Raw genomic sequence first — 57,416 nt, forward strand, 5'->3', positions numbered from 1 at the left:
AATTCATCCGGCAAACACCTTTTCGAGGGCGCGAAGTCATGAGAAACTTCCACCGCTGATCGCTGGTGCGGAGCTGAACAGACGCGAAAGAGACTCATGCCGAAGAAATATGGCGTCAAAGAGAAGGACCAGGTTGTCAACCACATCCTCAACCTGGTGCTGACGGGGAAGCTGCGCAGCGGCGACCGGGTCGACCGGAACGAAATTGCGGTCGGCTTGGGCGTCAGTCGTGTCCCGATCCAAGAGGCCCTGATTCAACTCGAGCACGACGGCATCGTGTCGACCCGCTATCACCGGGGCGCGTTCGTCGAGCGGTTCGACGAAGCCTGCGTGCTCGAGCATCACGAGCTCGACGGCCTGCTCAACGGCATCGCCTCGGCGCGCGCCGCAAGCAATCCGACGCCGCGGATCCTCGGGCAGCTCGACGCGCTGATGCGCGCCCTGCGCACCGCGAAGGATTCCCGGGTCTTCGCCGAACTCGCCGCGGAGTACCGGCAGACCGTCAACGACGAGTACGCCGGGCCGCGCCTGCACGCCACCATCCGTGCCTCGCAGGACCTCATCCCCCACGCGTTCTGGATGAGCTACCAGAACAATCGCGACGACGTGCTGCCCTACTACGAGGACGAAACGTCGGCAATCCAGCGGCGCGACCCGGACGCCGCGCGGGCGGCGTGCGTCGGCCGCGCCTACCTGATGGCGCAGACCATGTTGGCCGAATTGTTCCGGCGCAGGGTTTTTGCCGCACCCGACGACGCCCGCCAGGTTGTTTCCGGCCCGGTTCCGATACTGGCGGGGTCCGAGGCCGTCTGCGGAGAGACGTCGATGGCGGTCTAAATCGGCTCTCGCCGTGACGAGTTGCCGCCCGGTCGATACGGTGACGGTGATGAACTCGTGCGAAGGCCCGCGCGCGAAGCGCGGAGCCAAGCTGTTCGGACTGGCCGCCACGATTTTGATCGTGTGCGGCCTGGTGCTGGCCGGGCCCGCGTTCGCCGATAGGAATCAGTGCGCGCCGGCCGGGGTGGGTAGCGCGCGACCCTTACCCAAGGATCTCACCACCGTCGAGGGCGGCGTCGGTCGCGACGAAGACAACACGACCGCGACGGTCGAATCGCTCCATGCGATAGATCTCGGCGCCCTGGGCTTGAGCGCGCCCGGTGTTCTGACTGTCGGCACCCTGTCGGATGCCCCGCCATCCGTCTGCGTCGACGCCACCGGCATATTCACCGGTTTCGACAATCAGCTGCTGCGCGCGATCGCGCAAAAGATAGGCCTGCAAATCCGTTTCGTCAGTACGGATTTCTCCGCGCTGCTGGCCCAGGTGGCATCCCGGCGCTTCGACGTCGGCGCGGCCTCGGTACAAGCCACCGCCGCCCGGCGTCGCACCGTCGGATTTACCAACGGCTACGACTTCGGCTACTACGCGCTGGTGGTGCCCCCCGGGTCGCCGATCAAGAGCTTCAGTGATCTCACCGAGGGGCAACGTATCGGAGTCGTCCAGGGCACCGTCGAGGAGCACTACGTCGTCGACACCCTGCACCTGCAACCGGTCAAGTATCCCGGCTTCGCCACCGTGTACGGCAGCCTCAAGACACACCAGCTCGATGCCTGGGTGGCACCGGCAGCGCTGGCATCCAATCTGATGAAGCCGGGAGACCCCGCGGAGGTGGTTGCCAACGCCTTCACGCCGGGTCACTTCGTCGCCTATCCGGTGGCCAACGAGAATCTGCCGCTGATCAATGCGCTGAACGCCGGGCTGGACGCTGTGATCGCCGACGGCACGTGGGCGCAGCTTTATTCCGAGTGGGTCCCGCGACCGCTGCCACCGGGCTGGAAGCCCGGATCGAAAGCCGCCCCGACTCCACACCTGCCGGACTTCGCCGCGATCGCCGCGAGCCACCACAAGCCGGTGGGCCCGGTCGCGCCGAAATCCACTCTCGCGCAATTGCGCGACCAATTCCTGGATTGGGACCTCTACAAGCAAGCCATCCCCGTTCTGCTCGAGACCGGCCTGCCCAACACGTTGATCCTGACCAACAGCGCCCTCGTCATCGGGCTGGTGCTCGGCATGGTGCTGGCGATGGCCGGCATGTCCGGTTCCTGGTGGCTTCGCTTGCCGGCAAGGATCTATACCGACATCTTCCGTGGTCTACCTGAAGTGGTGATCATCCTGATCATCGGAATGGGCGTCGGGCCGCTCGTGGGCGGCCTGACGGACAACAATCCCTACCCGTTAGGCATCGCCGCGCTGGGGTTGATGGCCGCCGCCTATATCGGCGAGATCCTGCGCTCGGGAATCCAGAGCGTCGATGCCGGCCAGCTGGAAGCTTCGCGCGCACTGGGATTCAGCTATCCGGCCGCGATGCGGCTGGTGGTGGTGCCGCAGGGTATCCGGCGCGTACTGCCCGCGCTGGTCAATCAGGCCATCGCGTTGTTGAAGGGCTCCGCGCTGGTGTACTTCCTGGGCCTGGTCGCCCAGCAACGCGAGTTGTTTCAGGTGGGCCGCGACCTCAATGCGCAGACCGGCAACCTGTCACCGTTGGTGGCCGCGGGGCTGTTCTACCTGTTATTGACTGTTCCGTTAACGCATTTGGTGAACTACATCGACGCAAGGCTGCGCCGCGGCAGTCCCACCGACGAGTCGGACGATTCGGCCACCATGGTCACCTCCACGATCGGCCAGGGGATGATATGACCGCCGACACCGCAGCGCGGGCATCAGTCTCGTTGGAAGCCAGGGACATTCACAAAACGCTCGGCGGGAACAAGGTGCTGCGCGGCGTCACTTTCCAAGCCCCCGCGGGGACCACGGTGGCGGTCATCGGACCGTCCGGCTCCGGCAAGTCGACGCTGCTGCGCGCCCTGAATCGACTCCACGAACCCGACACAGGCGACATCCTGCTCGACGGACAGTCGGTGCTGGACGACGATCCCGACGAACTCCGTCAGCGCATCGGCATGGTGTTCCAGCACTACAACCTGTTCCCGCATCTGAGCATCCTCAAGAACGTGGCGCTGGGCCCACACAAGTTGCGCGGGCTGTCCGCGGACGCGGCCAAGGAACTCGCGCTGACCCAGCTGGAGCGAGTTGGCCTGAAGCACAAGGCCGGTGCCCGCCCCGGCATGCTGTCCGGTGGCCAACAGCAACGGGTCGCGATCGCCCGCGCGCTGGCCATGGCGCCGCAGGTGATGTTCTTCGACGAGGCGACTTCCGCGCTGGATCCGGAGATGGTCAAGGGAGCCTTGCAGCTCATCGCCGACCTCGGGGCCGGTGGTATGACGATGATCGTGGTCACGCACGAAATGGGTTTCGCCCGGTCGACGTCGGACACCGTGGTGTTCATGGATCACGGCAAGGTCGTGGAATCCGGGCCACCAGAGCAGATATTCGAAGCGGCTAAGACCGACCGACTGCAACGATTCCTGTCCCAAGTGCTTTGACGGGCTAGAAATAGTCGCCGTAGCTACCTTGTACGCCACCCATATCGGGTTAGACTGCCGACTTATGGCGGACAGCGACTCCACCGCAGCCGACGTGACCGAGCTTGCGGAAGGCTTGCACCGCGCGCTGTCCAAACTGTTTTCGATACTGCGTCGCGGTGACCCCAGCGGAGTCGTCGCGGGCGAATTGACCTTGGCGCAGCTGTCGATCCTGGTCACCCTGCTCGATCAAGGCCCGATCCGGATGACGGATCTGGCCGCGCACGAACGGGTGCGGACCCCCACCACGACCGTGGCCATCCGCCGGCTGGAGAAGATCGGACTGGTGAAGCGTTCTCGCGACCCGTCCGACTTGCGGGCCGTACTGGTCGACATCACGCCGCGCGGCCGGGCCGTCCATGCCGAGTCGCTGGCTAACCGGCGCGCTGCCCTGGCCGCGATGCTCAGCCAACTCCCCGAGTCCGACCTGAACATGCTGACCAAAGCCCTGGCACCGCTGGAGCGCCTGGCCTCGGGCGAGCCGACATCGGGCCCCGCCGGAGGCGAATCCCCCGCCCGCAAGCGCGCGTGAAAGTACCTGTTTTCCAACGGCATTGGTGACGTCCGTAGACTGAGCGCCATGCCATCCGCACTCATCACCGGCGCCGGCGGCGGTATCGGTTCCGCCATCGCCACAGCGCTGGCCCCGACGCATACGCTGCTGCTGGCCGGCCGGCCCTCGGCCCGGCTCGACGCCGTCGCGGACCGGCTCGGCGCCACCACCTTCCCGCTGGACTTGACCGACATCGACGAGATCGAGGCCACTTGCGAAATCGTGGACGAGCTCGACGTGCTGGTGCATACCGCGGGGGTGTCCGTCCCGGGCCGGGTCGCCGAGTCCCACGTCGACGAATGGCGCGCCACCTTCGGTGTGAATGTCTTTGGGGCGGTGGCTCTTACCCTGGAGCTGCTCCCCGCCCTGCGCAGCGCCCGCGGTCAGGTGGTGTTCATCAACTCCGGGGCGGGGCGTACCGTCTCGCCGGGTATGGCGTCCTATTCGGCCAGCAAGTTCGCATTGCGCGCGTTCGCCGACTCGCTGCGCACCGACGAGCCGGGCCTGCGGGTCACCACGATATTTCCGGGCCGCACCGACACCGAGATGCAGCGCGAACTCGTCGCATTCGAAGGCGGTGAGTACGACGCCGCCAACTTCTTGCGGCCCGAAACCGTCGCCGCGGCGGTCGCCCAAGCGGTGGCCACGCCGCGCGACGGCCACGTCCACGAGGTGGTGCTGCGGCCGGGACGGCGCTAGACGGGTTTCAGACGACCAGGTTGACCAGCCGGCCGGCAACCACGATGACCTTGCGGGGAGTGGCTCCGGCCAGGAACGCCTGCACCTTTTCATCAGCCAGTGCGGCGGCCTTCAGGGTGTCGTCATCGGCGTTGGCGGCTACCACCACGCGTCCCCGCACCTTGCCGTTGACCTGCACCGGATACTCGACGGTGTCGTCGACGAGATACGCGGGGTCGGCTTGCGGGAATGGGCCGTGCGCCAACGACGTGGTGTGCCCCAACCGCGACCACAGCTCCTCGGCCAGGTGGGGGGCCAGCGGTGCCAGCATCAGCACCAGCGGCTCGACCGCGGCGCGGGGCACCGCGTCGCGATGCTCTTTGGTGAGATGGTTGGTGTACTCGATCAGCTTGGCCGCCGCGGTGTTATTGCGCAGGGCCGCATAATCTTCCGCGACACCCTCGACGGTGCGGTGCAGCACCCGCAGCGTCTCGGTGTCCAGCTCCTGGGCGGCGTCGGCAACCCGCGATTCGCCGGTGCTCTCGTCGACCACCAGCCGCCAGACTCGCTGCAAGAAGCGGTACGCGCCGATGACGTCCTTGGTCGCCCAGGGCCGAGAGGCCTCGATCGGGCCCATCGACATCTCGTAGACCCGCAGGGTGTCCGCACCGTAGTCGTCGCAGATTGTGTCGGGCGAGATCGAATTCTTCAGGCTCTTACCGATTTTCCCGAATTCCTGAAAGACTTCGATCTCGCCGTCAGGTCCCGGATAGAAGAACTTGCTGTCCCGCTCGATCACCTCATCGGCCGCGACATAGGACCCGCGGGAATCGGTGTAGGCGAACGCCTGGATGTAGCCCTGGTTGACCAGCCGGCGGTACGGCTCCCGCGAACTGACGTGACCCAGGTCGTAGAGGACCTTGTGCCAGAACCTGCAGTACAGCAGGTGCAGCACCGCGTGCTCGGCACCCCCGACGTACAAGTCGACGCCACCGGGATCCTGCGGACCATGCTCGGCCGGCCGAGGGCCCATCCAGTACGCCTCGTTTTCCTTGGCACAGAACCGTTCTGAGTTATGCGGATCGGTGTAGCGCAGCTCGTACCAGGAGCTCCCGGCCCACTGCGGCATCACATTGGTGTCGCGGCTGTAGGGCTTCAAGCCGTCACCCAGATCCAGCTCGACGTGCACCCAGTCGGTTGCCTTGCCCAACGGCGGCGACGGCTCACTGTCCGCGTCGTCGGGATCGAACAGCACCGGTGAATAGTCCGCGATGTCGGGCAGCTCCACCGGGAGCGCGGCCTCGTTCAGCGCATGCGGGCGCCCGTCGCTGTCGAAGACGATGGGGAATGGTTCACCCCAGTACCGCTGGCGCGCGAAAAGCCAATCCCGCAGCTTGAATTCGATCCGCGACCGGCCGCGGCCCTCGGACTCCAGGCGGGCGGTGATGGCTTCTTTGGCCGCTGCGACATCCATGCCGTCGAGGTATCCGGAGTTCACCAGCACGCCGTCGGCCGAGTAAGCGGATTCCGAAATATCCCCGCCGGCAATGACTTCCACGATCGGCAGCTGGAACGCGCTGGCAAAGTCCCAGTCCCGCTGGTCGTGGCCCGGCACCGCCATAATGGCGCCGGTGCCGTAGCCCACCAATACGTAGTCGGCGATGAAGATCGGCACCGGTTTACCGTTGGCCGGATTGGTCGCGTAGCTGCCCAGGAAGACGCCGGTCTTCTCCTTGCTCTCCTGGCGCTCGAGGTCCGACTTCGCGCCGATAGCGCGCCGATAAGCCGCGACGGCTTCAACAGGTGTCGCGGCACCGTACGTCCAACTGGAGTCGACACCGTCCGGCCAGGCATCGGCAACGAGCTCGTCCACCAGGTCGTGCTCGGGAGCCAGCACCAGATAGGTTGCGCCGAATAAGGTGTCGGGGCGCGTGGTGAACACATCGATGTCGACGATGTCACCACGCGTCGTAGTCGCCGAGAACAGCGCCTCGGCGCCGGTGGAACGGCCAATCCAGTTGCGCTGCATGGACTTGACCTTGTCGGGCCAGTCCAGCAAGTCCAGGTCATCGAGCAGCCGGTCGGAGTACGCGGTGATACGCATCATCCACTGCCGCAACCGTTTCCGGAACACCGGGAAGTTGCCGCGGTCGCTACGGCCGTCGGAGGTGACCTCTTCGTTGGCCAGCACCGTTCCCAGCCCGGGGCACCAGTTCACCATCGAGTCGGCCCGGTACACCAGCCGGTGGCCGTCGATCACGTCGGCGCGCTCCCCTGCCGACAACGTCGCCCAGTCCCGGCCATCGCCGAGACGGCGGGCACCGGAATCGAATTCGGCGATCAGCTCGCCGATCGGACGAGCCTTGGCGGCCGCGGTGTCGAACCACGCGTTGTAGATCTGCAGGAAGATCCATTGCGTCCACTTGTAGAACTCGACGTCGGTGGTCGAGAAGGACCGCCGACTGTCGTGCCCGAGGCCCAGCCGGCCCAACTGCCGGCGGAAATTGACGATGTTGGCCTCGGTCCGAGTGCGCGGATGGGTGCCGGTTTGCACCGCATATTGCTCGGCGGGCAACCCAAATGCATCAAAACCCAAGGCGTGCAGTACATTACGGCCGATCATCCGGAAGTAGCGGGCGTATACGTCGGTCGCGATGTAGCCCAAAGGGTGCCCAACGTGCAGCCCGTCACCCGATGGATACGGGAACATGTCCTGCACGAACAATTTGTCGTCGGGCACCGGGGCGCCGTCCGTCGGCGCCAACGACCCCACCGGGTTGGGCACATTGAATGTCCCCAGCCGCGCCCAGTTCTCCTGCCAGGTGCCCTCGATACGTCCGGCCAGCTCCGCGGTGTAACGGAATGGGGGCGCGTCGGACTCCGTCTGGGCACCCGCAGGGTTGCTCCGAGACGAGGCGGTCGGCGATTGGGTCACCTGAACAGCGTATAAGGAGGATCTTGGCGGACTTGTCGGCCACAGGTTGGTAAAGGTTGCGTTGCGCAGAGATCAGGGGTTCATCCCATCTCTATTTCGGCCCTGTCCAGCACGTTTGACCTCTGGTTACAGTCAGCCTCTATACCCACGGATGCTGGCGGACCAGCCATTCGGAAGGACCGACAGAGATGACTCAGATCGCCGCCCCCGGGCGCGTAATCGCCGGCGGTTTCGCCGCCAGTGTGATCGGGTTCGCCCTATTTTCGGGTGCTACGGCTTCGGCCGATCCGCTGGTTCCCGTGCCACCGGGTCCGATTGTTCCGGTGCCGGCGCAGCAGTACATCCCCGCGGCTCCGGGTACGGCCAACAGCAACCGGTTCGTCCCCACCCCGCCGGCGGCGAATCCGTTCGCACCGCCGAGCCTCGCCGCCGCGCCCGCGGCGCCTAACAGCGTTGCCGCTCCGGCTGCGACGCCCAACGCCGCCGCGATCGCGCCGGCGCAGCCGACCGTGATCCCGGCGGCCTCCGGAACGCTGCGCGACTACTTCCAATCCAAGGGCGTCAAGCTGGAGCCGCAGAAGCCGCAGGCATTCAAGGCGCTCGACATCACGCTGCCGGTGCCCCCGCGCTGGACCCAGGTGCCCGACCCCAATGTGCCCGACGCGTTCGCGGTGATCGCCGACCGGCAAGGCAGCAGCGTCTACACATCAAACGCGCAGGTCGTGGTCTATAAGCTGGTCGGAACCTTCGATCCCAAGGAAGCCATCTCGCACGGCTACGTCGACAGCCAGAAACTGCTGGCCTGGCAGTCCACGAACGCCTCGATGGCTGACTTCGACGGCTTCCCGTCGTCTGTCATCGAGGGCACCTACCGCGAGGGCGACATGACGCTGAACACCTCGCGCCGTCACATCCTCGCCACGTCGGGCCACGACACGTACCTGGTGTCGCTCTCGGTGACCACCGACCGGGCAGTCGCGATCGGAGACGCACCCGCCACCGACGCCATCATCAACGGGTTCCGGGTGGCCGTGCCCGGAGCCGCCGCCCCGGCACCCGCCGCGGTTCCCGCCCAGGCACCCGCCGGGGTCCCGGCCCAGACGCCCGTCGTCGCACCCGCTCCGGTCCCCGCGCAGTCTCCCGCCGTGCTCCCCGCGCAGGCGCCGGCCGCGCTTCCGGCGCAGATGGGCGTGCCCAACCAGCTGCCCTCCCCGCAGCCCACGCCCAACATATTTACCCTGGTGCCGGGACTGCCGCCGCTGCCGAACTTCAGTAACCTCGGGCGCTAATTCTGCGCCGACACAAGGGCTGTGGAGCCCGGCGCGCGGATCCGTGATCGGCCTCGTATTGTGAGGCCATGCTGATCGCTGGGGTGGTGTGCGTGTGTGCGGCGGTGGCGTCCGCCGGGTTCGGAACGTGGTCGCTGTCTCACAACCACGCCGTCGACGGCACCCAGCTGGCGCTGCGCGCCATGGCGCCGACGCAGTTGGCAGCCGCGGTGATGCTGACCGCCGGCGGTGTGGTGGCACTGGCCGCGTCCGCGCACACGGCGTTCGTGGTGCTGATCGTCTGCGTGGCCGGCGCGCTCGGCACGTTGGCCGCCGGCTCGTGGCAGAGCGCACGCTTCGCGCTGCGCCAAGAAGCGGCGGCACCCAGTTGCGCCGGCGAGTGCAGCGTCTGTACGCAGTCCTGCCACTGACAAAATCCCACCGCCGCGACGTCGTGCGATAGGCCACCATGCTGAGGCGCTTGTCGACGATCGTCGATCCGTTTCTGCTGGCCCTGGCGACGACCGTCGCGGTTGCCTCCCTCTTCCCCGCCCGCGGCGACGCCGCTTACGCCGCATCGGTCGCCGCTGAGTCCGCGATCGCGCTGCTGTTCTTCCTATACGGCGCTCGCTTATCGCCACAGCAGGCCTGGCACGGCGTCCGGCAGTGGAAGTTGCACCTGCTCGTCCTGTCCACGACCTTCGTGCTGTTCCCGCTGCTGGGGCTGGCCGCTCGGGCGTTGGTGCCCTCGGTGCTGACGACCGACCTCTACAACGGCGTGCTGTTTCTATGCCTGGTCCCGTCGACCGTGCAGTCGTCGATCGCGTTCACTTCGATTGCGCGGGGCCATGTTTCCGCCGCCATCGTCAGCGCGTCGCTGTCCAACATCCTCGGCATCGTGCTGACCCCGCTGCTGGTGGTGCTGCTGATGAACACCAGCGGCGCGGTCCATGTGGACGCCCATTCGATCCGCGACATCGTGGTGCAGCTCTTGCTGCCGTTCGGCGCCGGCCAGCTGGCGCGGCCCTGGATCGCGGGGTTCGTCAGACGCTATGCGGCGGTGCTGAAGATCGTCGATCGAGGGTCCATCCTGCTGGTCGTGTACGCGGCGTTCTCGATGGGCGTGGTGGAGGGCATCTGGGTGAGCGTCGACCTGTGGCGATTGATCCTGGTTGCCCTGGTCGCGACGGCGTTGCTGGCCATCGTCCTGGTCGCCACGACGCTGACCGGCCGGCTGGCGCGGCTGGACCGCGGCGATGCGATCGTGCTGCTGTTCTGCGGTTCGAAGAAGAGCCTGGCGTCCGGGCTGCCGATGGCGCTGGTGTTTTTCCCCAACAACATCGTCGGCCTGACGATGTTGCCGCTGATGATCTTCCACCAGATCCAGCTGGTGGTGTGCGCGGTGATTGCCAGCAGGCTCGCGCGTGAAGCTGACGAAATGTCGCAGCCGCCCGCGCCGTCGGAGGTGGGGGAGGAGACCTAGTTTCGGCTGACGTCGATCGGGTGGGTCGCCAGCAGCGACAGCGGCAGCGGCTGCCGGCGCAGGACCTGGCCCCACAGGTCTTCCTTCGCCCCAACGAGAACGTCAGATGGCAACGCGGACAACACAATCCAGTCATCGCGCTCGATCTCACCTTCGAGCTGACCGATGGTCCAGCCCGAGTACCCCGCGTAGATCCGGACACCTTCGATCAACGGTGCAATCAGATCGGGCTCGGCGTCGAGGTCAACCATCACGATCCGCCCCGAGACATGCCGCAAACCCGGCACACCCTGCGGGTCGGCGCCGATCCGCAATGCCGCCAGGCACAGGGCAGCATCGCGCTTCACCGGCCCACCGATGAACATCGTCTTCGGCTTGGCGGCGAGTTTGGCCCACTGCGGCAATACGTTGTAGACCGCGGTCTCGCTGGACCGGTTGAGTACCACGCCCAGTGTGCCGCCATCGTTGTGCTCGACGATGTAAATAACGCTGCGCCGAAAGGTCGGTTCGAGAAGGTCGGTATTGGCCAGCAGCAAAGTACCCGCACGCACCCGCTGAGCAGCGGGTGCGATGAAGTCTTCCGGATCCTCGGGGTGCGGCATCAGTCCATCATCGCATTCCCGTACCATCGCTCGGCACAAACAAACGCCGCCCGCAAATATTTGTACTGTTAGTACAGCGACGTCGAGTGCGACGATCTTTGTCCAGCCTAATCGTGGAAGTCGGTTCTGTGTTTCAAACCCGGATGCCCTCGCGCGCACCCGTCGAACTCTGGCAGTCGGTGCGCGCAATGCCGGATCTCCGGCGGGTGATTGCGCTGCGCATGGCGAGTCAATTCGGGGATGGGCTCTTCCAGGCGACGGTGGCCGGCGCGCTGCTGTTCAATCCGGACCGGGCGGCCGACCCGTTGTCGATCGCGTTCGCATTCGCGGTGCTGTTCTTGCCCTACTCGTTGCTCGGACCCTTCGCCGGGGCACTGATGGACCGCTGGGACCGACGCTGGGTGCTGGTGGGCGCCAACCTGTGCCGCCTGGTCCTGATCTTGGTGATCGGCACGATTCTGGCGGTGCGCGCCGGCGAGATGCCGTTGCTGCTGGGGGCGTTGTTCTTCAACGGCTTCTCCCGATTCGTGGCCTCGGGACTGTCGGCGTCACTGCCACACGTGGTGCCGCGCGAACAGGTGGTGACGATGAACTCGGTCGCCACCGCCTCGGGCGCCATCGCGGCCTTCTTCGGCGCCAACTTCATGCTCGTACCCCGCTATTTCGTGGGCGGCAGCGATCGGGGCGCGTCCGTCATCATCTTGATGGCCGTGATTCCGGTGTTGGTGGCGTTGCTGTTGTCGCTGCGGTTTGGACCCCGGGTGCTCGGGCCGGACGACACCAAGCGGGCGATCCACGGATCGGCGGTCTATGCGGTGATCACCGGGTGGCTGCACGGTGCGCGAACCGTGGTGACCACGCCGACGGTCGCCGCCGCGCTGTCCGGGTTGGCGTCGCACCGGATGGTGGTGGGCATCAATTCGCTGGTGATCCTGTTGCTGGCGCATCACACGAAGAACCCCGCATTCGGCGGCCTGGGGATTGCGCTGGTGTTCTTTGCCGCGTCGGGGCTCGGGTCCTTCCTGGCCACCCTGCTGACGCCACCCGCGGTGCGCCGTTGGGGCCGCTACGCCGCGGCGAACGGTGCGTTGGCCGCGGCCGCGCTGATCGAGCTGGCGGGGGTGGGGCTGACGCTGCCGATCATGGTGGGGTGCAGCTTCTTCCTGGGCGTGACCGGCCAGATGATCAAGTTGTGCGCCGACTCGGCGATGCAGATGGACGTTGACGACGCGCTGCGCGGCCACGTGTTCGCGGTGCAGGATGCGCTGTTCTGGGTCTCGTTCATCGTCTCGATCACGGTCGCCGCGGTGTTGATCCCCGCCGACGGGCACGCGCCGACGTTCGTGCTGTTCGGGTCGGGGATCTACCTGGCCGGGCTTGCCGTCCACGGTGTCGTCGGCCGGCGCGGCCAGCCGGCGACCAGTCGCTAGGGAGGTCAAGATGGCGGATCCCGGGCCGATGGTGGCCGACCTGCGCGCCGAAAGCGACGACCTCGACGCGCTGGTGGCGCCGCTGGCGGTCGCGCGCTGGGCCGACCCGACGCCGTCGCCGGGCTGGACCGTCGCACACCAGATCGCGCACCTGTTGTGGACCGATCGCGTCGCGCTGCTCTCGGTCACCGACGAGGCGGGGTTCGCCGAGGTGCTGTCCGGCGCGATGCAGGACCCCATCGGCTTCGTCGACGCGGGTGCCGAGGAGCTGGCGACCACACCACCGACCGACCTGCTGCGCGATTGGCGCGCCACCCGGGAACGGTTGCACGACGCGCTGCTCACGGCGGACGAGCGTCGCAAACTGCCGTGGTTCGGGCCACCGATGAGCCCGGCGTCGATGGCTACCGCGCGGTTGATGGAGACCTGGGCGCACGGGCTGGACGTCGCCGACGCCGTCGGCGTCAAGCGGGCGCCCACCGACCGACTGCACTCGATCGCCCATCTGGGGGTGCGCACTCGCGATTACGCGTTCGCGGTCAACGAGTTGGCTCCGCCGTCCGAGCCGTTTCTGGTTGAGCTGCGCGCACCCGGCGGCGATACCTGGTCCTGGGGTCCGGCGGACGCGGCCCAACGGGTTACCGGGGCCGCCGAGGACTTCTGCTTCTTGGTTACGCAGCGCCGCCCGCTGAGCGCCCTCGACGTGAACGCGCACGGTCCCGACGCGCAGCGTTGGCTGGAGATCGCGCAAGCGTTCGCGGGCCCGCCCGGGCCCGGTCGATAAGCGATAGGGGAGCCGCCGCTAGGTCTCGTCGGTCGGCTCGCCGGCCCCGACAACCACGCGAGCGCGGGCGACGTCCTTGTCGGCTTGGCCTTCCTTGCCCTGCCCCAGCATGCCGGCCGGCGACATCGGCATCGGCGAGCCGCCCATCCCGGAGCTGGTCGGAGAGGTGGGGCCGCGCACTTCGGCGGCGTTGAGCATGCCGGCGCGCAAGCTGGTCGGCCGCCCGCCGGTCTCCGGCTCGAAGCTGCTGGTGGGACGGGTGTAGCTGGTCAGGCCGGCGCCCGGGAAGCCACCACCGCCGCCCACGCCTCCGCCGCCAGCTGCGCCGCCCAGGGGACTAGTTGCGCCGGCCAGCATGGCGGGCTCGACGGCGGCGCCGGCCGCGCCGGCATTGCCGCCACCGGCCGAGGAAAACGCGCTCGTCATCGACTGCAGCAGCCCCTGCGGCATGCTGGCCATGCCTTGGAAGGCATCCATCGGGGCCTTGATGACCTGCTGCAGCGGTTCGGTCAGGCCGGAGATCATTTGCAGCGGCTGCTGCATGAGGGAACTGAGCTGGCTGCCGCCCTCGGCGGGTGCCGCGGCTGCCTGCCCCGCACCCTGGGTCGCCTGGCTACCGACCTGCGTCGCGCCGTTCATTCCGGCCTGCCCGGCCGCCTGTGCCACGGCCGAGGCGGCCGCCGCCGGCCCAGCCGGTGAGGCCCCCATCGGTGCCATCGGCGGGGGAACGGCCAGCGCAGCAGTAAGCGCGGCCAACGCACCGGAGTAGGCCCAGCCAATGGTCGAATTGGTCGGCCAGTGGTGGCCGTAGTACTCGCCGTCTCGCTCGCCCATGGCCATCGTGTTCTGGCCGAAGAAATTGGTGTGGAACAGCACGTCCCACTCGAGCCGATTGGTCAGCGACATCAACGACGGGACGACCGACGATCTCGCCAGCATGAAGGCCTCGACCGCCGCCGTCGTCACGCCGATCTTCTCGGCGGTCCAGCCCACCAGTGTTTGCAATCCGGCATTGAGGCCGAGCGAGGTGATCATCGAAGCGATCGCACCGACGCCCTGCCACTGCGCCGCCGTCGCCAGGGAGTTGACTGTTGAAATGCCCGCCGACACTTCGTGATTCGTGGTCTCGGTGACCCACACCGCGTTATTGGCAAGCACGGATGCCGGATTGCCCGCCTCGAAGATCTGGGCGACGATCTCGGGAGGACCTGTCCACCTGGGATCGGCCATGTTCGGTTAGATCGCGCTCGCGGCCGCGTTCAGTGCGTCTGTCATGACGCCAGTGGCAGACGCGAGACCCTGTGCACCCGAGAAACCGGACCGCTGCCCGGCGTGCTCGGCCGCGGTCGCCAAATAGGCCGCACCGGCTGCGTTCAGCGCGGCGGCGAACTCGATGGAATCGGCGTCCGGCGCCATCGGCAGCACGCCGGTCAGCGCTGCCGCGCCGGCCGCGGTGGTAGCCGCCATCTGCTCGCTGATCGCGCCTTCTGTCGCCGCCGACAAGTCAACGGCGCCTGGCACCATGTCAAACAGACCGCTCATTTTGACCCCTCCGTATTTTTCTAGATGCCCGGTTTCATCCGTGGGGGTATACCCCCTTTTGGCTGGCTCCCCACCAGGCAAGTTGTGTCCGGCGAAATATCGCGGAATGGCCTGATTCTATGGTGGCCGCTGGCGGCTGTCGATTCACCTTTTTGCCTCGCCACCCGGCCGCCGCGGACCTGCCTATTCCGGGGCTCCTACCAGCACACCTTCGATCGCGCCATCGGTCGTGACGAGCAAGCCCCGCCCGGGCGGCAGTTGCTGGGCGCTGACCCTGGCGAACACTTTGACCGTCGCCGGGTCGTTGTCCATGAATAAGGTGGGCGCCCGCGAACTCGTCATCTTCTGCAGGAATGGATTCGTGATGGAGACCCCCGCCCAGTTTCCGGGCAGGCGCGAGGCAATCACGTGCAGGCCTATCTCTCGGCTGCGCTCGATCAGCCCCCACAGCGGAGCGCTCGCGGCGGCCTTGCCGATCGCACCGTGTGGACGCAGTTCCTGTTCGTCGTCGATCAGCAGGAAATGGTGCGGGCCCGCCCAGGTGCTGCGGCTCAGCAACTCTTCCTGACTCAGGCCCGAGGGAGGGAGACGGTCGCGCATCATCGCCGCCAGTTCCTCGATCACGGTGTCGATATCGTCGGCGGTGTAGGCGTACGCGCGAACGTGCGGTCCACGAATCTTGCCGATCAGCGACGTCTTGGGATCGATGATGGTGATCTGCGCCTGCTCGGGACCGAACCGGCTCATGACCGCCTGTCCGAAGGCGGCCAGGGTCGTCGTCTTACCGCACGACTGCCGGCCCAGCACCAGCATGCTGGGCACCGTTCGAGTCGGTAAATATGTTGGCTGCAAAGCACTTTCGCCGATGGCGAAGGGGATGTTGAACGGGTCCGCCGCCACGTCGGTCTCCGCGAAGGCGGCGATGATCTGGGCGAGCTGAATCTGTTCGGGCAGTCGCGCCAACTTCTCCAGCCTGCCGACGCCGGTCACCTCGGCAATGACCCCCCCGAGTTGGCGCGTCGGTATCCGTTCGCCGGTGGCCGACGTGATCTCCGGTACCCCGATCAGCACCTCGTGGCCTTCTCGGGTGACACCGAACCCAGGCCGGTCCAGTGTGTTGCGGGCGGCCTTTCGCCGCTCGAGGCCCTCGCCCATCTGGGTTTCGTCCGGATTGCTCAGCCGCAGCTGGATGCGCGCATTCGACACGTTGACCAGCGCCTGCTTCTGCCCCACCAGCCACGCCGTGGCGGTGGTCGCAACGTGGACCCCATAGGACAGCCCCTGGCGGGCGAGGGAAACCAAGCGGTCTCCCATCGCGGAATCCTTGTCGTACAGGTCGCTGAAGTTGTCGACAACGAGGAAGACGTCGCCGAACTTGTCGGCGGGATCGGTGCCGCCTTCCCGCTCGGTCCCGAACCGCCGTTCCCGGAATTCGGAGATGTCGATTTGGAACTGCTTGAACGCCGCCTCACGGGCCAAGATCAATCCCTCGATCGACGCCACGGTCCGCGAGACGCCTTCCTTGTCTGTTTGGCTGACGACTGATGCGACGTGTGGCAGATCTTCGACGGGGTAGAGCGAAGCCCCGATGCAGAAGAACGTGACTCGCTCGGGCCGGTACATCAATGCGGCAGAGGTGATCAAGGCCATCAGTGTCGTTGATTTGCCGCGCTGAGCGGTCGCCACCACCATGATGTTGTCCATCTCGGCGTCGATGGCGTGCACGCGCTGAGCGTGGTCCTCGGGGATGTCGACGACGCCCACCGGGAACACCAAGCCTGGGTTGTCGCCGTAGTCGACATACCACGGCTTGCGCCGCCAGCTCGCCACCAGCACATCCATCGGCTCGCTGACTTCCAAAGGTGGCAGCCATATTTGGTGGGGTGGACGCGCGCTGTGCGACATCAGCGACTCGCGGATCACGTCGACCAGCTTCTTCTTCCGGAACCCGTCGGCGTGGAACAGAAACTCGTCGGGTTCCTCGGGCTCGTCGGCGACCGCCAATGCTTCGCTGTCTGCTTCGCTCAGCGGTTGGTACGCCCAGGTGAATGCTCGCGGCTGCGAAAAGCTCATGGCCACCGTCTTATTCACGCTGACCACCCGTTTGGGCACCACGAACGGAGCGGAGACGTAGAAGCAGCGGAACTGCTCCAGGTCGCGTGGCCCCACCTTGAGCAGTGCGTAACCGTTCTCCTTCGACGGCAGATGCAGTGCCGCGTCACTGCCGATCACATCGCGCGAGTCCTCCGCGGTCTCGGCGCGCAGGGCCACCCGAAAAGCGATGTTGCTCTTGACCTTGCTGAGCGACGACAGGTCCAGCCGCTGACCGCCGAGCGTGAAGAAGACGTTACAGCCGCGGCCCTCTTGCCCGATGTGGATGACCAGATCGATCCACTCCGGATGATGGATGAACAGTTCGAGGTATTCGTCGATGATCACCAGCAGGATCGGGACGGGTTCCAGGTCCCGCCCGGCGAGCCGCATTTCTTCGTACTCGTTCGCGTCGCGCGCCCCGGCTTGGTTGAAAAGCCGGTACCGCCGGGCGATCTCACCGTTGACGGCCTTGCGCATCCGTTCGGCTAAATGCCGATCGTCCTTACCCAGGTTGGACAGCGAACCCGCGACGTGGGGGAATCCCTGCAGGTCCTGGGCCGCGGATTCGAATTTCATGTCGACGAAGATCACGATGAACGTCTCGGGGGAGTGCGTCAACGCAATCCCCGTGCATAGCGACAGGAAGTATTCCGACTTGCCGGAACCAGAGGTCCCGATCACCACCGAATGGAACCCGAAACCACCAAAGTCTTTGGCGCGCAAGATAATCTGCTGCAGCTCGCCGGCCTGCTTGACACCCACGGGCATCATCGCCCATTTGTGGTCGCCGCGACCGCGGCTTTCGCCCCAGAGCCTGTCGACATCCAGTTCCCGGGGATCGCTGATGCCTAGCGCGCGCAGCAATTCACCGCCTTGGCTGTCGGTCTCCGACAGATCCCCGGCACTCATCGGGGACCAACGGGCAAGCGCTCGCGCGTACCGGCTGGCGGTGCTTTCAGCGAGCATGTCCGCCACGGCATAGAACGTGCCGCGGTGGGTCAGTCGGCCTTCGCGCAGCGCGAAACGCTCACTGTCGTCGGTGAATCCGACCCCCAGCCCGGCCCGGGTGGCCAGCCGCACCACCGTGATGCCGGCCATGCCTTTCTGTCCGGTCACGCCTTCCCATTGCTCCGGGGTGCCGACGTTGTCGTCGACGATCACCCAGTGCGGTCCCAACGCCAGGCCGCTGCTGGACTCCATCGGCGATGGCATGGACGTCGGGCTCATGCCGACCGGCGGTGTCCATGGTCCGCGACCCTTGCGGTGCAGCTCGGCGTCGAGCGCCTCTTCCAGCTCGGTGGGGGAGGTGAAGATCAACCGGCGCAGCCCACACGCGTCGAACATCTCGTCGTGTTGATTGTGCGGCAGCCACACCAGCCACGACCACAACTCGGGGTGGCGGGTGACCACCATGACTTTGAGATCGCTGGAGCTGTGGTAGACGGCCAGCGAGCACAGGATCGAACGGGCCAGGCTGTGCAGTTCGCCCGGATCGTCGCCGATAAAGCTGAAGCCGGGCTTCGACCGCAGGCTGAGTACCTTGCCGATTCCGCGAATCTTGCTCTGCTCGAGGATGAAATCCCTTAGCGCACCGCCGGTTACGGGCTCGAGCTCTTCACCGATCGGAACGTCGGGCCACTGCAGCGACACCGCGGATTCGCTGGCTTGCTGGATCCCGATCCCCAGGCGGACGTCAAGAAAGTCGGGGTCCGCGGGGCGTCGTTCCCACATCCGCGGCCCACCGATCACGGTATCCAGCTGCTGCGGATCGCCGTGCACGAAGAGCTGGCTGCGGCGCTGATTCTGGGCTGCGCGTTGCACTTCGTCGCGGTCCTCGTCGAGCTGACGCAGATAACTGCGGCGCTGCTTTTCTTGCTCCCCCCAACTGATCCGGCGCCCACGCCCCAACCGCCCACTGAACATCAGCGTCCCGAACCCGACCAGACCGATCATCGGGAAGAAGCCCGACTGCAGGGATCGAATCCCCGACGCGTACATCACCACCAGCGTGCCGATGATTCCGACGAGCAACGCGGGAATCGCGATCATCAGCAGGATGTTGCGGGGTTCCCGCTCGGGCAACGCCAACGGTGCGGCGACCGCGATGCGCACCGGCGGAACGTTCGGCGCGGGCTTGCGGCTGCCGCGGACGAAACCTCGTTTGGACATTGCTACTTAACCCCCGCCTGCCTGGTCGTTGAGATCGGGAATCGGCGCCACGGCACCGCCTCCGGAGACTGCGTCGCGCGCCACCAGCGCAGCGTCGCGACCAATCGCGGGCCCGGGCGCGAAGGTGCGCACGATCGGCCAGGGCGCTTGCACGGCCAGCCGCGGGTCCAGCCCCAACGCCTGCAAGGTGGCGTGATCGGATTGAACTCCGTATCGAACACCCTGCGGTGAAATCCAATACAAACTTTCCCGACTGTCGGCGGTCGCGACGCCGCTGGTTGTCGTCACGAAGTTCGCCGCACCTGGCAGGATCAACGTTTGTTGTGCCTCAGCGGAATTAGGGTCGCGGTCGTCGCGAACCAGGCGCACCACCCGGGAATCCATACCGGCCGAAACCGGCAACCCCCGACCGGTGAAGACTGTGATCCTGGCCTGTGGATCGCCCGATTGTTTCTCCCAGCCCACGCATGTCGCCGGGTTGGCCGACGTGTCAACGAATTCCAGCTTCTCCGACGGGTAGTAGTCGACATCGAGCACGTCGACCACCGGGATCTGAATCAGCTTGTCGGGCGCGACCAGGGTAGGCGTCGTCGAGCCCTCCGAATCCGCGGTCCGCAACAGGTCGGCGACGAAGCTGGTGATTTTCTGCACACCGTCGGGCAGCAGCACATAGAAGCCGTTGACGGCGCCATTCGCATCACGGGTTTCCAGCACCCTGCCGACGATCGAACCGGGCAGCCACCGCGATGGCGTGCCCCGTCCCGGAATCACCGGCAAGACAATAGGTTCCGTTGACGGCATCGCGTCGAACACCGCATTGGAGATTTCGATCGGGTACGTCACACCGGGATCGAGACCCAGGTTGAACGTCACCGACCGGTCCGCCGGATCAATGCGCGAGCGCTGCCCATGCCAGATCACATACGTCGCGCCCTTGTGGGTTGCCAGGATGGCCTGCTTCGGGCGCATCGGCTCCGATCGCCCGAAGGGGGAGAGCTGACCGGCGATGGCGGTCACCACCGGCGCCGTCCCACTGCCGCGAGCGGCAGCGGCGTCGCAGACCGACCAGGCCGATTCGGCGCTCGACGTGATCGGCAAGCTGTCCGGCGCACCAGGTATGCCGATGAGCGGGCCGGTCGGGTACTTCGCGATCTCGCCGGCTCGAACCCAAGTCGGAGCGCCGGCATTGCCGACCGCCAACCGTGCCGAGGTCAAGTTGAGCGCGGGATAGAGCCGGCCGTTGATCTTCGCGTAGACCGCGCCGGTGTCACGATCGCCGATGATCGACGCTTGGCCGACCAAGCCGGAGGGCTTCATGACATGAAGTAGCGCCATCCAGCCGACGCCGATCAGAACGAGCACGATCGACAGCGCCACGGCCGCTTGCTGTTTGCGGTCGTCGTGCTTCATCCGGACCGAGAACCTGGTGATCGCGGCGCGCAGCCGCCGGTTATAGAACAGGTGCCCCGAATTCTGGTCCCGGTTGGACAGATTAAGTGGCACGGTCATTCTCCTTCAGGCGGTCGATGCAGGGGTGCCGCATCGACACCGACATCAATGCAGCTCGCTGCCGTACCTGGCCCGATTCTCGGCTTCGGCCTCTTCGCGCAGCGCCGCGATCGCCAAATTCAACCTGTCCGCCAACTCCGCGTGGGCATAGCCGGTCATCACGTCGGGATGCAGCGACAACTCGACCAACCTGCCGTCGGAATTCGTCACGGCGCGAATATCCCCCAAGTCCACGCTGTACGTGACCGTCTCGGCTTGCGCGACAAGGGCTTCCCACTTGTCGGCTGCCTCGCTCAGTTCACGTAGAACCGCTTCGACGAGATCCTTGTCGCTCAGATTCGTGCGACCGCCCGACCCCGCCACCATGTCAGTATCATCGAGCCCTCCAACCAGCGTCAATTCAGAGTTTTACTGCTGACTTGGGCTGGTGAGATTGGGGGAGTGGGGGGCAACCCGTTACCCGCGGGGCGTCGACCGTTGAGGTTATCGAGCGGCTTGAGAAGTCTCAGGCACCCGACTGCCTCCTCGGCGATGACGCGGCCCAGCGACGTGTAGGCGGCGAATTGCGCTTCGCTGAACCACTGGTCGGAGGTGGGATCGTGCGGAAAAATCGCGGTGGATGCCGCATACGTCAGCAGCCAGAACGGGCACCGTTCGCTCAGTACCGCCTTCGCGAAAATCAGGGTCCCGGTGCTCTCGTCGAGCCCCGCCGCGGCAGGATATGTGATCGCACCCTGAACTACCGCCCCGCGGGTTATTCGGCTGTTCAGGCTGGCTAGCGCGTCGTCTTTGGCGAACTGCTTTCCCGACCCCGGGGTGATGCTCTCGACGGAATAAGGGCCCGTGCGGTTTAGCGCAACCTCCACGCCCAGTTCATATCTCGCCAAACGAAGTGCGTCTGTGAGGCCGACGGGTAGCGGCGGAGGATCGCCCCCTCCGTCGATCACGATAATCAGTCGGCACCTGCGCCGGAGGGCCTCCACCAGGCCCGAATTGTCGTAGTGGCCGCCGTCCGTGACTTGCACCAGCCGCGCGTCCCGGTCGTTGATACCGAGGATCTCCCGATATAGGTAGCCCCCACCCCGGATGCTCGGCAGCGATTTCGGCCATACGCGCGGGAGCGCGTCGGAGCCTGAACCGTTCGGGCGAGTGGAGTCCCTGAGTTGGCGGACGAAGTTCGGGTTAGGCAACCAGGTGCCGAGGCGAGCGCCGGAAATGGCGAGCAGTTTTTCGACGCCCTTGTTCTGGCGTCCCATCGCCGAGGCGAACGCCGCACCACTCACGGCAACCGCTGCCTCCACGGTCAGGTCCCGGCGGATCCGAGGCGATGCCGCTTGGAACAACTTCTTGGTGTGGAACCACCCGAGCTCTGGTCCGCCGACGTAGTCCGCACTCATTACGAACGAAACCGCGTTGAGGCCGGGCGCGGGCTTGTCGGGGCCCGAGATCGTGGCCGAGCACGCGAACACAAATTTTGGGCCCCGCGTCGTCTTGCCATACAAGTGCAGCCAGGTGGGTTCGGCGTCGTCGTACTGCACCGCTTTGTCTGCACCACGGCGCACGGCGAAAGTGCGGGCCAGGCAGCGACGATAGAAGGGATGCAGGCTCAACGACGTGACGTCGGCAAACCCGAGGAACAACGCGGCGAGCCCAAGGCCGCCTAACCACCAGACCCCCGGTGGCACGTTGAGGAAGCGTTCGCCCCATCCGGTCTGGGTGCAGAACTGGAAGGCGCCGGCCGCGAAGCTGCCCAGCAGTGCCAGCCACACCACCGATAGCAGGGCCAAGGTAGCCAGGGTCAGCAACAGCGAGATAACCTCCGGCGGCAACAGACGTTTCAGCAGTCGCGGGGACGACTGCGTGCCGATGCTCTTGGTCAGCTTGTGCCTGTCGCGCCAGATGATCGCGACCAGGGCGGCCACGTAGTTGACCCCGACGACGCCGGACAACGCGGCGAACGCACCGCCCGCGCTCGACGGTGTGTGGCTGCTGGGCGCCGAGCAGAGCAGCATCAATGCGGGCAATGCGATCGTAAGCGTGAAGATCACCAGCGCGAACACCGCGCTCGCGCGGGCCAAGCCCAACGCGAGCGCCATCCGGCGTTCGCTGCACCGACTATTCGACCTCCACTCGGTGATCAGCACGAACACGGTGCAGGCTACGGCCAAACCCGCAAAGACTCCGATCGCCCAGTACGCGGAGGGGTGGGTCACGAGTGATGCCGACAGAGGAGTGTCCGAGCCGGCGGCTGCGGTCTTGCCAGAGATCGGCGGGAATGCGGCGACCGGAACGTCGGCCAGCAGCAAGCCTGCCACCGACCCAGCGATCACCGGGACGCTGAAAATAATTGCCAGCGAGGCCACCAGATTCTTGAGCACTTCTGCGAGGGCCCTTATCAAGCCGAGCGGTGAATCGGCGAGATAGCTCGATCCCCGACGGATATGGTCAAACTCCGCTGACCCGTCTTCGAACCGTTCCGAGATGTCCGCGATGTTCGGCTTTGGCTTAAGTTCGTCGCCCTCAAGCTGCACTTCGCGCTTCTGGTTGGGGTCGACTAGTTGGCGTTGTACCGCCAGCAGCCGCGCACCGGCGGCGTATCCGCCCCCCGACACCGAGATCACATAGTCGAGGCCGTCCAATAAGGTGGCCGCATTGTCGCTGCCACCATTCGAGTTCGCCGTGGGATCGGCGGCGATCGACGGTTTGGAGAACACCTGCATGGCGCCCATAGCCACGCAGGCCGACCGCACGCCTCCGCCCGAAAGGCAAAGTGCTCGAAGCGGTTTCGTTCGGTGTTTCAGTGACGCAGTCACCCCCGGGACGTTATAGGCTCGCTGCCAGCTCCGCTGGTTTTCGATCACGGTCTTAAATGGCTGGCCGGAGTCTTTAATGGCCTCTTTGACGGCCGCCTGATCCGCCGTAGGCTCCGGCCAGGACCGAGGCGCCAGCACTCCATCCCACCAGGGAGTCGGCGCAGACCCGTCGCCCGCACCCAGGCCCAGCCACCGAAATACCCTGAACGATCGCAGGATCTCGAGTACCGACGCTCGCCAAGTGCGGCGCCACCTTCGTACCCGGCGGCACTTGCCCATCGCGTCACGCAGGATGATCGCAAAAAAAGCGAATACCCCGATTGCCCCCACAGCGATTGCGGAGAACTTGATGGTGGCTGCGGCGGCGGCGGCGGTGCGCCAACCGGTTTCCTTGTGGCTCAACATGATCGACACCAAAAGGGCTTCGATCAGGTTGGCGGCCACCGCGATGACTACCGCGGCGAGGATGAAATTGGCGGCTTGGCCGCCTAGTTTGGAGCCCGCGCGAGCTCGATAGAACAACGCGCAACCTGCCAGCACCGTCCCGTAGGCGGCGATCCACCAAAGGTTGCTGTGCAAAGCCGACGGAAAAGCCGCTCTAACGTCGGCGATCGTGGATCCGGGGTCTCCGAACGTATAGTGCGTCCATTTCGGCCTGAACGCGCCTCGCACCCCAATACACCCGAGTACCGCGCCCGTGGCGATCATTCCGAGCGCAATGGTTACTGCCCGCGTCAACAGGAATGTAAACATTCTCGCCTCCCAAGCCCGACGAAATAATTGTTGGCTAACACGGCTATCGGATAACCGTTTGGTTTGCTGATGCGCTTCAGCAGCAGGTATGAGGGTGTTGCCGGACTCCTCGATTCATTGGGCGCAGTTGGCGACTGCCGGCTGAGTACAGATGCGGTAAACCACCACGAGAACGCGCTCAGCTGTCGCTTCGCCGTCAATGACGTTGCACTCGAAGGGGATACCGTCGGCCAGCTCGGTGAGCTGACCGGCTCAATCCTCGCAATGGCGTTCGTAATCCCAGCGCTCCAACCACGCCGAGAGGTGGTGGATTCCGACGCTCATGACTATCAGCACCAAGCCTTCTACGACCATCACGAGCTCGTTCACAGTCGCTCCATCTCACGGGACATCGCCGCTTGTTCCAGGTAGCTCGGCCGCGAATACGGGTACTTCCGAGGCGCCCGAGGCTCAACGCTTTGCACCAGCCGTTGCCAGAAAGCCATGAGCCGAGGACGTGGGGCTTCGACGGGCCGCGGGGCCACACCGGCGGCGGCGGTTGCGAACATCACCTGGCGTTCGGTGATCAGGACGGTCGCCAGCTCGGTTGCGTTGCGGCTCTGTACCCGCGCCCCAACAGGTTTCGTAACGCTTGCGGCTTCCGCGAGCGGCGCGTGGCTGGTAGATCGGTGACGGGGCTGCGTGGGTGCAGCGGCATCATGACGTGACACCGCCGGTTTCGGGATGACTAGCATTTCGATCACCTGAGAGGGGTTTGCGTCCGGTTGGTCCGGCCGTCGAAGAGAAATTTACGAAGTCAACCGCGCGGACGCATGCGTAGTGGACTACCTGTTCTCTAGCGGGAGTCCTCGCGATAGCGGCTTGGCAGGTAGCCGTCAGGTCTCGGCAGTCCACTGACTGGCCGGTGGCTCGTCCAGCTTCTGGAACCACGCCAGGTGATAGTTCGCCGACATCATGTCACCGGCAACGCTGCTTTCGGTGGCGGCCAGCAACAGGCAGTTGAGCAACAGCGCGGGCACCACATCCGGATACTGGCTCAGCAGCTGATAGCGGGCGGTGTCGAGATGCACGCGCAGCAGGTCGGCTTCCTCTTCCACGACACCCGTTCCCGCAGTCGCGGCTTTGGCCAGGGTGTGCACCAACCGCGGCAGTCCGTCGCGCCAGTGCGTGACTCGACCCAGCTCCCATCCGAAATCGTCGACCGCCGGCAGTTCGCGGGCCTGCACCGAAGATTCGGTCGCGGCGAAGTCGGTCGCCCGGCCCACCCGATCGCCGGGGGTGTAGGTGGCGATCCGGATCGCCTCACCGAGCAGTGTCGAGGCTTTGCCGGTCTGGCGCCCGGGCGCCAGAAGTCGCACGCCGACCGGAAGCGTGATTCCGGGCGGAATCCACCCGTGGGCAAGATCGGTGACCAACAGCGTCGTGCCGTCTGCGAGATCGCCGACCGCCCAGTTCAGCCCGGGTTCTTGGCGGACGACGAACGCCAACAGCCGGTGCAATCGTTCGGTATCGGATTCGGCATTGACTTCGGGTTCGGGTTCCGGCTCCGGTTCGCTGACGGCGACCGGCTCGGGTTCAGGTTCCGGTTCCGGTTCGGGCTCCGGTTCCGGTTCGGGTTCCGGCTCGCTGACGGCCACCGACTCCGATTCGGGCTCCGGCTCGGGTTCAGGTTCCGGCTCGCTGACGGCCACCGGCTCCGATTCCGGCTCCCGGACTTCCGGTTGCACCGGGATAACGTCCACCGTGGCGTCCTCGGACGGAGCTCGATGCCGGCCCCCCGAAGAATCGAGGTCGTCGTCCGCGGAAATCTCAGTTGCCGGATCCTGAGCAACGGGCTCCTCGGCGACGGGCTCGGCTGAGACGACCGGTATGACTTGCGTCTGATCGAGCGTCCGATCACTGACGACGGGCTCTGCCGCCGGGACCACCGGGATGACTTGGGTTTCGTCGATCGCCGGCGCCACCACATCGGGTTCCGCCGCCGGGACCGCGGGGATGACTTGCGTCTTTTCCAGGTCCGCCGTGCTGAAACGTCGCGCGACCTGTGCGGTTTGGCGTCGCGCGCGTACTTGCGCCTTCATCATCTCCAGCTGGCGAATCGTCGATTCGACGCGCCGAACGGCGCGAGCACGGGCTTCGTCGATCACGCGAGCCTCTGCCGTGCGCCGGCCCACATCAGTGAGTCCCGCTCGCTTGACCATCCCCAGCTGTTTATTGGCACTACCGGTGATCCGTTGCAGGTCTTTCTCGAGATACTCTGCGAGCGTGGCGGTTTCGTCCGTCACCGTCGACAGTTCGGCAGGCCAAAGCCCACCGATCACCCACGGGGTGCAATCGACAGGAGAGCTGAAGGCCGGCATCGACAATGATTCCCGGGTAGCTCTCCGGAGGCGCTGGCGCGCCGTCTTTCGACCGAAGATCGCCACCGGGTCAGCCTACCGATACATGCCGAACGCTCTTTACCAAAGGTGAATTGTGCGGGTGTGCGGGGCTCGGTAGCGTAAGGCCATGGCTGATTCTGCGCTGCAGCAGCAACTCGACGAGGTACGCGCCCTGCTCGGCCGCGCACGAGAGTTGTTTGGCGCCAATCCCATCGAGCCTCCGACCGATATCGCACCGGATCCTGACGCCGCCAAAACCTGGCTGATTTAGACGCGTCGGCTAGTCCGCGGTGTCGCGCCGGCGCAGCTTGTGCGCCAGCAGCTTCTCAATCGCCGCATCGAGGTCGTTAGGAGTCGGGACCTCCGCCGACGGGGTATGTCCGGCCGCCACGATCTCATGGCGAACCTCCAGCAGTGCTTTGAGCCACGACACATCCGCGGTCAATAGGATGCCCTGGGCCAGGGTCACGGCATCGGTATCCATCGCCTCTTCGCTCAGCGCAACGCTGTGCATGTACCCGCCGCGGCACGAGCGGACGAGGATATGCCCACTCGGGTGAACGGTGTCGAACGCGGGATTAGCGTCGGTCATCGACCGCCGTCGACGATGCGGCCGAGTTCACCGACCGCATCTTGTTCGTGTTGATCCCATCTCGTGGCCGACACGGTCAGGTTGTGCGCCATGTCGGCGTGGTCGTCCGCCTGTTGCTCGTAGCACTGTCGCCGGAGTTCGAGCAGTTCGCGCCCGGCGTCGCGAAGTTCACCGAAGATGGGCCCGAGGGAATCCAGGCTCTCCTGGATGGCGGCATGCGACGACGGAATGGTGCGCAAGTAGTCGGAGGTTTCCTGGTGATGCGCAGCGGCGTCACGTAAGTGCGCGGGCACCACATGAATTCGATCTGCCATCCGCTTTCTCCTGTTCCTGCGCCGCCGGCCGGGCCGGCGAATTCACTATTATCCAGTGGTCGGCGTGGCCGCCGGCCGGGTCGGTGTCGGTGCGTCGGTCCTGGCGGGCGCGGTCGCGGTCACCGCGGCCGGCGGATGCTCCCAGCCTAGAAAGCTCGGCCCGCTTACGGTGGCGATGTGCTGAATCTGGCCGTCGAGAAGAGCCTTGGTGTGACCGAGGGCCAGCGCATGGCGATCGGTGAAAATTCCGATATCGCCCGGCGCGACTTGCACCGGATCGATGGGATTAGCAACCGCGGTTCCCGCTGCGGGAATGGTGATTCCCTGCTGATGGAACGCATCCGGGATCGGCGCGCCGCCCACCGCGGCGTGAATGGCCGCCGCCAGCTGCGGGCTGGCAGCCGTCACCGTGTCACCGTCGGGCAGGGTCACGGTCGTGGGGCCGGCCGGCGCTGATTCGGCCGTTGCCACGTCCGCACCCTGGTCATCGTCTTGATGTTCGTCATCCGATTCGTGATCGGCCGGGTCCGCGTCGAGGTCTTCGTCGTCCAAGCCGGCCGACGCCGGATCGGTTTCGCTTGCCTCTTGGCGCCCGGGAAATGCGCCCGGCGTACCCCAACCGCCCATCGAACCCGGCGTCGGGCCCATACCAAGGTTCGGCATGCCCGGCAGCGCCGACGGCATCGCGGGAGCCGGTGCGCTCGCGGTCGGGCCTGGATCCGAATCAGCGGCCCGCAGGCCAGGGTCGTCCGCCAGCAGCGAATCCAGTAGCGGATCGCCTCCGGCGTCCGGTGTGCCTGCTGCCTGCGCGGGCACGGCAACCGAAGCCGGCCGGGTGTCGCCCGCAATACTCGGTGGGCTCTTCGAGGCGTCGTACAGCGATGTCCATGCGGCCATCAGCGCCGACTTAGACGTGTCGTCCAGGCTGGCGGTCATCACCACCGCGCGGATGTCTCTGAGCTTGCCGATCAGGAATCGCTGAAAGTCGCGTGCCCCCGCCGGGGTGTCCAAGTCCGATCGAGTTTGCACCGCAGCCTCGGTCTCACGCTGCAACGCGGTCAGCGCGTCTGCACCCTCGACGGTCTTCAGGTGGGCGTTCATGATGGCCGAAATCACTTGCAGGTCCAGCTGAGAACTTGCCGAATTCTGGTGCGCCAGAGCTGCTTCAGCGCCAGCGATGGCTTCGGCCGCGGCACCCTCAGACCGCTGCGGCGGGGGACCGGCCGTGTCCGCGCGGGAGCCGAACAGCCCCGGATGTTGTCGTCGGATCTTGGCCAGAATCGCGTCGAGTTGTTCCGGACGTGTCGTGGGTGTGACCACGGCCGCCAGCTCTGACGACGTCAGCCCCCTCTGCCATGCGTTCGGATCGCCGGCACGGTCGCGCACGACTTTGACCGTGGCCAGTAGCTCGTCATACGTCGACATCGGCTAGCCAAACGGCGCTGCGCCCCAATGCGGGCGGTGTCGCAACCCCTTCATGCCGGGTGACAGTACTGAGGCCCTCAGCTGTCGACAATTCACCGCGGCGCCGCTGTGGATGAAATTCCACGCGCTAGCCTGCGGATACGCCGTATTCTCCCCGTAAGCTTTCCAGCACAGCCGTTTTCGCGCGATCGAATTCGCGCGCGTCCGCCACGACCGCCGCGATCTCACGTTGCTTGGCAACCAGAAACTTCTGAAACTCCCGCGCGCCCGAGGGCGTATCGACGGCCAGGCTCCGGTGCTCCGGAACAGTGCGCTCGATCTCGTCGGCGATCGCGTCCAGACGCCTGATGCTCTCCCGCATCGCGGCGTGAGCGCTGGCCAGCACGTCCATCAGCGCACGGTCTGCCTCAGCGACCGAGTCGTGCCGGGTCGCCAGTGCCGACTGCCGCGCCTGAATGGCGGCTAGCGAGTGGCCGGTCTGTTCCGCCATACGTTCAACCCAATCTCATATCGGCCGGCGAATCGCGACGTAATTGCCCAGCCGGCTGATCCGCACCGAGGCACCCGAATAGGGTGCTTCGACGACAAGATTGTTGCCGATCGCCATCTGCACGTGTCCCGTGTGCGGGAAAACGAGATCGCCGGGCCTGACTTGCGAACGGGGCACTGGGATTCCGTCGTTGATCTGCTGATACGTGGTGCGGTCCAGATGAATACCCGCCCGCGCATAGGACCACTGCACCAGTCCGGAACAGTCGAACTGATCGGGGCCGGTCGCGCCCCATACATAAGGGCGGCCCAGCCGGGATAGCGCCGCACGCACGGCAATTCCGGCACGACTGCTCGGCGCCGGCAGCCGCGGTCCGCGATGGTGCAGCATTCGGTAGCGCAGTGCGCGCAGCGCCGCTGAGTGCCGTCGGGCACGTAGCCGGGCGGCCAGCACGTGTGCCCGCTGCGTGCGAAGCCGCGCGGCCCGACGACGCATGGCTTCGCGCTGGGCCATCGGCGTGATCGGCGTAACGGCCACATCCGCGCGAGCCTCGTCGAGGATGTTCTTGGTCAGTTCCCGGGCCTCGGCGCGGTCGTGGTGGGCGCCGGCGATGACACCGGCGGCCGCGGCGTCCGTGCGCGCCGCCGAGAGCAGCACTTGGTGGCTACGGTTCACCATCGACCGGTAATTGTCCTGTCCCACAATGCCATTCAATATCGGCGTTGACACGACAGGCGGATCCAGCGGCGGCGGCCGGGTGCTCCCGGCGAATAGTTGATGAGCGCGGCTCAACGACTCGATCTCGCTGTCGGTCATCGATCCCCCTCGCCGCCGCCCTGATCGGTACGGTCGTGACTCGTCGACCCCACCGCGTCGGTGAACGCACGAACGCGGGGGAGTACCCCGGCCGGAATCACCCCGCGATTGCGGATATCCCACATCTCGTCACTGCTCACACCGAGCAGCGCCGCGATGATCGCGCCCGGCAGCGGCGACTGCGCACAGGCCCGGTCGAACCGCGCGCTCAGACTGGTCGGCATTCGCTTCAGCAGCGCGCTGCGCGTTTCCTCGAGGGCCTGCAGATGTTGCATCAGCCGGTCGGTCGAGTCGGCGCCGGCGTTCACAGCCACCCGCCATGAGCTGGCGGCGAGCATCTCGGCCTTCACGCACTGCGCGATCACAGAGAGAATATACGTCTCATATTCGTTTGATGTCGTCGCCGGCAATCGATCGATCACGGATTTGAGCGCATCGAGCTGCGCTTCGGCATATCCCTCCAGCACTTCGGTGTCGCTGTGACGGTCGACGACCACCGCCCCGGCCCGGGGCGGCGACATCGTTTCGGGGGGTTGCGCGGCGATCAATCGCGCCAGCTCGGCATCCGGATCGGCGGCCACCAACAAGCGCGAATACGTGCCGGGCGGCAGGCCCAAGCCGTTTTCGACCTTCTGAACGGTACTTTTGTGGGCCTTGCGGGCGCCGCGCTCCAGATAGCTCAATCCCATGATGCTGACGCCGGTCGCGGCCGCCAGCTCCGCTAGGGACCAGTCGCGCGACTCCCGCAATGCACGGATGGCCGCACCTGCCGATTCACGGCTCACCCGCTGGCTCCGGCCATAGGCCGGATATTACACAGCTAGGCCCCTATCGCTATGTATATACGTTATCGTCACGTTTCTCTTGCGCGTACCGAGTGGTTGTGTATACGCTTTCGTCTACGTTTCATCTCAGACAAGGAGGCCGACATGGGACACCCCTGCGCAACCGATCCGGAACTGTGGTTCGGCTACCCCGATGACGACAGCGGTGACGGCGCGGCCAAGGCGCGTGCGTACGAGCGGTCCGCCACCGAGGCACGCATCCAATGCCTGCGTCGCTGCCCGTTGGCACAGCAGCGGCGGTGCGCTCAGTACGCCATCGCACATCGGGAGGAGTACGGCGTGTGGGCCGGCGTGAAACTTCCCGGCGGCCAGTACCGCAAGCGCGACCAGCTGGCTCGCGCCCACGACGTCCTGCGCCGCATCGCCGCCGGCGAGATCAATTCCCGGCAGCTGCCCGAGAACGCGGCGTTGTTGGCGCGCAGCGAGCACGAGACCATCCCGATGCCCGCCGTGGTGCTGCACCTCCCGATCGCACAGGTTGGTCCGCGTTCAGCCGCCTGACCGATGCGTGAACGTTTGTTCACCCAGTCGACCGGGTAGTCGAAGGCGACGGAACACCAGACCGTCGACCCAGAGGTGCATCCATGACGTTCGACCTGACCCCGACGGCGGCGCAGCACGACCTCGCCCGGCGCGCGCACGAATTCTCCGAGTCCGTTATTCGTCCGGTCGCGCTCGAGTACGACCAGCGCCAAGAGTTTCCGTGGCCGGTGCTCGAGGAGGCGGCCGAACGCGGCGTCTACAGTCCGTTGTTCTACCGCGATCTGATCGGCGATCCCACCGGTCTGTCGCTGCCGATGTTCATGGAGGAGTTGTTCTGGGGCTGTGCCGGAATCGGTTTGGCGATTGTGATGCCGGCGCTGGCGCTTTCGGCGATCGGTCAGGCCGCATCCCCCGAGCAGATGCTGCAGTGGGCGCCCGAATGTTTCGGCACCCCAGGCGATCTCAAACTCGCCGCGTTGGCGATTTCCGAGCCCGAGGGTGGCAGCGACGTACGCAATCTGCGGACCCGGGCGCGCCGCGACGGTGACGACTGGATCATCGACGGCCACAAGATGTGGATCGGCAACGGCGGTATCGCCAACGTGCACGTGGTCAACGCCGTGGTAGACGAAGAGCTCGGCCACCGCGGCCAGGCCCTATTCGTGGTGCCGGGCGGCAGCCCGGGACTGGAATTGGTGCGCAAGCTTGACAAGCTGGGCTGCCGCGCATCGCACACCGCGGAGTTGCGGTTCAACGGCGTACGTGTTCCGGGCGCCAATTTGCTTGGGGGAGAAGACAAGCTCGAACACAAGCTGGCCAAGGCCCGCGAAGTCGTCGAGGGCGGCCAGCGCTCCGGCTCGGCGACGCTGGGCACCTTCGAGCAGACCCGCCCGATGGTCGCCGCCCAGGCGATCGGGATCGCGCGGGCCGCGTTGGAGTATGCGACGGCATACGCCACCGAGCGCGAAGCGTTCGGCGGTCCGATCATCGACAACCAGGGCATCGCGTTTCCGTTGGCCGATCTGGCAACACAAATCGACGCCGCCCGGCTGTTGACCTGGCGGGCCTCCTGGATGGCCGCCAACGAAGTCCCGTTCGAGCGAGGCGAGGGGTCGATGGCCAAGCTCGCCGCCAGCGAGGTCGCTATCAAGGCCACCGAACGCGCGATCCAGACCATGGGCGGCTGGGGCTACATCACCGACCACCCCGTCGAGAAGTGGTATCGAGATGCCAAGCTGTACACCATCTTTGAAGGCACCAGCGAGATCCAACGGATGGTCATCTCGAATGCCTTGGGCGCCGCGGTGGGCACGCCGCCGCTGCACGTCGTGCTCGAACCGTCCGGCGGCCCGCTGAACCGGATCTTCGGCCGCGGCACCCCGCTGCGGTCCCGGGCCGCCGACGCCGCGCTGTCGGTGAAGGATCAAATCCCGGAACCGATCATGCGAGTGGCCATGCAGGTGCTGCGGCCACCGGGCAGGTAGGCCCCGAGGTACGGTCGCCGTATCACGCCCGCAACGAAGGGTGCACGGTGAGCAATCTCGAGACCGCGCCGGCCGAAGTCGCCTGCAGCGCTTCGCGGATTGCGGGGACCGAGGTGCTGCACCCGCGCGAGGTTCCGTTGGGCGGCCCACGTGCCATCCGGGTGCAACGCACCCTGCCGCAACGGCGGCGCTCGCTGATCGGAGCGTGGTGCTTTGTCGACCATTACGGCCCCGTCAAAGCGCGCATGGATGTTCCCCCACACCCGCATACGGGACTACAGACGGTGAGCTGGCTGTTCAGTGGAGAAGTGGAACACCGCGACAGCGCAGGAGTGCACGCCATGGTCCGGCCCGGCGAATTGAATCTGATGACCGCGGGCGCGGGCATTTGTCATTCCGAGGTATCGGTCGATTCGGACGCCGTCTTGCACGGAGTGCAGCTGTGGGTCGCCCTGCCCGATTCCGATCGCGGTACCGGGCGCGGCTTCGCTCACTATGTGCCCGACCCCATCTCGCTTCCCGGGGCGGTGGCGCGGGTGTTTTTGGGCGAGCTGGCCGGCAGCCGCTCTCCGGTGCATACGTTCACCCCGCTGCTCGGCGCCCAGATCGATCTCGCCGCGAACGCTGAGCTGCAACTCGATGTCGACCCGGCATTCGAGCACGGTGTGCTCTGCGATGCGGGCACCGTGGCGATGAACGGAACAAGCCTGGCGGTCGCCGAACTCGGCTATCGGGGACCCGGCAGCGCCGCAGTCGAGCTGCGCAATGTTGGAGGGCGACCGGCGCGGGTAGTGCTGCTGGGTGGCGCCCCGTTCACCGAAGAACTGCTGATGTGGTGGAACTTCGTCGGGCGCAGCCATGACGAAATCGTCGGCTATCGCCAGCTATGGGAAGACGCCGACGCGCGCTTCGGCGCCGTCGAGGGCTACCGGGGCTCAGTCACCCGGCTGCCCGCCCCGCCGCTGCCGACCGCCCGGCTGCGGCCACGATCAGTCCCGCGCGCACCAAATGGAAAGGACACCGCATGACAACCGACAAGACGGGTGCAGAAACCACCGTCACCGAGGGGCATCAGACGTACACCATCGCCGTCGAGGGCAAGACCGCCGGCCACGCCGACTATGCCGACCGCGGCGACCAGCGGGTTTTCTACCACACCGTGGTCGATCCCGAATTCGGCGGACGCGGCCTGGCAACCATCCTCCTCGAGGAGGCGCTGAACGCTGCGCGCGACGCGGGCAAGCGCATCGTGCCGGTGTGCTCGATGGTCGAGACGGTGCTCAAGAAGCATCCCGAATTCGACGAGCTCACCGACCCCGTCACCGCCGAGGTCAGGGGCTGGGCGTTGACCCGGCCCAGCGGCTAACCGGGCGTCCGGGCGGTAGCGACTTCCCGCGGCTTTACTGCGACGAATAACCAACGTTGGGCGGCCTCATCGGGCGGCTAAACCTCGCTCGGAGCGCCAGCTTGTGCGTTCACCGGGTATCGCCTGGTCACATCAATTACCGTGTTCTAGCAGGGTAGCTGGGCAAAACGGGTATTCCGGCACGCGGCATCGGGGCCGTACGCCGGAGCCGTGGGGCCTCCCAGCTAGTTCACAGGTCTCCGTGAGCAAAATGGTTGACGCAGGCGGTCAGCCCCGACGATGGCATCGTGTTCGTTTGCCGTTCACCTAAGCCACCGGCGCTGGGCCTGCTCGATCGGAGGGAAACGTGGATTACGCACTTCTGCCGCCGGAGGTCAACTCCGCGCGCATCTATGCCGGACCTGGCTCCGGACCGATGCTGGCAGCTGCGTCCGCGTGGCAGACGCTTGCCGCCGAGTTGTACTCGACAGCAAGTTCGTATCAGGCAGCAATCACCGAGCTGACCGCCGGACCTTGGCTGGGTCCGGCAGCGGCGGCAATGACCGCGGCCGCCGCCCCGTATGTGAGCTGGATGCGGACCGCCGCCGAGCAGGCTGAGCAGGCGGGCAATCGGGCCATCGCGGCGGCCGCCGCCTATGAAGCAGCCTTCGCGGAGACGGTGCCGCCGCCGGTGGTCGCGGCCAACCGCAGCCTGCTGGCCGCCCTGGTCGCCACGAACTTCTTAGGGCAGAACACCACGGCGATCGCCACCACCGAGGCACAGTACGGCGAGATGTGGGCTCAGGACACCGGCGCAATGCAGAGTTATGCGAGCGAGTCGGCGTCGGCCACGACACTGACCCCGTTCGACTCGCCGTCGCCGAGCACCAGCACGGACGGGCCGACGGACCAAGCCGCCGCGGTCGCTCAGGCCACCGGCAGCACCGCCGGCGATGCGCAGGGCGCCGTCTCGTCGGCTCAGCAGGCCTTCTCCGCGGTCCCCAACGCACTGATCAACCTCGCGAGCCCGCAAGACGCCTTCGGGTTTGGGGGACGGGACCTGCTGGGCCTGCTCGCGGACCTGAGCGCGGTTTTTCTCGATCCCGAAATTGGGGCAGCGGGACTTGCGGCCGACACGTCACTGGGGACTACGGCCCTCCCCTACGACGTCGGCGGTTACTGGACCGGTGTCCATACCGATGACATCGTCAGCGGCTGGGCAGGTGTACAACCTTGGCCGGGTAACGCAGCGACACCGCCGACGTCATTTCCGGTGATCAACGAGCCTGCCTCGACGGTTTCCGGACAGTTCCGCCACGCACCATCGGTCGGACGGTTGTCGGTGCCGCCGGCATGGGTGGCCGCGGCCCCCGAGTTGCGCGCGATGACGGCGGCGCTACCTGCCGCGACCGTCGGCGCCGCCGCCCAAGCCACCGGCTCGAGCGCGGGCAGCCTGTTCAGCCAGATGGCCCTGGCGAGCATGGCCGGACGCGCGATGGCCGGCACCACCGGCGGGGGTGGCGCAAGACTCCAGGAGCGGATCGGGCTGCCCGGGCCTAAGCCGAAGGGCGCACCGCCGCCCGAGCCGGCCGAAGTGCAACAAGCCCCAATGGGTGGCCCGATCACCAGCATCGCCGCCGAACTGCGCGAGCTGGCCTCGCTGCGTGACGCGGGCATCCTTACTCAAGACGAATTCGTCGAGCAGAAGCAGCGGCTGCTGCCGCGTGATCCGTAGAACTCCGCCGGGCTCAGCCCAAGTGCGCGCTGGCGTCGTGTAATTCTGTGCGGCGCAACGCCATTGGAGTGACCGCGAGGACGTCGCCGCCTTCGACCACCGCCCGGGTGATCGGCGTGAGCGCCTGGAACAGCGCCTCCACCTCGTCGTCACTGAGGGCATCGAGTGCCGACAGGCCGAGGGCGTCGGTGCTCGATTCGACGTGGTCCTTGAGCTCGGCGCCGGCCGCGGTGAGCGTGCCGTCGTCGTTAAGCAGTCCACGCTCGGCCAGGCGCTGTTCGTGGTGACGCCATTCGGTGTCGTCGTAGTCGCGGGTGCGAGCGATGTAGTCGCGCGGGACGCGGTCCGCCGCGGCATGCAGCACGTTGCACTGCCGGCCCGAGATGCCGGCGGCGGTCAATACCGCCACGTGGCCGTCGCCGCGCTGCTCACGCAGCAGCGTGGTGGCATGCCACAGCGCGGCCAGCGGGCTGTCCGGCCACGGCAGCGCAAGGTTGGCGGCGAACAGCGGTCGCCCGTCAACGGGCGCTTGACGCGCTGCCTTTCCCGCTAATTCTGCTGCGGCACTGACGTTTTCGTCGTCTTGCAAGCCGTAGCGGCGCAGCGCGGCGACCGCTGAGTCCTGCCGGGCGCGCAACGCGGCTTCCGGACCGGCGATCTGCCATGCCGCCGGCAAGGCCTTGGCGACGCGTTGGGGAGCGAAGTTGTGGAAGATCGCGGTCACCAGCTCCGGTGACGCCGTGCCCAGCGGGGCGGACCGGGCCGCGAAGTAGCCCATCCAGAAACCCCGGTATCCCAGCTCGTCGAGTGCCGCACGCGCCTCCGGCGCGAAGTATGTCACCGCGTGCACCGGCTCGAATCGGTCGTAGAACCGTCGCGCCAACTCAGGTTGTCTGCGCACGATTGCAGTCAATCACCACTGCCGAGCGTGGCCGATCCGGGTCCCGCGAATCGCATGAGAAAGGCCACGACCCCTCGTAGAGTTCGTGGCCTTTGCGCCTGCGGTTTCAGCGAACCGCTGTGGTGGGCGAAGGGGGACTTGAACCCCCACGTCCCGAAGGACACTGGCACCTGAAGCCAGCGCGTCTGCCATTCCGCCACTCGCCCGGGGAAAACAACCGATGGACCATATCACTGTAGTGGCCATTCGCCATAACCGCGCCCGTGCCCGCCCGCGCCCGTGCGGCACCCGACGGTCACCCCTCGGCACCGGCTTGACCTGCATGTATGCGATTCTCACAATTCTCACGGTGACGCAGCGTCGCCGTGTCCCGATAACATGCATGGGTGATGCGACACGCGGACAAGTCGTTTGCCTTGCGCCGGCGATTTACCGCGACAAGTGCGGGCGAGCGCTGAAGCATGGGTAGCCAACGGGGGCTCGCTGCCCGGATCGAGCGCAAGCTCGAGTCGACCGTCGGCGATGCATTTGCCCGGATGTTCGGGGGATCGATTGTCCCCCAAGAGGTTGAGGCGCTGTTGCGCCGTGAAGCCGAGGACGGCCTGCAGCCGCTGCGCGGAAATCGCCTTTTGGCGCCCAACGAATACGTCATTACCCTCGGTGTGCACGACTTCGAGAAGGTGCGCGCCGATCCGGATCTGACGTCGAACGCGTTCGGTAGATACCTGGCCGACTACATCCATGAACAGGGGTGGGAAACGTATGGTGATGTCGTCGTTCGGTTCGAGCAGTTGCCGAACCTGCATACCGGACAGTTTCGCGCACGCGGCGCTGTCAACCCCGATGTCGAGCCCCGCCCGAAGGTCAATGATCCCGCCCGGCCACAATCAAATCAGGCGTTCACCGCAGAACCAGGAGTACCACCAATGACTGACAACTCAGGCTATCGCGGCGGTCAGGGGCAGGGACGTCCCGGCGACGAGTATTACGACGAGCGTTACGGGCGGCCGCAAGACGACCAGCGCGGCGCCCAGGAGCCGCAGGGCGGGCCCGACCCTCGCGCAGGATTTCCGCCGGAGCAGGGCGGCTACCCGCCCCCGGGTGGATACCAGCCGCCTCGGCCACCCGAGCAGGGCGGCTATCAAGACCAGCGCGGCGGCTACCCCGAGCAGGGCGGATATCCTCCGCAGGGCGGCTACCCCGACCAGGGCGGATACCCCCCGCAGGGCGGGTACCCCGGCCAGGGCGGCTACCAAGAGCAGCGCGGGGGCTACCCCGACCAGGGTCAGGGCGGCTACCCGCCGTCGTATGAGCAGCGTCCGCCCGCCGCTGGCGGCGGCTACGGCGCCCCAGGCTACGACCAAGGTGCTGCGGGCTACGACCAGGCCGGGCAAGGTTACGACCAGGGCTACCGCCAGGCTGGCGGCGGCTACGGTCAGCCCCCCGGCGGTGGCCAGCCGAGCTACGGCGCCGGTTACGGCGAGTACGGTCGCGGGCCCGCTCGTCCCGAAGAAGGCGGCTACGCCCCTCCGGGCACCCCGAGCGCGCCGGAACCGCAGCGCCCGGCCTACCCCGAGCAGGGCGGCGGTTACGACCAGGGTTACCCGCAAGGTGGCCAGGCCTATGGCGGCCAGCCGGAGTACGGCGGCGGGGACTACACGCAGTACGCGGAGAACGTTCCGGCCGGTGGGTACGGCCCGGGGGCCGGCGCCGGATACCCCGAGACCGCCCACCGCGATTACGAATATGGACAGCAGGGCGAGTACGGCCAACAAGGCGGCGAGTACGGCCAGCCGGCCGACTACGGGCAGCCGGCTGAGTATGGCCAGCAGGCCGGCGGCGGCTACGGCGGTTACGGGCAGGGCGGTTACGGATCCGCCGGAGCGGCGGTCACGCTGCAGCTCGACGACGGCAGCGGCCGGACCTACCAGCTGCGCGAAGGTTCCAACATCGTCGGTCGCGGACAAGACGCCCAGTTCCGGTTGCCCGACACCGGTGTGTCACGGCGCCACTTGGAAATCCGCTGGGATGGACAGGTCGCGCTGTTGTCCGACCTCAACTCCACGAACGGTACGACAGTGAACAACGCACCGATACAGGAGTGGCAGTTGGCGGACGGCGACGTGATCCGTTTGGGCCACTCGGAGATCATCGTTCGGATCCACTGAACGCACCGGCCACAAGCTGCCGTGCTTCGCCCCGCGTCGAGCGCCCTCCAAGTATCGTGACGTTGCTTGGTTTCATGAGGTGCGGCGCCAGGACGGAAAGGACGCCAGATGCAGGGACTGGTACTGCAGCTGACGCGTGCCGGATTTTTAATGCTGTTATGGGTTTTTATCTGGTCTGTTCTCCGGATCTTGAAGACTGACATCTACGCACCAACCGGTGCGGTCATGGTGCGCCGTGGATTGGTGTTGCGCGGCACGTTGCTGCCCTCCCGCCAGCGCCGCCATGCCGCCCGCTATTTGGTGGTGACCGAAGGGGCGTTCGCAGGTGCACGCATCACCCTCAGCGGGCAGCCGGTGTTGATCGGGCGTGCAGACGACTCGACGCTGGTGCTGACCGACGACTACGCCTCAACGCGGCATGCCCGGCTGTCTCAACGGGGCTCGGAATGGTACGTCGAGGATCTAGGATCGACCAACGGCACTTACCTTGACAGGGCGAAGGTGACCACTGCGGTACGAGTTCCAATCGGAACGCCGATTCGGATCGGCAAGACGGCAATCGAGCTGCGCCCGTGACCCTGGTCCTGCGATATGCCGCCCGCAGCGATCGCGGCCTGGTACGCGCCAACAACGAAGACTCCGTCTATGCCGGCGCCCGACTTCTCGCCCTGGCCGACGGCATGGGTGGCCACGCGGCCGGCGAGGTGGCGTCCCAGTTGGTGATCGCCGCGTTGGCACACCTCGACGATGACGAACCCGGGGGCGACCTGCTCGCCAAGCTCGACACGGCGGTGCGCTCCGGCAATTCGGCCATCGCCGCGCAAGTGGAGATGGAGCCCGACCTCGAAGGGATGGGCACCACCCTTACCGCAATCCTGTTCGCGGGCAACCGTCTTGGGCTGGTGCACATCGGAGACTCGCGCGGCTATCTGCTACGCGACGGCGAGCTGGCCCAGATCACCAAGGACGACACCTTCGTCCAGACCTTGGTCGACGAAGGGCGAATCACCAAGGAAGAGGCGCACAGCCATCCGCAGCGATCGCTGATCATGCGGGCGCTGACCGGCCATGAGGTCGAGCCCACGTTGACCATGCGCGAAGCCCGCGCCGGTGATCGTTACCTGCTCTGCTCGGACGGGCTGTCGGATCCGGTCAGCGACGAGACCATCCACGAGGCGCTGCAGATACCGGACGTCGCCGAAAGTGCTTACCGTCTCATCGAATTGGCGCTGCGCGGCGGCGGCCCCGACAATGTGACGGTCGTGGTCGCCGATGTCGTCGACTACGACTACGGCCAGACCCAGCCGATTCTTGCCGGCGCGGTATCCGGCGAAGAAGACCAGCTGACACTGCCCAACACCTCGGCGGGCCGGGCTTCGGCCATCGGTCCCCGTAAAGAAGCCGCCAAACGTGTTGTGCCACAAGAGGAACCGGCGCCACGTCCCCGCTTTGCCTGGCGGCGGATGGTCATCGTGGTCACGCTGGTGGTACTGCTGGCACTCACGGGCGTGGCCATCGGGCGGGCCATCATCCGAAGCAACTACTACGTCGCCGAGTACGGCGGCATGGTGTCGATCATGCGGGGCATTCAGGGATCACTGCTCGGCATGTCGCTGCACGAACCGTATTTGGTGGGCTGTCTCAACGCACGCAACGACTTATCGATCATCGGCTTCAGCCAGTCCGGGGGCCACCTCGACTGCCGGCTGATGCAACTGCAGGATCTGCGCCCCGCCGCGCGTGCGCAAGTGTTGGCCGGGCTTCCGGCCGGCACTCTCGACGAGGCCGAAGCGCAGTTGAAGGAATTGTCGGCGAATAACCTGCTGCCGCCCTGCCCGCCGCCGCGGGCGACCTCGCCCCCGGGGGCACCGAGCCCGGCGACCAGCGGGACGACACCGCCGAGCGCCACCGCGCCCCCCACCCCTTCCACCGGCACCCCACCCACCAGCACGGCTCCGAGCAACGCCCCCGCCAGCACCCCTCCAGCACCGCCCGCGACCACGTCGCCCACGACCACTTCCCCGACGGTGACTACGCTTCCGCCACTTCCACCTCAGCCGGGCATCGACTGCCGGGCGGCTGCATGACCACGCAGGTCCAGCCGCCGGTCACGGTCGTCACGCCGCCGCTGCCTACTCGGCGCAACTCTGAGCTGCTGTTGTTGTGCTTCGCCGCGGCGATCACCGTCGCCGCGTTGCTCATCGTCGATGCCAATCAGGGCCGCGGACTGCGCTGGGGCCTGGCCAGCTACGGGCTGGCCTTCTTGGCCGTATTCGGAAGCGCACACCTGGCCATCCGGCGCTTCGCCCCTTACACCGATCCGCTGCTGCTGCCAATTGTGGCGCTGCTCAACGGACTTGGCTTGGTGATGATCCACCGGCTCGACCTGGTCGGCAACGAGCTCAGCGGCCGCCATCACCCCAGCGCAACCCAACAGCTGCTGTGGACCCTGGTCAGCGTTGCCGCGTTCGCGCTCGTCGTCACCTTCCTCAAAGATCACCGGCAGTTGGCACGCTACGGCTACATCTTTGGACTCACGGGCCTGGTCTTTCTGGCGATCCCCGCCCTGCTGCCGGCGTCGCTGTCCGAGCAGAACGGCGCCAAGATTTGGATTCGCTTGCCGGGCTTCTCAATTCAGCCTGCCGAGTTCTCCAAAATTCTGCTGCTGATCTTCTTCTCCGCGGTGCTGGTCGCCAAGCGTGGTCTGTTCACCAGCGTCGGCAAGCACCTGATGGGGATGACCCTGCCACGCCCGCGAGACCTCGCGCCGCTGTTGGCGGCCTGGGTGATCTCGATCGGTGTGATGGTCTTCGAAAAAGACCTCGGCACTTCGCTACTGCTCTACGCGTCGTTTCTGGTGGTGGTCTACCTGGCCACCCAGCGTTTCAGTTGGGTGATCATCGGCCTGGTGCTGTTCGCGGCGGGAAGCGTTGCGGCGTACTTCATGTTCGCGCACGTACGGACTCGCGTACAGATGTGGTGGGACCCGTTCTCCGACCCCGACGGCAGCGGCTATCAAATCGTGCAGTCGCTCTTCAGCTTTGCCACCGGAGGCATCTTCGGCACCGGTCTGGGCAACGGCCAGCCCGACACCGTGCCGGCCGCGTCCACCGATTTCATCATCGCCGCATTCGGTGAAGAGCTCGGACTCGTCGGGCTGGCCAGCATCTTGATGCTCTACACCATCGTCATCGTCCGGGGTATGCGGACCGCGATCGCGACCCGCGACAGCTTCGGCAAGCTGCTCGCTGCCGGTCTGGCCTCGACGCTGGCGATCCAGCTGTTCATCGTCGTCGGCGGCGTCACCCAACTCATTCCGCTGACCGGACTGACCACACCGTGGATGTCCTACGGCGGATCCTCACTGCTGGCCAACTATGTGCTGTTGGCCATCCTGGCGCGGATCTCGCACAGCGCCCGACGCCCGTTGCGCGACCGCAAGCGCGACACGGCGCCGATCGCGGTCGCCGGCACCGAGGTGATTCAAAAGGTATGAACACCTCGCTCCGCCGGATCTCGGTGACCGTGATGGCGCTGATCGTGCTCCTCCTTCTCAACGCCACCATGACGCAGGTCTTCGCCGCTGACGGGTTGCGGGCAGACCCGCGCAATCAGCGGGTCCTGCTCGACGAATACTCGCGCCAACGCGGCCAGATCATCGCCGGCGGCCAGCTGCTGGCCTACTCGGTGGCCACCGACAGCCGGTACCGTTTCCTGCGGGTCTACCCCAACCCGGCGGTGTATGCGCCGGTCACTGGCTTCTACTCGTTGCGGTATTCCAGCTCCGGACTCGAACGCGCCGAAGACTCCCTCCTGAACGGCTCCGACGAGCGCTTGTTCGGGCGGCGGCTGGCCGACTTCTTCACCGGCCGCGATCCCCGCGGCGGCAACGTCGACACCACGATCAACCCCCGGATGCAGCAGGCTGCCTGGGACGCCATGCAGCAGGGCTGCGGCGGGCCGCCCTGCAAGGGCGCCGTGGTCGCCCTGGAGCCGTCCACCGGCAAAATTCTGGCCATGGTGTCGTCGCCGTCCTATGACCCCAACCTGCTGTCATCGCACGACCCCGAGGTGCAGGCGCAGGCATGGCAGCGGCTGCGCGACGACCCGGACAACCCGCTCACCAACCGTGCGATCTCGGAGACCTACCCGCCCGGTTCGACATTCAAGGTGATCACGACCGCGGCGGCGCTGCAGGCCGGTGCCAAGGACGATGAGCAGCTGACGGCGGCGGCCACGATCCCCCTGCCCAACAGCACCGCCACCTTGGAGAACTATGGCGGCACGCCATGTGGCGACCAGCCAACCGTCTCGCTGAGCGAAGCCTTCGCCAAGTCGTGCAACACCGCATTCGTGCAGCTGGGCATCCTCACCGGGGCCCAGGCCCTGCGCAGCATGGCGCATTCGTTCGGCCTGGACAGCAGCCCGAGCGTGATTCCGCTCCAAGTAGCGGAATCGACTGTTGGGATAATCGCGGATGCCGCCGCTCTCGGGATGTCTAGCATCGGGCAGAAGGACGTGGCGCTGACCCCGCTGCAGAACGCGGAGATCGCGGCGACCATCGCGAACGACGGCGTGACGATGCAGCCCTACCTGGTCGAGAGCCTCAAGGGGCCGGACTTGGCCAACATCAGCACGACTGCGCCCTATCAGCAGCGTCGCGCGGTGTCGCCGCAGATCGCCGCTAAGCTGACAGAGCTCATGGTCGGTGCCGAGAAGGCTGCACAGCAGAAAGGGGCCATTCCCGGCGTGCAGATCGCATCCAAGACCGGTACCGCAGAGCATGGCGCCGATCCGCGTAACACTCCGCCGCACGCGTGGTACATCGCATTCGCGCCCGCGCAGACGCCGAAGGTTGCCGTGGCCGTGCTCGTGGAGAACGGTGCAGACCGTCTTTCGGCGACGGGCGGCGCGCTCGCGGCGCCGATCGGACGGGCCGTGATCCAGGCCGCATTGCAGGCGGGCCCATGAGCCCACGAGTTGGAGTGACGCTGTCGGGCAGGTACCGGCTGCAGCGCCTGATCGCCACCGGCGGCATGGGCCAGGTCTGGGAGGCCGTGGACAGCCGACTGGGCCGGCGCGTCGCGGTCAAGGTGCTCAAGGCGGAGTTCTCCCAGGACCCCGAGTTCATCGAGCGGTTCCGCGCCGAGGCGCGCACCACCGCGATGCTCAACCATCCCGGGATCGCCGCCGTGCACGACTACGGCGAAAGCCAGATGGAGGGGGAGGGCCGCACCGCCTACCTGGTGATGGAGCTGGTCAATGGTGAGCCGCTGAACTCGGTGATCAAGCGCACCGGTCGGCTGTCGCTGCGCCACGCACTGGACATGCTCGAGCAGACGGGCCGGGCGCTGCAGATTGCGCATGCCGCCGGGCTGGTGCACCGCGACGTCAAACCCGGAAACATCTTGATCACCCCGACGGGGCAGGTGAAAATCACCGACTTCGGTATCGCGAAGGCCGTCGACGCCGCGCCGGTGACCCAGACCGGCATGGTGATGGGCACCGCCCAGTACATCGCGCCCGAGCAGGCGCTCGGCCACGACGCCACCCCGTCCAGCGACGTGTATTCGCTGGGAGTTGTTGGCTACGAAGTGGTTTGCGGCAAACGACCGTTCACCGGTGACGGCGCCTTGACAGTCGCGATGAAGCACATCAAGGAGCCCCCGCCGCCGCTGCCTCCCGAGCTTCCGCCCAATGTGCGCGAGCTCATCGAGATCACGCTGGTCAAGAACCCCGGCATGCGCTACCGCAGCGGAGGGCCGTTCGCCGACGCCGTGGCCGCGGTTCGCGCCGGGCGGCGTCCCCCCCGTCCCAGCCAGTCACCGCCGCCCGGGCGGGCCTCGCCGGCGGCCATTCCGTCGAGCCCGCAGACCCGGTCGGCCCCCGCGGCCAGTGCCCGCAGTGCCGCGCCCCGCCGGTCCCAGCCGTCGACGGGCAGCCGCCGTCAGCCGCCGGCCCGTCGCACCTTTTCGTCGGGTCAGCGCGCGCTGCTGTGGGCCGCCGGGGTGCTGGGCGCGCTCGCCATCATCATCGCGGTGCTCATTGTCATCAACTCCCGCGGCGACAGTCAGCAGCAGCCTCCACCCCCGACGGTCACCGACACCGGGACGCCGCCGGCGAACGCGCCCCCGCCGGCCAGCAAGACCCCGAGCGGTTCGGCGCCGAGTTTGCGGCTTGATTGGACGGATCGCGCCGCGATAGGCGATTCTGGATTCCACAGCAGGCCACCCGAACTGAGCTGGGCTACCCCCTTAACGCCCCGCCTGTCGCCGGCCCGAGGCGAGACACCGTAATGACCAGCCCGCAGCACCTGTCCGACCGTTACGAACTGGGCGACATCCTCGGTTTCGGCGGTATGTCCGAGGTTCACCTGGCCCGCGACGTGCGCTTGCACCGCGATGTCGCGGTGAAGGTGCTGCGTGCCGATCTGGCCCGCGATCCCAGCTTCTATTTGCGCTTCCGCCGCGAGGCGCAAAATGCCGCGGCACTGAATCACCCGGCGATCGTGGCGGTCTACGACACCGGCGAGGCGGAGACACCCGCGGGTCCGCTGCCCTACATCGTCATGGAGTACGTCGACGGGGTCACCCTGCGCGACATCGTGCACAACGACGGGCCCATGCCACCGCGTCGCGCAATCGAGATCATCGCCGACGCGTGCCAGGCCCTGAACTTCAGCCACCAGGCCGGCATCATCCACCGCGACGTCAAGCCGGCGAACATCATGATCAGCTCGACCAATGCGGTCAAGGTGATGGACTTCGGCATCGCGCGGGCAATCGCCGACAGCGGCAACAGCGTCACCCAGACCGCGGCCGTGATCGGGACCGCGCAATATCTCTCCCCGGAGCAGGCCCGGGGCGATTCCGTCGACGCCCGCTCCGATGTCTACTCACTGGGCTGCGTGCTCTACGAAATCCTCACGGGGGAGCCACCTTTCACCGGAGATTCGCCGGTTTCGGTTGCCTACCAACATGTCCGCGAAGACCCGGTGGCACCGTCGATGCGGCACCCGGGCATTTCCCCCGACCTCGACGCCGTCGTGCTCAAGGCGCTGGCCAAGAATCCGGAGAACCGGTATCAGACTGCGGCGGAGATGCGCGCCGACCTGGTTCGGGTACACAACGGCGAAGCGCCGGAGGCGCCGAAGGTACTGACCGACGCGGAGCGGACCTCGCTGATGGCCTCGACGGGACCCGGCGGCTTCGGGAGTCCGCGGACCGACCCGCTGCCTCGCCAGCGCTTCACCGACGCCGACCCCGATCGGATGGGCGGTCCGGTCGGTCGCTGGGTCGTCGCGGTCGCCGTGCTGGCGGTGCTCACGATCGTCGTCGTCATCGCGTTCAACTCGTTCGGCGGCTCGACCCGCGACGTTCAGGTGCCCGACATGCGCGGCCAGGTCTCCGCCGATGCCGTTGCCGCGCTGCAGAATCGGGGCTTCAAGACGCGCACGCTGCAGAAGCCGGACTCGTCGATCCCGCCCGACCACGTCATCAGCACCGATCCCGGCGCCAACGCGTCGGTGGCGGCCGGTGACGAGATCACTATCAACGTCTCAACCGGACCCGAACAGCGCGAAGTACCCGACGTGTCCTCGATGAGCTACTCCGACGCGGTGAGCAAGCTGAAGGCCGCCGGGTTCACCAAGTTCAAGCAGACGAACTCGCCGTCGACCCCCGAGCTGCTGGGCAAGGTGATCGGCACCAACCCGCCCGCGAATCAGACGTCGGCGATCACCAACGTGATCACCGTGATCGTCGGCTCCGGACCCGAGACCAAGCAGGTCCCCGATGTCGCGGGCCAGACCGTCGACATCGCGCAGAAGAACCTCACGGTCTACGGTTTCACCAAACTCACCCAGACGTCGGTGGACAGTCCCCGGCCGGCGGGCGAGGTGATCGGCACCAATCCTCCCAAGGGGCAGACGGTTCCGGTTGATTCGATCGTTGAGCTGCAGGTGTCCAAGGGCAATCAATTCCTGATGCCCGACCTGACCGGCATGTTCTGGACCGACGCCGAGCCACGGTTACGCGCGCTGGGCTGGACCGGGGTGCTGGACAAGGGCGCCGACGTCGACGCCGGCGGCTCCCAGTCCCACAAGGTCGTATATCAGAACCCGCCGGCCGGCGCCGGGGTCAACCGGGACGGCATCATCACGCTGAAGTTCGGTCAGTAGCCGCCGGGTCGGCCGGGAAATACGGCCGCACCGCGGAACGGACCTCGTTCTCCAGCCGGCGGACCAGGGTGTCGTCGCGCGCCCACCCGCAATAGGCCAGCCAATTGGCCAGCATCCGGTGCCCGCCCTCGGTGAGGATCGACTCCGGATGGAACTGGACACCGTGGATCGGCAGCTCGGTGTGACGCACGGCCATGATGACCCCGCTGCGGGTGTGAGCCGTCACCTCGAGCACCGGCGGCAGCGATTCCGGCAGGATCGTCAGCGAGTGGTAGCGGGTCGCCGTAAACGGATCCGGAAGCCCTTGCAGCACACCGACATTGGTGTGGTGGACGCTGCTGGTCTTGCCATGCAGCAATTCGGGTGCACGGTCGACGGTGGCGCCGAACGCGACGCCGATGGCTTGGTGCCCGAGGCAGACTCCAAGCAACGGGGTGGTTGCCGCGGCGCACGCCCGGACCAGGTCGATCGATGCGCCGGCGCGCTCCGGGGTGCCGGGCCCGGGGCTGAGCAGCACGCCGTCGAACTGCGCGGCGACGGCGGCTTCGTCGGAGAGCCTGGCGTCGTCGTTGCGCCACACGTCAGCCTCGACTCCGAGTTGCCCCAGATACTGCACGAGGTTGAACACGAAGCTGTCGTAGTTGTCGACAACCAGGATCCGCATCGTGTCAGGTTACCGCCCGGCCAAGGCGGGGGTCCTGCTCAGTAGCCAACGGGGCCGGCCGGCTGCGCGAAATGCATCCGGACCGGTTCGGTGTGACCGACCAGCCGCACGTCGGGCTCGGCGTCCTCCTGGTAGCCGAGCCCGAACCGGACGACGTACTGCTTGTACAGAATCACCAGGGGAGCGGCGGCCAGGGCCGCCTGCATGGCCGCGGCATTACCGATCGCGGTGATCGTGTACGGCGGGCTGTAAGTGCGCCCGTTGAGCAGGAGCGTGTTGCCGACGCAGCGCGGTACCGAGGTTGGGATGATCCGCTGATCCTGCATCTGGATCGCCTCCGCCCCGGCACTCCACAGGGCGTTGAGGACGGCCTGGATGTCTTGCTGGTGCACCACCAGGTCGTCGGGGGAGGCATCACGCGGGAAACGGCCATTGGCGTCGCGCTGGGCATCATCGAGCGTCACCACCAGGCCCGGCCCGTGGACCGGGGTCATGTCCGCCTCGCCGGCCAGCTCGGCCGAGCGCCGCAGCATGGCCGCCAAGGCGGCATCGGACGACCGCAGATGCGTCGAGTCGATTTTGCCGGCCAGTTCGTCGCGTTCGGCCTTGAGGCGATTCACCGAGGCCTGCGTCTCACGCACCAGGTCGACCAGCCGCGGTGCGTCGCTGCGGCGGATCTCGGCGCCGCCGGACACGCCGTGGGTGGCCGCCAGCAGCAGGCCGGCCAGCAGGCAAACCAAGGGGACACCGAAGCGCCATGGTGACCGGCCGGTCTGGATCATCGAGTCTCCAATTTCCTGGTCGGGGCGCCAGGTGGGTTAATCTCGTAGCCAAGTCCTGCGTGCAGCTACAACCGCTATCGTTGCACCCCGTCCCGTTCACCGTGATCCCGAGGTAATCATGCCCAAGTCCAAGGTCCGCAAGAAGAACGACTTCACCGTCAGCGCGGTCAGCCGGACGCCGGTGAAAGTGAAGGTCGGCCCGTCCAGCGTGTGGTTCGTCGCGCTGTTCGTGGGGCTGATGCTGATCGGTCTCGTTTGGCTGATGGTGTTCCAGTTGGCGGCCGTCGGAAGCCAGGCCCCGACCGCCCTGCACTGGATGGCGGAACTGGGCCCGTGGAACTACGCGATCGCGTTCGCTTTCATGATCACCGGTTTGTTGCTCACGATGCGCTGGCACTAACCAAGATCAAATGCCGAATGAATTCATCTTGGGGTCGATTCGCGGCTAAGCCAGCAACGTTGTGAGCACCCAATCACACGCGTGTGATTTATCCCCACTGTTGATAGCTGATGTGGATAACTGCATCAGCAGTGGTGGGAGGGGTTAAAGACGGCATGCAGCAAACACAGTGGGAGCCGCGCACTCCGGGAGTCGCAGGTTGTGGCCTTGGCGGGTTATTCATGGCTATCGCGAGTGTGACCGTCGTCACAGACCCGCCGGGACGTGTCCTGGTGGGGATTGCCGGGGCGGGTCTGCTCTTGTTTGCGGGCGCGACGTGGCGTGCGCGCCCGAAGCTGGCAATTACCCCCGCCGGTTTGGTGATCCGAGGATGGTTCCGGACGCAGGTATTGCAGCACGCCGACATCAAGATCATTCGGATCACCGAGTTCCGCCGGCTCGGGCGCAAGGTGCGCTTCCTCGAAGTCGAAACGGCCGACGACGGCCTGGTGCTGTTCTCCCGGTGGGACCTAGGCACTGAGCCGCTGGAGGTGCTCGACGCGCTTACCGACGCCGGCTATGCCGGTCGAAGCGGCGACTAGCCGGCTTAGCTGGGAGCGATCTAGGAGATCGTGATCGACTCGATGACGACCGGGTCGGTCGGACGGTCGTTGCCGTCGGTGGACGTCGTCGCGATCGCGTCGACCACCTGCTGCGACTCGGGCTCGGTCACCTCGCCGAAGATGGTGTGGCGCCGGTTCAGGTGCGGCGTCTGCCCGACGGTGATGAAGAATTGCGAGCCGTTGGTACCCGGGCCCGCGTTGGCCATCGCCAGCAGGTAGGGCTTGTCGAACTGCAGCTCGGGGTGGAACTCGTCGGCGAACTGGTAGCCCGGGCCGCCGCGGCCGGTACCGGTCGGGTCGCCGCCCTGGATCATGAAGCCCTGGATCACTCTGTGAAAGACCGCGCCATCGTAGAACGGACCGGCAGGACTGCCCGACGCGTTTTGGGTCGAGTACTCCTTGGTGCCCTGTGCCAGGCCAACGAAGTTGGCGACCGTCTTGGGGGCGTGGTTTCCAAACAGGGCGATCTTGATGTCGCCGCGGTTGGTGTGCAGTGTGGCAGTGGCAGTCTGATTCGGGCTGTTGGTCACGACACCAGAGTCTGCCATTCCCCGCGGACCCGCCCGCACCGGGTGTCGCTCGGTCCGGCCGGATGCCGAAAATCCCGACGTTGCGCGGCAATAGACGCGCCGATGTTTCGATGGTGGCAGTCTGTAGGTTCCATGACCCGGCACCAGAAAGGCGGCAGATGAACGCGAAGGCGGAATCCCAGCTGACCCCCAGGCAGCGACTGTCCCGGGGCCTGGCGTACTCGGCCGTGGGACCGGTGGACGTCACCCGCGGTGTCATCGGATTGGGCGCGCACTCCGTGCAGTCGACCGCATCGGAGTTGCGGCGCCGCTACCGCCAAGGCCAACTGTCTCGCGATATCGCCGCGGCGCAGGAAACGCTCGCGCAAGAGCTGGCCGCCGCGCAGGAGGTCGTATCGAGCCTGCCGCAAGCGCTGCAGGACGCGCGCAAATCCCAACGCCGACGGGGCAAGCGGCCGTTGGTGATCGCCGGTGTCGCCATCGTGGTGCTGGCCGGCGGCGCGGCCGCATTCAGCATCGTCCGGCGCTCAACCAACCGCGACAGCCCCGAGCCGTCGCCGCGACCGCCCAGTGTGGACGTTCAGCCGCGTCCCTGACGTAAGTCCGGCAGTAGGCGCGAATTTCACCAATTGCACTGCGGCCATTCGCCATCCGTTGCCCCGAACCAACTGGCTAGCTGTCATTAGCCGATTTAAGGTTTCGCGCAGGGGGCCGAAATGAACGGAGCGGTCAATTATGTCTCGTCTGACGAAGAAGGCAATCGTGGGTGCGATTCTGATCAGCGCCGCGCTCTCGGTGACTGCTACCGGATGCGCTGACGCGCCGGCACCGACGCAAATTACGACCCAGTAGGACGCTCGGCACAAGCGGTACCGCGCCCCAGGCGCGGTACCGCCATTCGTCTTTCGGCCTGAAGTCCTGCGGCGAAACGCTTGTGCGCCTGAGGAACTCGGCGCCAAACCCTATTGCCCGATTTCAGCCCGCGGCGGTACGTCTCGCCGTAAGCTCACAGCCCGCAAGAAAGGTTGTGAGCCCCGTGAATATCCCCGTGATCCGCATCGTGCTGGCCGCACTGGCCACGGTTGCCGCCGCGCTCGGTATTGGCGTGACCGTCGCGCCCGCGGCGCAGGCCGACCCGCCGTATGCCAATTGCAAGGCGGCTGCAGCAGACGGTCGCTACAACATCCCGCGGGGTGATCCCACCTACCAGCAAAAGCTAGACCGGGACAACGACGGTATCGCCTGCGAATCGCACTAAGCGGTTGGTTCAGTCGTCGATGTGGCTCGGCGGTTGCCCGAGCGGGACGGGCTGCGCCGGGTCAATCGGGTAGCACTCGGGCGGCGGGGTGACGTCCTCGATCACGCCGCGGCCGCCGAACACCGGATAGCTCGGGGGCTGGTGGCAGCGCTCCCAAACCCCGTTCGGCCCTACCGGTTTGTCGCAATAAGATTCCCCGGGAATGACGGTTGCCTGACAGCCCGCCGACGCCGGCGGAGCCATTCCGATACCAATTCCAATTCCGCCGATCGTAAGTGCCGCCCCCAGCGTTACGGTTCCGGCAACCCGCGCTGATTTCTTCATGAGCGGCACGATACAGCTAATGATATTGACGCGCCCGTCGGGTCCCTTCATCGCCCAGCAGCAAATGAACGGGGCGCAAACCGCCGGGGGCCGGCGGCCAACGAGTATGGGGGAGTCGGCAATTCAGTCGATAGGCCGAACGGCAAAACACCAATTCAACTTGTGGAGCCTAGGGGAATCGAACCCCTGACACCTGCCTTGCAAAGGCAGTGCTCTACCAACTGAGCTAAGGCCCCTCTTGACCGTTTGGCGAGTCAACGGGTTCGGGATCAACCGCTGCCACATGCCAGACTTCGACGCCGCGCCGCGACCGCACCACCGCCGCCACCAACGCGATCAGTGCCAACGGCAATGCAAGTCTCACACAACGTCTTGACGGACACATGGTTGTGGGCCTAGGAGGACTCGAACCTCCGACCTCTTCGTTATCAGCGAAGCGCTCTAACCGCCTGAGCTATAGGCCCGTATACGCGCGTACGGCCGAGCGACGAGATTACCGCAATCCGCGCCCCACCCCAAAACCTGCACTAATCCCGATCCGCCAACGTGACTTCGACGCCGCCGATCAGGTCGGTCGTCAGGTTGTAGACGAACGCGCCGATCGTGGCCATGGCCGTCAACAAGACGATGTTGACCAACCCGATCAGCACGGCCCCACCGAAGATCGTCCCACTCGAGACCAGTTCTCCGCTGCTGCCGCTGGTGTTGTTCAGCAGGTCGCCGACGTTGCTGTTGAGCTTGGCCCAGACGCCCATGCCGCCGAGCACCAGGTAGAGGAACGCCACGGCGATCATCCAGACGAAGAACAGTGCCACCGAAAGCATCAGGGACACCTTCAAGGTGCTCCACGGATCGATGCGGCGGATCTGCATGCTGGCCCGGACCGGGCCCCCTCGTCGCCGCGACACCTGAACCAGGCTGTCACGGTTCTCCCGGGATTCCGCAATCGTCGAGCGCCCCGAGGCGGCCGACTGTGACGACTCCGAGCTGCGCTCCGGTGTGGTGCTGCGCTGCGCCGCGCGCGGCAGCCCGCCGGACAGATCCGGCAACTCACTGGCATACGCCTCGTGCGACGGCCCGTCCCCGCGGGTCGGCGCGTCGAAGTCGTCCCTCCTCGCGGGGGCTTGCCCACCGCCCGGGGCGTTGCCCCCGGAAATGAAGCGGTTCACCCGGGCGTCGACACCGGACGGCGAGCCCTGCGGGCGCGCCTCGGCCGGCGGTTCGCTCGGACGATTCCCGGGGTTGGCCGCCCGGGCGGCGCCGCGCTGCCACGGCGGCGAATCCCCGCCCTCCTGAGTACGACCCGCCGGGGCCGGCGTTCCGCGCGGGTGTGCACCGGCACGCTCGGCCGAAACGTCCCCGTTCTGGCTGTCGCCCTTCTTGGGGGCGCCCGGCTCGCTCGGTGAGGTCACCCCGACTCCTTACCTCTGCTGCCTCGGCCGCCTGATCGGTGGCCCGCGCATTGTCTCTGGTCGGGCTGAGTCTAATTGCCCGTGTCCGGTGGCAGTCCGTTGGCAGGCGACTGCCTGGCCCGTACCCCTGGCGGCTAGCTCTCCGACTCCTCGACGCCGTCGATTTCCTCGGTGTCCTCGTCGGCGCTTTCCTCGGCATTGCGGGCAATGGCCAACAGTGTGTCGCCCTCACCCAGGTTCATCAACCGAACGCCCTTGGTCTGCCGTCCGGCCTTGCGGACCTGGCGCGCCCTGGTGCGGATGACGCCGCCGCCCGAGGTGATCGCGTACAACTCGCTGTCGTCGTCGACGATCAACGCCCCCACCAGACTGCCACGCCGGCGGTCGTATTGAACGGTCAGAACTCCCTTGCCGCCGCGGCCCTGCACCGGGTACTCCTCGATCGCGGTGCGCTTGGCGTAGCCACCGGCCGTAGCGACCAACAGGAACATGCCTTCCTGCACCACATTCAGCGACAGCAGCCGGTCGTCCTCGTTGAATCGCATGCCCTGCACGCCGGACGTCGCGCGGCCCATCGGTCGCAGCGCCTCGTCGGTCGCCGAGAACCTGATGGACTGCCCATTGGCCGACACCAGCAGCAGATCCTCCTCGGCCGAGCACAGCACGGCACCGACCAGCTCGTCGCCGTCGCGCAGGTTGACCGCGACGATCCCACCCGAACGGTTGGAGTCGAAGTCGGTCAACTTGGACTTTTTGACCAGACCGTTCTTGGTGGCCAACACCAGATACGGCGCATCCTCGTAGCTCTTGATCTGGATGACCTGGGCGATGCGTTCCTCGGGCTGGAAGGCCAGCAGGTTGGCGACGTGCTGCCCGCGCGCCGTGCGGGACGCCTCCGGCAGGTCGTACGCCTTGGCCCGGTACACCCGGCCCTGGGTGGTGAAGAACAGGATCCAGTCATGCGTCGAGGACACGAAGAAGTGCGCGACGATGTCGTCCTGTTTGAGGCCGGCCCCTTGCACCCCCTTACCGCCGCGCTTCTGGCTGCGGTAGAGGTCGGACTTTGTCCGTTTCGCGTAGCCGGTCTCGGTGATCGTGACGACGACCTCTTCGCGGGCGATCAGGTCCTCATCGGCGACATCACCGTCGGCCGGGATGATGCGGGTACGCCGGTCGTCGCCGTACTTCTCGACGAGCTCGGCGAGCTCGTCGTGCACGATGGCGCGCTGCCGCTCCGGCTTGGCCAGGATGTCTTCGAGGTCGGCGATCTCGGCCTCGATCTTGGCCAGGTCGTCGACGATGCGCTGCCGCTCCAGGGCCGCGAGCCGGCGCAGCTGCATGTCCAGGATGGCCTGGGCCTGGATCTCGTCGATGTCGAGCAACTCGATCAAACCGGCCCGCGCGATGTCGACCGTCTCGGACGCCCGGATCAAGGCGATGACTTCGTCGAGTGCATCGAGCGCTTTGACCAGACCGCGCAGAATATGGGCCCGCTCGTTGGCTTTTCGCAGCCGGTAGGTGGTGCGGCGAATGATCACGTCGAGTTGGTGTTCGACGTAAAGGCGGATCATCTGGTCCAGGCGCAGCGTGCGCGGCACTCCGTCGACGATGGACAGCATGTTGGCGCCGAAGCTGGTCTGTAACTGGGTGTGCTTGTAGAGGTTGTTCAGCACTACCTTGGCGACGGCATCGCGCTTTACCTCGACGACGATCCGCAAACCCACCCGGTCGCTGGATTGGTCCTCGATGTTGGAGATCCCGGCGAGCCGGCCATCGCGGACCTGCTCGGCGATCGAGGTGATGAAGTTGTCGTGGTTGACCTGATAGGGCAGCTCGGTGATGACGAGCATGGTGCGGCCCCGCGAGTCTTCCTCGATCTCGACCACACCGCGCATCCGGATCGAACCCCGGCCGGTGGTGTACGCGTCGTGGATACCCTGCGATCCGACGATCAGACCGTAGGTAGGGAAGTCCGGGCCCTTGACCCGCTCGCAGACCGCGGCCAGGGTGGCCTCTTCATCGGCGTCGAAATTGTCCAGGCACCAGAACACCGCCTCGGCCAGCTCGCGCAGGTTGTGTGGCGGCATGTTGGTGGCCATGCCGACCGCGATACCGCCGGAGCCGTTGGCCAGCAGGTTGGGGAACCGGCTCGGCAGAACGGTCGGTTCCTGTACCCGGCCGTCATAGTTCGGAATGAAATCGACTGTCTCCTCGTCGATTTCACGCAGCATTTCCATCGCCAACGGCGTCAGCCGGGCCTCGGTGTACCGCATGGCGGCCGGCGGGTCGTTACCCGGCGATCCGAAGTTGCCCTGGCCGTCGACCAGCGGGTAGCGCAGCGACCACGGCTGGGCCATCCGGACCAGGGTGTCGTAGATCGACGAGTCGCCGTGTGGGTGGTAGTTGCCCATGGTCTCGGCCACTGACCGCGCCGATTTGGCGTGGCCGCGGTCGGGACGGAATCCCGAGTCGTACATGGCATACAGCACCCGGCGGTGCACCGGCTTGAGGCCGTCGCGCACCTCCGGCAGCGCGCGGCCCACGATCACACTCATCGCGTAATCGATGTAGCTGCGCTGCATCTCCTGCTGAATGTCAACCGGTTCGATCCGGTCGAGGGAGTCGTCTCCCGGTGGCAGCGTGGTGTCAGTCATGTAGTCCTCGTTGGTCGGTCAACGGTGGCCGGTCTGATTGCTCAGACGTCCAGGAAACGAACATCCTTGGCATTACGGGTGATAAAGCTGCGGCGCGCGTCGACGTCCTCGCCCATCAGAATGGAGAACAACTCGTCGGCGGCGGCGGCATCGTCGAGGGTGACCTGGCGCAGCACCCGGACGCTGGGATCCATCGTGGTTTCCCACAATTCCTTGGCGTCCATCTCGCCCAGACCTTTGTAGCGCTGGATGCCGTCGTCCTTGTTGATCTTCTTGCCGGCCTTCTGCCCCGCCTCGAGCAGGCCGTCGCGTTCGCGGTCGGAGTAGGCGAATTCGGGATCGCTGCGTTGCCACTTCAACTTGTACAGCGGCGGCTGCGCTAAGAACACGTGGCCGTGTTCGATCAGCGGCCGCATGAAGCGGAACAGCAACGTCAACAACAGCGTCGAGATGTGCTGGCCGTCAACGTCGGCGTCGGCCATCAGCACGATCTTGTGATACCGCAGTTTGGTGATGTCGAACTCGTCATGGATGCCGGTGCCCAGCGCGGTGATAATCGCCTGCACCTCAGTGTTTTTCAGGACACGGTCGATGCGCGCCTTTTCCACGTTGATGATCTTGCCGCGCAGCGGCAGAATCGCCTGGAACATCGAGTCGCGGCCACTCTTAGCCGAGCCGCCGGCCGAATCGCCCTCCACCACATACAGTTCCGACTTGCGCGGGTCCGTCGAACGGCAGTCCGCCAACTTGCCCGGCAGTCCGCCCAAATCGGTCGCGCTCTTGCGCCGCACCAACTCTCGTGCCTTACGCGCGGCCATCCGCGCTTGTGCCGAGGACACCGCCTTATTCACAACGGTTTTAGCTTCCGAAGGGTTGGCCTCGAACCAGTGCGTGAGCTGTTCGTTGCAGACCTTCTGCACGAACGACTTGACTTCGGTGTTGCCCAGCTTGGTTTTGGTCTGCCCCTCGAACTGCGGTTCGGCGACCTTGACCGAGATCACCGCGGCCAGGCCTTCACGAATGTCGTCGCCGGTGAGGTTGGCGTCTTTTTCTTTCAGCAGCTTCTTGTCTTTGGCGTACTTGTTCACCACCGACGTCAGCGCGCTGCGGAAGCCCTCTTCGTGGGTGCCGCCCTCGTGGGTGTTGATCGTGTTGGCGAAGGTGTGCACCGACTCCGAATACCCGCCGTTCCATTGCATCGCGATCTCGACCTCGTGGCCGGTGCCTTTGCCGTCGAAATCGATGATGCTCTGCTGGATCGGACTTTTGGTGCGGTTGATGTGTTTGACGAAGTCCACCAAACCGCCCGGGTAGTGGAACGTGCGGCGCTTGACCTTGTGCGGGCCCTTCGACTCGGCGGCCTTCTCTTCGGCGGATTTGGGCGCCTCGGCGGTGTCGCTGACCACCTCGTCGACGACGTCTTCCTGCGCCACCCGCTCGTCAGTGAGGTTGATCGTCAAGCCCTTGTTCAGAAATGCCATTTCCTGCAGCCGGCGCGCCACCGTCTCGAAGTCGTACTCGGTCGTTTCGAAGATCTCG

General features: G+C 66.2%; 50 protein-coding genes, 3 tRNA genes and 1 pseudogene (1 of these 54 cut by a window edge). 27 read left to right on the forward strand and 27 right to left on the reverse strand.

The genetic code is table 11. The features are described 5' to 3' along the window. The first annotated feature begins 96 nt into the window (after positions 1-96). The 5 genes from LMQ14_RS27840 to LMQ14_RS27860 all read left to right on the forward strand — a co-directional run bounded on the left by LMQ14_RS27840 (position 97) and on the right by LMQ14_RS27860 (position 4,732). Positions 97-837, forward strand: coding sequence for a GntR family transcriptional regulator (locus LMQ14_RS27840; RefSeq protein WP_267732800.1), 741 nt, complete (start codon positions 97-99; stop codon positions 835-837). Positions 838-886: 49 nt separating this feature from the next. Then, positions 887-2,695: an ABC transporter substrate-binding protein/permease gene (locus tag LMQ14_RS27845; RefSeq protein ID WP_267732801.1), complete on the forward strand. Its 1,809-nt coding sequence runs from the start codon at positions 887-889 to the stop codon at positions 2,693-2,695. Then, on the forward strand, positions 2,692-3,441 hold the full coding sequence (locus LMQ14_RS27850; protein WP_267732802.1) for an amino acid ABC transporter ATP-binding protein: 750 nt from the start codon (positions 2,692-2,694) through the stop codon (positions 3,439-3,441). The genes LMQ14_RS27845 and LMQ14_RS27850 overlap by 4 nt, the downstream gene beginning before the upstream one ends. A 64-nt stretch (positions 3,442-3,505) precedes the next feature. After that, positions 3,506-4,012: a MarR family winged helix-turn-helix transcriptional regulator gene (locus LMQ14_RS27855; RefSeq protein ID WP_267732803.1), complete on the forward strand. Its 507-nt coding sequence runs from the start codon at positions 3,506-3,508 to the stop codon at positions 4,010-4,012. A 48-nt stretch (positions 4,013-4,060) separates the two neighbouring features. Further along, positions 4,061-4,732: an SDR family oxidoreductase gene (locus tag LMQ14_RS27860; RefSeq protein WP_267732804.1), complete on the forward strand. Its 672-nt coding sequence runs from the start codon at positions 4,061-4,063 to the stop codon at positions 4,730-4,732. A gap of 7 nt (positions 4,733-4,739) precedes the next feature. Here the strand turns inward: LMQ14_RS27860 and leuS are convergent, their stop codons facing one another. Next, positions 4,740-7,646 (reverse strand): leucine--tRNA ligase, encoded by a 2,907-nt coding sequence (gene leuS / locus LMQ14_RS27865; protein ID WP_267732805.1) that lies wholly within the window; start codon positions 7,644-7,646, stop codon positions 4,740-4,742. Between the two features lie 188 nt (positions 7,647-7,834). Between leuS and LMQ14_RS27870 the strand changes: the two genes are divergently transcribed. From LMQ14_RS27870 to LMQ14_RS27880, 3 genes are all read left to right on the forward strand, one after another. Next, positions 7,835-8,935 carry an LpqN/LpqT family lipoprotein gene (locus LMQ14_RS27870; RefSeq protein ID WP_267732806.1) on the forward strand — a complete coding sequence of 367 codons (1,101 nt, stop codon included), beginning with the start codon at positions 7,835-7,837 and terminating at the stop codon, positions 8,933-8,935. Positions 8,936-9,003: 68 nt separating this feature from the next. Further along, positions 9,004-9,345, forward strand: coding sequence for a hypothetical protein (locus LMQ14_RS27875; protein ID WP_267732807.1), 342 nt, complete (start codon positions 9,004-9,006; stop codon positions 9,343-9,345). A gap of 38 nt (positions 9,346-9,383) precedes the next feature. Beyond that, positions 9,384-10,397 (forward strand): bile acid:sodium symporter family protein, encoded by a 1,014-nt coding sequence (locus LMQ14_RS27880; protein ID WP_267732808.1) that lies wholly within the window; start codon positions 9,384-9,386, stop codon positions 10,395-10,397. Here the strand turns inward: LMQ14_RS27880 and LMQ14_RS27885 are convergent. After that, a complete protein-coding gene (locus tag LMQ14_RS27885) occupies positions 10,394-10,999 on the reverse strand; it encodes a YqgE/AlgH family protein (RefSeq protein ID WP_267732809.1) in 606 nt (201 codons plus the stop codon). The genes LMQ14_RS27880 and LMQ14_RS27885 overlap by 4 nt on opposite strands. 143 nt (positions 11,000-11,142) lie before the next feature. Here LMQ14_RS27885 and LMQ14_RS27890 point away from each other — a divergent pair, with 143 nt between their 5' ends. Together LMQ14_RS27890 and LMQ14_RS27895 are read left to right on the forward strand one after the other, a co-directional pair. Beyond that, entirely contained in the window at positions 11,143-12,429 is a 1,287-nt protein-coding gene (locus tag LMQ14_RS27890) for an MFS transporter (RefSeq protein ID WP_267732810.1), read from the forward strand. Positions 12,430-12,439: 10 nt separating this feature from the next. Beyond that, positions 12,440-13,213, forward strand: a complete 774-nt coding sequence (locus tag LMQ14_RS27895; RefSeq protein WP_267732811.1) for a TIGR03084 family metal-binding protein — start codon at positions 12,440-12,442, stop codon at positions 13,211-13,213. A gap of 18 nt (positions 13,214-13,231) precedes the next feature. On the opposite strand, the gene LMQ14_RS27900 is transcribed toward LMQ14_RS27895, so the two are convergent. From LMQ14_RS27900 to LMQ14_RS28235, 8 genes and pseudogenes are all read right to left on the reverse strand, one after another. Next, positions 13,232-14,443 (reverse strand): PPE domain-containing protein, encoded by a 1,212-nt coding sequence (locus LMQ14_RS27900; protein WP_267732812.1) that lies wholly within the window; start codon positions 14,441-14,443, stop codon positions 13,232-13,234. A 6-nt stretch (positions 14,444-14,449) separates the two neighbouring features. After that, positions 14,450-14,755 (reverse strand): PE family protein, encoded by a 306-nt coding sequence (locus LMQ14_RS27905; RefSeq protein WP_267732813.1) that lies wholly within the window; start codon positions 14,753-14,755, stop codon positions 14,450-14,452. A gap of 183 nt (positions 14,756-14,938) precedes the next feature. Beyond that, a complete protein-coding gene (gene eccCa, locus LMQ14_RS27910; RefSeq protein WP_267732814.1) occupies positions 14,939-19,018 on the reverse strand; it encodes a type VII secretion protein EccCa in 4,080 nt (1,359 codons plus the stop codon). Between the two features lie 6 nt (positions 19,019-19,024). Then, positions 19,025-20,521, reverse strand: a complete 1,497-nt coding sequence (gene eccB, locus LMQ14_RS27915; protein ID WP_267732815.1) for a type VII secretion protein EccB — start codon at positions 20,519-20,521, stop codon at positions 19,025-19,027. A gap of 51 nt (positions 20,522-20,572) precedes the next feature. Then, the gene (locus tag LMQ14_RS27920; RefSeq protein ID WP_267732816.1) at positions 20,573-20,893 is read right to left on the reverse strand and encodes a DUF2710 family protein; all 321 of its coding nucleotides are present in this window, start codon (positions 20,891-20,893) and stop codon (positions 20,573-20,575) included. 29 nt (positions 20,894-20,922) lie between these two features. Beyond that, entirely contained in the window at positions 20,923-24,093 is a 3,171-nt protein-coding gene (locus LMQ14_RS27925) for a hypothetical protein (protein ID WP_267732817.1), read from the reverse strand. An 875-nt stretch (positions 24,094-24,968) separates the two neighbouring features. Then, positions 24,969-26,177 (reverse strand): DUF5631 domain-containing protein, encoded by a 1,209-nt coding sequence (locus tag LMQ14_RS27930; RefSeq protein ID WP_324291143.1) that lies wholly within the window; start codon positions 26,175-26,177, stop codon positions 24,969-24,971. A gap of 8 nt (positions 26,178-26,185) precedes the next feature. Continuing rightward, a pseudogene (locus tag LMQ14_RS28235) lies at positions 26,186-26,519 on the reverse strand (hypothetical protein); the annotation flags it as partial. 82 nt (positions 26,520-26,601) lie between these two features. On the opposite strand from LMQ14_RS28235, the gene LMQ14_RS27935 reads away from it, so the two are divergent. Next, positions 26,602-26,745, forward strand: a complete 144-nt coding sequence (locus LMQ14_RS27935) for a hypothetical protein (protein WP_169718264.1) — start codon at positions 26,602-26,604, stop codon at positions 26,743-26,745. A 9-nt stretch (positions 26,746-26,754) separates the two neighbouring features. Here LMQ14_RS27935 and LMQ14_RS27940 read toward each other — a convergent pair whose 3' ends face one another. The 6 genes from LMQ14_RS27940 to LMQ14_RS27965 all read right to left on the reverse strand — a co-directional run bounded on the left by LMQ14_RS27940 (position 26,755) and on the right by LMQ14_RS27965 (position 30,896). Continuing rightward, positions 26,755-27,066, reverse strand: a complete 312-nt coding sequence (locus LMQ14_RS27940; protein ID WP_267732819.1) for a DUF2694 family protein — start codon at positions 27,064-27,066, stop codon at positions 26,755-26,757. Further along, on the reverse strand, positions 27,063-27,380 hold the full coding sequence (locus LMQ14_RS27945) for an ESX-1 secretion-associated protein (protein ID WP_267732820.1): 318 nt from the start codon (positions 27,378-27,380) through the stop codon (positions 27,063-27,065). The genes LMQ14_RS27940 and LMQ14_RS27945 overlap by 4 nt, the downstream gene beginning before the upstream one ends. 48 nt (positions 27,381-27,428) lie before the next feature. Next, positions 27,429-28,805 carry a DUF4226 domain-containing protein gene (locus LMQ14_RS27950; protein WP_267732821.1) on the reverse strand — a complete coding sequence of 459 codons (1,377 nt, stop codon included), beginning with the start codon at positions 28,803-28,805 and terminating at the stop codon, positions 27,429-27,431. A 127-nt stretch (positions 28,806-28,932) separates the two neighbouring features. Next, on the reverse strand, positions 28,933-29,295 hold the full coding sequence (locus tag LMQ14_RS27955; RefSeq protein ID WP_267732822.1) for a DUF4226 domain-containing protein: 363 nt from the start codon (positions 29,293-29,295) through the stop codon (positions 28,933-28,935). A gap of 15 nt (positions 29,296-29,310) precedes the next feature. After that, positions 29,311-30,111: a C40 family peptidase gene (locus tag LMQ14_RS27960; protein ID WP_267732823.1), complete on the reverse strand. Its 801-nt coding sequence runs from the start codon at positions 30,109-30,111 to the stop codon at positions 29,311-29,313. Beyond that, a complete protein-coding gene (locus LMQ14_RS27965) occupies positions 30,108-30,896 on the reverse strand; it encodes a helix-turn-helix domain-containing protein (protein WP_267732824.1) in 789 nt (262 codons plus the stop codon). The genes LMQ14_RS27960 and LMQ14_RS27965 overlap by 4 nt, the downstream gene beginning before the upstream one ends. A gap of 144 nt (positions 30,897-31,040) precedes the next feature. Between LMQ14_RS27965 and LMQ14_RS27970 the strand changes: the two genes are divergently transcribed. The 5 genes from LMQ14_RS27970 to LMQ14_RS27990 all read left to right on the forward strand — a co-directional run bounded on the left by LMQ14_RS27970 (position 31,041) and on the right by LMQ14_RS27990 (position 36,003). Further along, a complete protein-coding gene (locus LMQ14_RS27970; protein WP_267732825.1) occupies positions 31,041-31,457 on the forward strand; it encodes a WhiB family transcriptional regulator in 417 nt (138 codons plus the stop codon). 83 nt (positions 31,458-31,540) lie between these two features. After that, on the forward strand, positions 31,541-32,923 hold the full coding sequence (locus LMQ14_RS27975) for an acyl-CoA dehydrogenase family protein (protein WP_267732826.1): 1,383 nt from the start codon (positions 31,541-31,543) through the stop codon (positions 32,921-32,923). Positions 32,924-32,970: 47 nt separating this feature from the next. Next, positions 32,971-33,951 (forward strand): pirin family protein, encoded by a 981-nt coding sequence (locus LMQ14_RS27980; RefSeq protein ID WP_267732827.1) that lies wholly within the window; start codon positions 32,971-32,973, stop codon positions 33,949-33,951. Continuing rightward, positions 33,948-34,289, forward strand: a complete 342-nt coding sequence (locus LMQ14_RS27985) for a GNAT family N-acetyltransferase (protein WP_267732828.1) — start codon at positions 33,948-33,950, stop codon at positions 34,287-34,289. The genes LMQ14_RS27980 and LMQ14_RS27985 overlap by 4 nt, the downstream gene beginning before the upstream one ends. 346 nt (positions 34,290-34,635) lie before the next feature. Further along, positions 34,636-36,003 carry a PPE family protein, SVP subgroup gene (locus LMQ14_RS27990; protein WP_267732829.1) on the forward strand — a complete coding sequence of 456 codons (1,368 nt, stop codon included), beginning with the start codon at positions 34,636-34,638 and terminating at the stop codon, positions 36,001-36,003. A 13-nt stretch (positions 36,004-36,016) separates the two neighbouring features. Here the strand turns inward: LMQ14_RS27990 and LMQ14_RS27995 are convergent, their stop codons facing one another. Then, a complete protein-coding gene (locus tag LMQ14_RS27995; protein ID WP_267732830.1) occupies positions 36,017-36,904 on the reverse strand; it encodes an SCO6745 family protein in 888 nt (295 codons plus the stop codon). A gap of 120 nt (positions 36,905-37,024) precedes the next feature. Beyond that, positions 37,025-37,110 (reverse strand) — tRNA-Leu (locus tag LMQ14_RS28000). A gap of 255 nt (positions 37,111-37,365) precedes the next feature. Between LMQ14_RS28000 and LMQ14_RS28005 the strand changes: the two genes are divergently transcribed. From LMQ14_RS28005 to pknB, 7 genes are all read left to right on the forward strand, one after another. After that, a complete protein-coding gene (locus tag LMQ14_RS28005) occupies positions 37,366-39,072 on the forward strand; it encodes a DUF3662 and FHA domain-containing protein (RefSeq protein WP_267732831.1) in 1,707 nt (568 codons plus the stop codon). 108 nt (positions 39,073-39,180) lie between these two features. Continuing rightward, on the forward strand, positions 39,181-39,648 hold the full coding sequence (locus LMQ14_RS28010; protein WP_267732832.1) for an FHA domain-containing protein FhaB/FipA: 468 nt from the start codon (positions 39,181-39,183) through the stop codon (positions 39,646-39,648). Next, positions 39,645-41,159 carry a PP2C family protein-serine/threonine phosphatase gene (locus LMQ14_RS28015; protein WP_267732833.1) on the forward strand — a complete coding sequence of 505 codons (1,515 nt, stop codon included), beginning with the start codon at positions 39,645-39,647 and terminating at the stop codon, positions 41,157-41,159. The genes LMQ14_RS28010 and LMQ14_RS28015 overlap by 4 nt, the downstream gene beginning before the upstream one ends. Continuing rightward, a complete protein-coding gene (locus LMQ14_RS28020; protein WP_267732834.1) occupies positions 41,156-42,568 on the forward strand; it encodes an FtsW/RodA/SpoVE family cell cycle protein in 1,413 nt (470 codons plus the stop codon). The genes LMQ14_RS28015 and LMQ14_RS28020 overlap by 4 nt, the downstream gene beginning before the upstream one ends. Then, positions 42,565-44,043: a D,D-transpeptidase PbpA gene (gene pbpA / locus LMQ14_RS28025; RefSeq protein ID WP_267732835.1), complete on the forward strand. Its 1,479-nt coding sequence runs from the start codon at positions 42,565-42,567 to the stop codon at positions 44,041-44,043. The genes LMQ14_RS28020 and pbpA overlap by 4 nt, the downstream gene beginning before the upstream one ends. Beyond that, positions 44,040-45,368, forward strand: a complete 1,329-nt coding sequence (locus LMQ14_RS28030) for a serine/threonine-protein kinase (protein WP_267732836.1) — start codon at positions 44,040-44,042, stop codon at positions 45,366-45,368. Before pbpA ends, LMQ14_RS28030 begins: the two co-directional genes overlap by 4 nt. Next, a complete protein-coding gene (gene pknB, locus LMQ14_RS28035; protein ID WP_267732837.1) occupies positions 45,368-47,251 on the forward strand; it encodes a Stk1 family PASTA domain-containing Ser/Thr kinase in 1,884 nt (627 codons plus the stop codon). The genes LMQ14_RS28030 and pknB overlap by 1 nt, the downstream gene beginning before the upstream one ends. Here the strand turns inward: pknB and LMQ14_RS28040 are convergent. Beyond that, positions 47,229-47,915, reverse strand: a complete 687-nt coding sequence (locus LMQ14_RS28040) for an aminodeoxychorismate/anthranilate synthase component II (protein WP_267732838.1) — start codon at positions 47,913-47,915, stop codon at positions 47,229-47,231. The genes pknB and LMQ14_RS28040 overlap by 23 nt on opposite strands. Positions 47,916-47,953: 38 nt before the next feature. Continuing rightward, positions 47,954-48,697, reverse strand: coding sequence for a DUF881 domain-containing protein (locus LMQ14_RS28045; protein ID WP_267732839.1), 744 nt, complete (start codon positions 48,695-48,697; stop codon positions 47,954-47,956). 118 nt (positions 48,698-48,815) lie between these two features. Between LMQ14_RS28045 and crgA the strand changes: the two genes are divergently transcribed. Beyond that, positions 48,816-49,097: a cell division protein CrgA gene (crgA, locus tag LMQ14_RS28050; RefSeq protein WP_069401009.1), complete on the forward strand. Its 282-nt coding sequence runs from the start codon at positions 48,816-48,818 to the stop codon at positions 49,095-49,097. Between the two features lie 155 nt (positions 49,098-49,252). After that, positions 49,253-49,678, forward strand: coding sequence for a PH domain-containing protein (locus LMQ14_RS28055; protein ID WP_267732840.1), 426 nt, complete (start codon positions 49,253-49,255; stop codon positions 49,676-49,678). A 20-nt stretch (positions 49,679-49,698) separates the two neighbouring features. Here the strand turns inward: LMQ14_RS28055 and LMQ14_RS28060 are convergent, their stop codons facing one another. Then, positions 49,699-50,247, reverse strand: coding sequence for a peptidylprolyl isomerase (locus LMQ14_RS28060; RefSeq protein ID WP_267732841.1), 549 nt, complete (start codon positions 50,245-50,247; stop codon positions 49,699-49,701). A gap of 140 nt (positions 50,248-50,387) precedes the next feature. Here LMQ14_RS28060 and cwsA point away from each other — a divergent pair, with 140 nt between their 5' ends. Together cwsA and LMQ14_RS28070 are read left to right on the forward strand one after the other, a co-directional pair. Beyond that, positions 50,388-50,825: a cell wall synthesis protein CwsA gene (cwsA, locus tag LMQ14_RS28065; protein ID WP_267732842.1), complete on the forward strand. Its 438-nt coding sequence runs from the start codon at positions 50,388-50,390 to the stop codon at positions 50,823-50,825. Positions 50,826-51,301: 476 nt separating this feature from the next. Then, a complete protein-coding gene (locus tag LMQ14_RS28070) occupies positions 51,302-51,487 on the forward strand; it encodes an excalibur calcium-binding domain-containing protein (protein ID WP_267735715.1) in 186 nt (61 codons plus the stop codon). Between the two features lie 9 nt (positions 51,488-51,496). On the opposite strand, the gene LMQ14_RS28075 is transcribed toward LMQ14_RS28070, so the two are convergent. The 6 genes from LMQ14_RS28075 to gyrB all read right to left on the reverse strand — a co-directional run. Then, on the reverse strand, positions 51,497-51,811 hold the full coding sequence (locus LMQ14_RS28075; protein ID WP_267732843.1) for a CDGP domain-containing protein: 315 nt from the start codon (positions 51,809-51,811) through the stop codon (positions 51,497-51,499). Positions 51,812-51,974: 163 nt separating this feature from the next. Next, a tRNA-Ala gene (locus tag LMQ14_RS28080) sits at positions 51,975-52,047 on the reverse strand. A gap of 154 nt (positions 52,048-52,201) precedes the next feature. Continuing rightward, a tRNA-Ile gene (locus LMQ14_RS28085) sits at positions 52,202-52,275 on the reverse strand. Between the two features lie 63 nt (positions 52,276-52,338). Then, positions 52,339-53,223 carry a DUF3566 domain-containing protein gene (locus LMQ14_RS28090; RefSeq protein ID WP_267732844.1) on the reverse strand — a complete coding sequence of 295 codons (885 nt, stop codon included), beginning with the start codon at positions 53,221-53,223 and terminating at the stop codon, positions 52,339-52,341. A 134-nt stretch (positions 53,224-53,357) separates the two neighbouring features. Then, complete coding sequence (gene gyrA / locus LMQ14_RS28095) at positions 53,358-55,877, reverse strand: DNA gyrase subunit A (protein WP_267732845.1); 2,520 nt, start codon at positions 55,875-55,877, stop codon at positions 53,358-53,360. Between the two features lie 41 nt (positions 55,878-55,918). After that, positions 55,919-57,416, reverse strand: the 3' portion of a protein-coding gene (gene gyrB, locus LMQ14_RS28100; RefSeq protein ID WP_267732846.1) for a DNA topoisomerase (ATP-hydrolyzing) subunit B. 536 nt of this gene lie beyond the right edge of the window; only the last 1,498 of its 2,034 coding nucleotides appear in the window; its start codon lies beyond the right edge, outside the window; its stop codon occupies positions 55,919-55,921.

The sequence above is a fragment of the Mycobacterium sp. Aquia_213 genome, from assembly GCF_026625985.1.
Taxonomy (GTDB): domain Bacteria; phylum Actinomycetota; class Actinomycetes; order Mycobacteriales; family Mycobacteriaceae; genus Mycobacterium.

Coding starts and splice junctions, on each gene's coding strand:
- LMQ14_RS27840 (WP_267732800.1), top strand. CDS start 97: ATGCCGAAGAAATATGGCGTCAAAGAGAAGGACCAGGTTGTCAACCAC.
- LMQ14_RS27845 (WP_267732801.1), top strand. CDS start 887: ATGAACTCGTGCGAAGGCCCGCGCGCGAAGCGCGGAGCCAAGCTGTTC.
- LMQ14_RS27850 (WP_267732802.1), top strand. CDS start 2,692: ATGACCGCCGACACCGCAGCGCGGGCATCAGTCTCGTTGGAAGCCAGG.
- LMQ14_RS27855 (WP_267732803.1), top strand. CDS start 3,506: ATGGCGGACAGCGACTCCACCGCAGCCGACGTGACCGAGCTTGCGGAA.
- LMQ14_RS27860 (WP_267732804.1), top strand. CDS start 4,061: ATGCCATCCGCACTCATCACCGGCGCCGGCGGCGGTATCGGTTCCGCC.
- LMQ14_RS27870 (WP_267732806.1), top strand. CDS start 7,835: ATGACTCAGATCGCCGCCCCCGGGCGCGTAATCGCCGGCGGTTTCGCC.
- LMQ14_RS27875 (WP_267732807.1), top strand. CDS start 9,004: ATGCTGATCGCTGGGGTGGTGTGCGTGTGTGCGGCGGTGGCGTCCGCC.
- LMQ14_RS27880 (WP_267732808.1), top strand. CDS start 9,384: ATGCTGAGGCGCTTGTCGACGATCGTCGATCCGTTTCTGCTGGCCCTG.
- LMQ14_RS27885 (WP_267732809.1), bottom strand. CDS start 10,999: ATGCCGCACCCCGAGGATCCGGAAGACTTCATCGCACCCGCTGCTCAG.
- LMQ14_RS27890 (WP_267732810.1), top strand. CDS start 11,143: ATGCCCTCGCGCGCACCCGTCGAACTCTGGCAGTCGGTGCGCGCAATG.
- LMQ14_RS27895 (WP_267732811.1), top strand. CDS start 12,440: ATGGCGGATCCCGGGCCGATGGTGGCCGACCTGCGCGCCGAAAGCGAC.
- LMQ14_RS27900 (WP_267732812.1), bottom strand. CDS start 14,443: ATGGCCGATCCCAGGTGGACAGGTCCTCCCGAGATCGTCGCCCAGATC.
- LMQ14_RS27905 (WP_267732813.1), bottom strand. CDS start 14,755: ATGAGCGGTCTGTTTGACATGGTGCCAGGCGCCGTTGACTTGTCGGCG.
- eccCa (WP_267732814.1), bottom strand. CDS start 19,018: ATGTCCAAACGAGGTTTCGTCCGCGGCAGCCGCAAGCCCGCGCCGAAC.
- LMQ14_RS27920 (WP_267732816.1), bottom strand. CDS start 20,893: ATGGTGGCGGGGTCGGGCGGTCGCACGAATCTGAGCGACAAGGATCTC.
- LMQ14_RS27925 (WP_267732817.1), bottom strand. CDS start 24,093: ATGTTTACATTCCTGTTGACGCGGGCAGTAACCATTGCGCTCGGAATG.
- LMQ14_RS27930 (WP_324291143.1), bottom strand. CDS start 26,177: ATGATGAAGGCGCAAGTACGCGCGCGACGCCAAACCGCACAGGTCGCG.
- LMQ14_RS27935 (WP_169718264.1), top strand. CDS start 26,602: ATGGCTGATTCTGCGCTGCAGCAGCAACTCGACGAGGTACGCGCCCTG.
- LMQ14_RS27940 (WP_267732819.1), bottom strand. CDS start 27,066: ATGACCGACGCTAATCCCGCGTTCGACACCGTTCACCCGAGTGGGCAT.
- LMQ14_RS27945 (WP_267732820.1), bottom strand. CDS start 27,380: ATGGCAGATCGAATTCATGTGGTGCCCGCGCACTTACGTGACGCCGCT.
- LMQ14_RS27950 (WP_267732821.1), bottom strand. CDS start 28,805: ATGTCGACGTATGACGAGCTACTGGCCACGGTCAAAGTCGTGCGCGAC.
- LMQ14_RS27955 (WP_267732822.1), bottom strand. CDS start 29,295: ATGGCGGAACAGACCGGCCACTCGCTAGCCGCCATTCAGGCGCGGCAG.
- LMQ14_RS27960 (WP_267732823.1), bottom strand. CDS start 30,111: ATGACCGACAGCGAGATCGAGTCGTTGAGCCGCGCTCATCAACTATTC.
- LMQ14_RS27970 (WP_267732825.1), top strand. CDS start 31,041: ATGGGACACCCCTGCGCAACCGATCCGGAACTGTGGTTCGGCTACCCC.
- LMQ14_RS27975 (WP_267732826.1), top strand. CDS start 31,541: ATGACGTTCGACCTGACCCCGACGGCGGCGCAGCACGACCTCGCCCGG.
- LMQ14_RS27985 (WP_267732828.1), top strand. CDS start 33,948: ATGACAACCGACAAGACGGGTGCAGAAACCACCGTCACCGAGGGGCAT.
- LMQ14_RS28005 (WP_267732831.1), top strand. CDS start 37,366: ATGGGTAGCCAACGGGGGCTCGCTGCCCGGATCGAGCGCAAGCTCGAG.
- LMQ14_RS28010 (WP_267732832.1), top strand. CDS start 39,181: ATGCAGGGACTGGTACTGCAGCTGACGCGTGCCGGATTTTTAATGCTG.
- LMQ14_RS28020 (WP_267732834.1), top strand. CDS start 41,156: ATGACCACGCAGGTCCAGCCGCCGGTCACGGTCGTCACGCCGCCGCTG.
- pbpA (WP_267732835.1), top strand. CDS start 42,565: ATGAACACCTCGCTCCGCCGGATCTCGGTGACCGTGATGGCGCTGATC.
- LMQ14_RS28030 (WP_267732836.1), top strand. CDS start 44,040: ATGAGCCCACGAGTTGGAGTGACGCTGTCGGGCAGGTACCGGCTGCAG.
- pknB (WP_267732837.1), top strand. CDS start 45,368: ATGACCAGCCCGCAGCACCTGTCCGACCGTTACGAACTGGGCGACATC.
- LMQ14_RS28040 (WP_267732838.1), bottom strand. CDS start 47,915: ATGCGGATCCTGGTTGTCGACAACTACGACAGCTTCGTGTTCAACCTC.
- LMQ14_RS28045 (WP_267732839.1), bottom strand. CDS start 48,697: ATGATCCAGACCGGCCGGTCACCATGGCGCTTCGGTGTCCCCTTGGTT.
- crgA (WP_069401009.1), top strand. CDS start 48,816: ATGCCCAAGTCCAAGGTCCGCAAGAAGAACGACTTCACCGTCAGCGCG.
- LMQ14_RS28055 (WP_267732840.1), top strand. CDS start 49,253: ATGCAGCAAACACAGTGGGAGCCGCGCACTCCGGGAGTCGCAGGTTGT.
- LMQ14_RS28060 (WP_267732841.1), bottom strand. CDS start 50,247: ATGGCAGACTCTGGTGTCGTGACCAACAGCCCGAATCAGACTGCCACT.
- cwsA (WP_267732842.1), top strand. CDS start 50,388: ATGAACGCGAAGGCGGAATCCCAGCTGACCCCCAGGCAGCGACTGTCC.
- LMQ14_RS28075 (WP_267732843.1), bottom strand. CDS start 51,811: ATGAAGAAATCAGCGCGGGTTGCCGGAACCGTAACGCTGGGGGCGGCA.
- gyrA (WP_267732845.1), bottom strand. CDS start 55,877: ATGACTGACACCACGCTGCCACCGGGAGACGACTCCCTCGACCGGATC.